At 50.9% G+C, this 57,671-nt stretch carries 56 protein-coding genes and 2 tRNA genes (1 of these 58 running past the window's edge); 32 read left to right on the top strand and 26 right to left on the bottom strand.

What is annotated here, in order from left to right; all coding sequences use genetic code 11:
* From OGY33_RS15970 to galE, 4 genes are all read left to right on the top strand, one after another.
* Positions 1-1,090, top strand: partial view of a MalY/PatB family protein gene (locus OGY33_RS15970; RefSeq protein ID WP_136392264.1) — the 3' portion only. The gene continues 83 nt to the left of window position 1, outside the view; the window shows 1,090 of its 1,173 coding nt (coding positions 84-1,173); the start codon falls outside the window, past its left edge; the stop codon is at positions 1,088-1,090.
* 154 nt (positions 1,091-1,244) lie between these two features.
* Positions 1,245-1,880: a carbonic anhydrase gene (locus OGY33_RS15965; RefSeq protein ID WP_003826059.1), complete on the top strand. Its 636-nt coding sequence runs from the start codon at positions 1,245-1,247 to the stop codon at positions 1,878-1,880.
* Between the two features lie 207 nt (positions 1,881-2,087).
* Positions 2,088-3,026: a glucosamine inositolphosphorylceramide transferase family protein gene (locus OGY33_RS15960; RefSeq protein ID WP_191238205.1), complete on the top strand. Its 939-nt coding sequence runs from the start codon at positions 2,088-2,090 to the stop codon at positions 3,024-3,026.
* Positions 3,027-3,093: 67 nt separating this feature from the next.
* Positions 3,094-4,110, top strand: a complete 1,017-nt coding sequence (gene galE, locus OGY33_RS15955) for a UDP-glucose 4-epimerase GalE (RefSeq protein ID WP_048215721.1) — start codon at positions 3,094-3,096, stop codon at positions 4,108-4,110.
* A gap of 46 nt (positions 4,111-4,156) precedes the next feature.
* Here galE and OGY33_RS15950 read toward each other — a convergent pair whose 3' ends face one another.
* The 13 genes from OGY33_RS15950 to tctD form a co-directional block, all read right to left on the bottom strand.
* Positions 4,157-5,548: a DUF4832 domain-containing protein gene (locus OGY33_RS15950; protein WP_191238204.1), complete on the bottom strand. Its 1,392-nt coding sequence runs from the start codon at positions 5,546-5,548 to the stop codon at positions 4,157-4,159.
* Between the two features lie 31 nt (positions 5,549-5,579).
* Positions 5,580-5,987: a hypothetical protein gene (locus OGY33_RS15945; protein ID WP_048225193.1), complete on the bottom strand. Its 408-nt coding sequence runs from the start codon at positions 5,985-5,987 to the stop codon at positions 5,580-5,582.
* A 2-nt stretch (positions 5,988-5,989) separates the two neighbouring features.
* On the bottom strand, positions 5,990-7,102 hold the full coding sequence (locus OGY33_RS15940) for a glycosyltransferase family 4 protein (RefSeq protein WP_191238203.1): 1,113 nt from the start codon (positions 7,100-7,102) through the stop codon (positions 5,990-5,992).
* A 1-nt stretch (position 7,103) separates the two neighbouring features.
* On the bottom strand, positions 7,104-8,315 hold the full coding sequence (locus tag OGY33_RS15935; RefSeq protein ID WP_191238202.1) for a glycosyltransferase family 4 protein: 1,212 nt from the start codon (positions 8,313-8,315) through the stop codon (positions 7,104-7,106).
* Between the two features lie 14 nt (positions 8,316-8,329).
* The gene (locus tag OGY33_RS15930) at positions 8,330-9,319 is read right to left on the bottom strand and encodes a glycosyltransferase family 2 protein (RefSeq protein WP_191238201.1); all 990 of its coding nucleotides are present in this window, start codon (positions 9,317-9,319) and stop codon (positions 8,330-8,332) included.
* 4 nt (positions 9,320-9,323) lie between these two features.
* Positions 9,324-10,694 (bottom strand): capsular biosynthesis protein, encoded by a 1,371-nt coding sequence (locus OGY33_RS15925; protein WP_191238200.1) that lies wholly within the window; start codon positions 10,692-10,694, stop codon positions 9,324-9,326.
* Positions 10,691-11,902 carry a lipopolysaccharide biosynthesis protein gene (locus OGY33_RS15920; RefSeq protein WP_149608164.1) on the bottom strand — a complete coding sequence of 404 codons (1,212 nt, stop codon included), beginning with the start codon at positions 11,900-11,902 and terminating at the stop codon, positions 10,691-10,693. The genes OGY33_RS15925 and OGY33_RS15920 overlap by 4 nt, the downstream gene beginning before the upstream one ends.
* Positions 11,899-14,028, bottom strand: a complete 2,130-nt coding sequence (locus OGY33_RS15915; protein ID WP_191238199.1) for a GumC family protein — start codon at positions 14,026-14,028, stop codon at positions 11,899-11,901. Before OGY33_RS15915 ends, OGY33_RS15920 begins: the two co-directional genes overlap by 4 nt.
* Positions 14,029-14,030: 2 nt before the next feature.
* Positions 14,031-14,588 carry a polysaccharide biosynthesis/export family protein gene (locus OGY33_RS15910; RefSeq protein ID WP_003826038.1) on the bottom strand — a complete coding sequence of 186 codons (558 nt, stop codon included), beginning with the start codon at positions 14,586-14,588 and terminating at the stop codon, positions 14,031-14,033.
* Position 14,589: 1 nt separating this feature from the next.
* A complete protein-coding gene (locus tag OGY33_RS15905; protein WP_191238198.1) occupies positions 14,590-15,876 on the bottom strand; it encodes an outer membrane beta-barrel protein in 1,287 nt (428 codons plus the stop codon).
* Complete coding sequence (locus tag OGY33_RS15900; RefSeq protein ID WP_008785590.1) at positions 15,866-17,281, bottom strand: undecaprenyl-phosphate glucose phosphotransferase; 1,416 nt, start codon at positions 17,279-17,281, stop codon at positions 15,866-15,868. The genes OGY33_RS15905 and OGY33_RS15900 overlap by 11 nt, the downstream gene beginning before the upstream one ends.
* Positions 17,282-17,735: 454 nt before the next feature.
* Positions 17,736-19,148 carry a sensor histidine kinase gene (locus OGY33_RS15895; RefSeq protein ID WP_167820592.1) on the bottom strand — a complete coding sequence of 471 codons (1,413 nt, stop codon included), beginning with the start codon at positions 19,146-19,148 and terminating at the stop codon, positions 17,736-17,738.
* Positions 19,135-19,809 carry a transcriptional regulator TctD gene (gene tctD / locus OGY33_RS15890; protein ID WP_003826032.1) on the bottom strand — a complete coding sequence of 225 codons (675 nt, stop codon included), beginning with the start codon at positions 19,807-19,809 and terminating at the stop codon, positions 19,135-19,137. Before tctD ends, OGY33_RS15895 begins: the two co-directional genes overlap by 14 nt.
* Before the next feature lie 153 nt (positions 19,810-19,962).
* Here tctD and OGY33_RS15885 point away from each other — a divergent pair, with 153 nt between their 5' ends.
* The 3 genes from OGY33_RS15885 to OGY33_RS15875 are packed head-to-tail and all read left to right on the top strand — an operon-like array spanning position 19,963 to position 22,914.
* Positions 19,963-20,940: a Bug family tripartite tricarboxylate transporter substrate binding protein gene (locus OGY33_RS15885; protein WP_048225211.1), complete on the top strand. Its 978-nt coding sequence runs from the start codon at positions 19,963-19,965 to the stop codon at positions 20,938-20,940.
* 14 nt (positions 20,941-20,954) lie between these two features.
* Positions 20,955-21,389, top strand: coding sequence for a tripartite tricarboxylate transporter TctB family protein (locus OGY33_RS15880; RefSeq protein ID WP_191238197.1), 435 nt, complete (start codon positions 20,955-20,957; stop codon positions 21,387-21,389).
* A 10-nt stretch (positions 21,390-21,399) separates the two neighbouring features.
* Positions 21,400-22,914, top strand: coding sequence for a tripartite tricarboxylate transporter permease (locus tag OGY33_RS15875; protein ID WP_003826025.1), 1,515 nt, complete (start codon positions 21,400-21,402; stop codon positions 22,912-22,914).
* A gap of 91 nt (positions 22,915-23,005) precedes the next feature.
* Here the strand turns inward: OGY33_RS15875 and OGY33_RS15870 are convergent, their stop codons facing one another.
* A complete protein-coding gene (locus tag OGY33_RS15870) occupies positions 23,006-23,902 on the bottom strand; it encodes a LysR substrate-binding domain-containing protein (RefSeq protein ID WP_032944682.1) in 897 nt (298 codons plus the stop codon).
* Positions 23,903-24,000: 98 nt separating this feature from the next.
* On the opposite strand from OGY33_RS15870, the gene OGY33_RS15865 reads away from it, so the two are divergent.
* From OGY33_RS15865 to csiR, 7 genes are all read left to right on the top strand, one after another.
* A complete protein-coding gene (locus tag OGY33_RS15865) occupies positions 24,001-24,603 on the top strand; it encodes a short chain dehydrogenase (RefSeq protein WP_191238196.1) in 603 nt (200 codons plus the stop codon).
* Between the two features lie 248 nt (positions 24,604-24,851).
* A complete protein-coding gene (gene glaH, locus OGY33_RS15860; RefSeq protein WP_103014804.1) occupies positions 24,852-25,829 on the top strand; it encodes a glutarate dioxygenase GlaH in 978 nt (325 codons plus the stop codon).
* Positions 25,830-25,846: 17 nt separating this feature from the next.
* Positions 25,847-27,115 (top strand): L-2-hydroxyglutarate dehydrogenase, encoded by a 1,269-nt coding sequence (lhgD, locus tag OGY33_RS15855; protein WP_191238195.1) that lies wholly within the window; start codon positions 25,847-25,849, stop codon positions 27,113-27,115.
* 23 nt (positions 27,116-27,138) lie between these two features.
* On the top strand, positions 27,139-28,587 hold the full coding sequence (gene gabD / locus OGY33_RS15850) for an NADP-dependent succinate-semialdehyde dehydrogenase (RefSeq protein ID WP_032944689.1): 1,449 nt from the start codon (positions 27,139-27,141) through the stop codon (positions 28,585-28,587).
* 25 nt (positions 28,588-28,612) lie between these two features.
* A complete protein-coding gene (gene gabT, locus OGY33_RS15845; protein ID WP_008785600.1) occupies positions 28,613-29,896 on the top strand; it encodes a 4-aminobutyrate--2-oxoglutarate transaminase in 1,284 nt (427 codons plus the stop codon).
* A gap of 147 nt (positions 29,897-30,043) precedes the next feature.
* On the top strand, positions 30,044-31,444 hold the full coding sequence (gene gabP / locus OGY33_RS15840; RefSeq protein WP_032944690.1) for a GABA permease: 1,401 nt from the start codon (positions 30,044-30,046) through the stop codon (positions 31,442-31,444).
* Positions 31,445-31,489: 45 nt separating this feature from the next.
* Positions 31,490-32,176, top strand: a complete 687-nt coding sequence (gene csiR / locus OGY33_RS15835) for a DNA-binding transcriptional regulator CsiR (RefSeq protein ID WP_048225222.1) — start codon at positions 31,490-31,492, stop codon at positions 32,174-32,176.
* 12 nt (positions 32,177-32,188) lie between these two features.
* On the opposite strand, the gene lysM is transcribed toward csiR, so the two are convergent.
* Both lysM and OGY33_RS15825 read right to left on the bottom strand, forming a co-directional pair.
* Positions 32,189-32,638 (bottom strand): peptidoglycan-binding protein LysM, encoded by a 450-nt coding sequence (gene lysM, locus OGY33_RS15830; RefSeq protein WP_048215704.1) that lies wholly within the window; start codon positions 32,636-32,638, stop codon positions 32,189-32,191.
* Positions 32,639-32,733: 95 nt separating this feature from the next.
* Positions 32,734-32,892: a YqaE/Pmp3 family membrane protein gene (locus OGY33_RS15825; RefSeq protein ID WP_003037242.1), complete on the bottom strand. Its 159-nt coding sequence runs from the start codon at positions 32,890-32,892 to the stop codon at positions 32,734-32,736.
* A 183-nt stretch (positions 32,893-33,075) separates the two neighbouring features.
* Between OGY33_RS15825 and OGY33_RS15820 the strand changes: the two genes are divergently transcribed.
* The 3 genes from OGY33_RS15820 to OGY33_RS15810 all read left to right on the top strand — a co-directional run bounded on the left by OGY33_RS15820 (position 33,076) and on the right by OGY33_RS15810 (position 34,182).
* Entirely contained in the window at positions 33,076-33,375 is a 300-nt protein-coding gene (locus OGY33_RS15820) for an ArsR/SmtB family transcription factor (RefSeq protein ID WP_003037247.1), read from the top strand.
* Positions 33,376-33,384: 9 nt separating this feature from the next.
* Positions 33,385-33,912, top strand: a complete 528-nt coding sequence (locus OGY33_RS15815; RefSeq protein ID WP_191238194.1) for a rhodanese family protein — start codon at positions 33,385-33,387, stop codon at positions 33,910-33,912.
* Between the two features lie 90 nt (positions 33,913-34,002).
* On the top strand, positions 34,003-34,182 hold the full coding sequence (locus OGY33_RS15810; RefSeq protein ID WP_003825999.1) for a GDFGVC terminal motif YodC-like protein: 180 nt from the start codon (positions 34,003-34,005) through the stop codon (positions 34,180-34,182).
* Positions 34,183-34,218: 36 nt separating this feature from the next.
* On the opposite strand, the gene stpA is transcribed toward OGY33_RS15810, so the two are convergent.
* Positions 34,219-34,620 (bottom strand): DNA-binding protein StpA, encoded by a 402-nt coding sequence (gene stpA, locus OGY33_RS15805; protein ID WP_191238193.1) that lies wholly within the window; start codon positions 34,618-34,620, stop codon positions 34,219-34,221.
* Between the two features lie 557 nt (positions 34,621-35,177).
* Here stpA and alaE point away from each other — a divergent pair.
* Positions 35,178-35,627, top strand: a complete 450-nt coding sequence (gene alaE / locus OGY33_RS15800; protein WP_003037259.1) for an L-alanine exporter AlaE — start codon at positions 35,178-35,180, stop codon at positions 35,625-35,627.
* 36 nt (positions 35,628-35,663) lie between these two features.
* Here alaE and OGY33_RS15795 read toward each other — a convergent pair whose 3' ends face one another.
* Both OGY33_RS15795 and pdxR read right to left on the bottom strand, forming a co-directional pair.
* On the bottom strand, positions 35,664-36,014 hold the full coding sequence (locus OGY33_RS15795) for a DUF2002 family protein (RefSeq protein ID WP_003037262.1): 351 nt from the start codon (positions 36,012-36,014) through the stop codon (positions 35,664-35,666).
* A 123-nt stretch (positions 36,015-36,137) separates the two neighbouring features.
* Positions 36,138-37,472, bottom strand: coding sequence for a MocR-like pyridoxine biosynthesis transcription factor PdxR (gene pdxR / locus OGY33_RS15790; protein WP_048215702.1), 1,335 nt, complete (start codon positions 37,470-37,472; stop codon positions 36,138-36,140).
* Between the two features lie 90 nt (positions 37,473-37,562).
* Between pdxR and OGY33_RS15785 the strand changes: the two genes are divergently transcribed.
* The 14 genes from OGY33_RS15785 to emrB all read left to right on the top strand — a co-directional run bounded on the left by OGY33_RS15785 (position 37,563) and on the right by emrB (position 51,852).
* Complete coding sequence (locus OGY33_RS15785) at positions 37,563-37,994, top strand: carboxymuconolactone decarboxylase family protein (protein WP_149608172.1); 432 nt, start codon at positions 37,563-37,565, stop codon at positions 37,992-37,994.
* 281 nt (positions 37,995-38,275) lie between these two features.
* On the top strand, positions 38,276-38,521 hold the full coding sequence (gene nrdH / locus OGY33_RS15780; RefSeq protein WP_191238192.1) for a glutaredoxin-like protein NrdH: 246 nt from the start codon (positions 38,276-38,278) through the stop codon (positions 38,519-38,521).
* Entirely contained in the window at positions 38,518-38,928 is a 411-nt protein-coding gene (nrdI, locus tag OGY33_RS15775) for a class Ib ribonucleoside-diphosphate reductase assembly flavoprotein NrdI (protein WP_191238191.1), read from the top strand. The genes nrdH and nrdI overlap by 4 nt, the downstream gene beginning before the upstream one ends.
* Positions 38,901-41,045: a class 1b ribonucleoside-diphosphate reductase subunit alpha gene (gene nrdE, locus OGY33_RS15770; protein ID WP_191238190.1), complete on the top strand. Its 2,145-nt coding sequence runs from the start codon at positions 38,901-38,903 to the stop codon at positions 41,043-41,045. Before nrdI ends, nrdE begins: the two co-directional genes overlap by 28 nt.
* A gap of 10 nt (positions 41,046-41,055) precedes the next feature.
* Positions 41,056-42,015, top strand: coding sequence for a class 1b ribonucleoside-diphosphate reductase subunit beta (gene nrdF, locus OGY33_RS15765; RefSeq protein ID WP_103014810.1), 960 nt, complete (start codon positions 41,056-41,058; stop codon positions 42,013-42,015).
* A gap of 354 nt (positions 42,016-42,369) precedes the next feature.
* Positions 42,370-43,572 (top strand): glycine betaine/L-proline ABC transporter ATP-binding protein ProV, encoded by a 1,203-nt coding sequence (proV, locus tag OGY33_RS15760; protein WP_003825980.1) that lies wholly within the window; start codon positions 42,370-42,372, stop codon positions 43,570-43,572.
* Positions 43,565-44,629 (top strand): glycine betaine/L-proline ABC transporter permease ProW, encoded by a 1,065-nt coding sequence (proW, locus tag OGY33_RS15755; protein WP_191238189.1) that lies wholly within the window; start codon positions 43,565-43,567, stop codon positions 44,627-44,629. Before proV ends, proW begins: the two co-directional genes overlap by 8 nt.
* A gap of 189 nt (positions 44,630-44,818) precedes the next feature.
* Positions 44,819-45,814 carry a glycine betaine/L-proline ABC transporter substrate-binding protein ProX gene (gene proX / locus OGY33_RS15750; protein WP_048215698.1) on the top strand — a complete coding sequence of 332 codons (996 nt, stop codon included), beginning with the start codon at positions 44,819-44,821 and terminating at the stop codon, positions 45,812-45,814.
* Between the two features lie 190 nt (positions 45,815-46,004).
* A complete protein-coding gene (locus OGY33_RS15745) occupies positions 46,005-47,189 on the top strand; it encodes an MFS transporter (protein ID WP_128612135.1) in 1,185 nt (394 codons plus the stop codon).
* 122 nt (positions 47,190-47,311) lie between these two features.
* Entirely contained in the window at positions 47,312-48,049 is a 738-nt protein-coding gene (locus OGY33_RS15740) for an AzlC family ABC transporter permease (RefSeq protein ID WP_191238188.1), read from the top strand.
* Positions 48,039-48,374, top strand: a complete 336-nt coding sequence (ygaH, locus tag OGY33_RS15735) for an L-valine transporter subunit YgaH (RefSeq protein WP_003825969.1) — start codon at positions 48,039-48,041, stop codon at positions 48,372-48,374. Before OGY33_RS15740 ends, ygaH begins: the two co-directional genes overlap by 11 nt.
* 90 nt (positions 48,375-48,464) lie before the next feature.
* Positions 48,465-48,995 (top strand): multidrug efflux transporter EmrAB transcriptional repressor EmrR, encoded by a 531-nt coding sequence (gene emrR / locus OGY33_RS15730; RefSeq protein ID WP_003037300.1) that lies wholly within the window; start codon positions 48,465-48,467, stop codon positions 48,993-48,995.
* Between the two features lie 129 nt (positions 48,996-49,124).
* On the top strand, positions 49,125-50,297 hold the full coding sequence (gene emrA, locus OGY33_RS15725; protein ID WP_003825968.1) for a multidrug efflux MFS transporter periplasmic adaptor subunit EmrA: 1,173 nt from the start codon (positions 49,125-49,127) through the stop codon (positions 50,295-50,297).
* A gap of 16 nt (positions 50,298-50,313) precedes the next feature.
* Positions 50,314-51,852 (top strand): multidrug efflux MFS transporter permease subunit EmrB, encoded by a 1,539-nt coding sequence (gene emrB / locus OGY33_RS15720; RefSeq protein ID WP_003825966.1) that lies wholly within the window; start codon positions 50,314-50,316, stop codon positions 51,850-51,852.
* 48 nt (positions 51,853-51,900) lie between these two features.
* On the opposite strand, the gene OGY33_RS15715 is transcribed toward emrB, so the two are convergent.
* From OGY33_RS15715 to OGY33_RS15685, 7 genes are all read right to left on the bottom strand, one after another.
* Positions 51,901-53,271: a carbohydrate porin gene (locus tag OGY33_RS15715; RefSeq protein WP_103286015.1), complete on the bottom strand. Its 1,371-nt coding sequence runs from the start codon at positions 53,269-53,271 to the stop codon at positions 51,901-51,903.
* 345 nt (positions 53,272-53,616) lie between these two features.
* Entirely contained in the window at positions 53,617-54,132 is a 516-nt protein-coding gene (gene luxS, locus OGY33_RS15710) for an S-ribosylhomocysteine lyase (protein WP_003037312.1), read from the bottom strand.
* Between the two features lie 149 nt (positions 54,133-54,281).
* Positions 54,282-55,838, bottom strand: coding sequence for a glutamate--cysteine ligase (gshA, locus tag OGY33_RS15705; protein WP_032944711.1), 1,557 nt, complete (start codon positions 55,836-55,838; stop codon positions 54,282-54,284).
* A gap of 77 nt (positions 55,839-55,915) precedes the next feature.
* Positions 55,916-56,344, bottom strand: coding sequence for a YqaA family protein (locus tag OGY33_RS15700; RefSeq protein ID WP_003825961.1), 429 nt, complete (start codon positions 56,342-56,344; stop codon positions 55,916-55,918).
* Positions 56,341-56,907: a fructose-1-phosphate/6-phosphogluconate phosphatase gene (yqaB, locus tag OGY33_RS15695; RefSeq protein ID WP_003825960.1), complete on the bottom strand. Its 567-nt coding sequence runs from the start codon at positions 56,905-56,907 to the stop codon at positions 56,341-56,343. Before yqaB ends, OGY33_RS15700 begins: the two co-directional genes overlap by 4 nt.
* A gap of 176 nt (positions 56,908-57,083) precedes the next feature.
* Positions 57,084-57,160, bottom strand: a tRNA-Arg gene (locus OGY33_RS15690).
* A 171-nt stretch (positions 57,161-57,331) separates the two neighbouring features.
* Positions 57,332-57,408, bottom strand: a tRNA-Arg gene (locus tag OGY33_RS15685).
* Between the last annotated feature and the right edge of the window lie 263 nt (positions 57,409-57,671).

The raw sequence follows: 57,671 nt of genomic DNA, 5'->3' as shown, positions 1-57,671 counted from the left end.
TGTATTACCGCTGTGGATTGCAGATATGGATTTTGCGACACCAGAGCCAATCATGAGCACGCTGCGTTCGGTGGTGTCACAGCCTGTGCAAGGCTATAACCTGGATTATCCACAATGGAAAGAATCTGTTATTCATTGGTATGCACAACAGTATGATGCCGATATCAAGGCACACTGGTTACATTTTATTCCCGGTGTTATAAAAACTATCGTACTCTCTTTAATGGCGCTTACCCGTCCAGGCGATAATATTTTAACCTGTACGCCAATCTATGATCCCTATCCTAATCTGGTAAACACCAGCGGTAGGAATTTGATTCAGACGCGCCTCATTGAGAAAAATGGGCACTATGAATTTGACTGGCATGATTTCAGCGAGAAACTCAAGCAGTGCAAAATGTTTTTGTTCCCTTCACCGCATAATCCAGGTGGAATGGTGTGGTCGCGGGAAACGTTGGAAAAAATAAGCCACTATTGCCAGCAGGCTGGCGTCATCATTCTGTCTGATGAAGTGCATAGTGATTTAACCCTACCAGGAAAGCGCCATTTGCCGTTTTTTACTGTTGATGAAGCGCCAGATAGTCGGTCAATCGTGCTTACTTCCATCAGCAAGACCTTCAATACGGCGGCGATCCAGGGCGGAATCGCCATTATTAAGAATGATGAATTACGCCATCAGTTCTACCACTTTCTGGATAACTGCTACCTTGCCGAGACGCATTCATTGCAGCAGGCGGCCATTTATAGCGCTTTTACCCATTGTGCCGACTGGCACCAGAAATTATTGGCCTATCTGGCCGACAATGTAGCGTTTGTGAAAAGTGAAATTGAAAAGCACTGTCCTTTGATCTCAATAGTGTATGGCGGCGCGTCGTATCTTCTGTTTCTGAATGCGGAAAAAATGGATCTCAGCGATGAGCAGCTAAGCGCTTTTTTTGTGCATGACGCCAGGCTTGGCCTGTCACCTGGGGCGCAATACGGTCCCGGTGGAGAGGGGCATATGAGACTCAACGTTGGCTGCCCGCGCCCGGTACTGGTAGACGCGATGAACAGGCTAAAAGCGGCATACCAGAAATGGCAGAACGCATAGCGTACATCACACGATTTGCCCTGCCACGGTGGGGCAAAATTATCCAAAGATGTTGCTGAACTGCTATAAAGTCTTTCCCTTCTGTCGGCTGGTGTTAAACTGGAAAGTGTGATCTTCATCATAACCTGCTTAAACAGAGACAAGAGACACTGCTATGCAACATATCATCGAGGGCTTCCTCAACTTCCAAAAAGAGATTTTCCCTCAACGCAAGGAACTCTTCCGCAGCCTGGCATCCAGCCAGAATCCTAAGGCACTTTTCATCTCCTGTTCCGATAGCCGCCTGGTACCAGAACTCGTTACTCAGCAAGATCCAGGACAGCTTTTCGTTATCCGCAACGCCGGTAATATTGTACCGTCATTTGGTCCGGAACCGGGTGGTGTATCCGCAACCATCGAATACGCGGTTGTCGCACTTGGCGTAACGGATATCGTCATCTGCGGTCACTCTAATTGTGGCGCGATGAAAGCCATTGCCGATAGCCAGCCCCTGGATCCGATGCCCGCTGTCGCTCACTGGCTGCACTATGCCGATGCCGCGAAAGCCGTGGTCGATAAAAAAACCTGGGATAACCCAATCGATAAAGTTAACGCCATGGTGGAAGAGAACGTTATCGCACAGCTTAACAACATTAAAACGCATCCTTGTGTCGCGGTTGGGCTGCGCAATAATGCGCTTCGTCTGCACGGTTGGGTGTATGACATCGAAAGCGGTGAAATCCGTACCCTGGATAAAAACAGCAAAACCTACGTTTCCCTTGCAGATAACCCGCAGGTGCATTTCGAGTAATTCCCCCACTGGAGCAAGGATGCTCTGGATAGCTTTTACCTACTTTTGTGCTATAGACAAAGCACAGACTTGCGACTAGCTTTAAAATAGCTACTGGTGTTCCTACATCGGATTTCGCACATTTATAAAATATTGCGACAGGTCTCATGCACAGAGTACAGACAGCTGTTCATACATGGTGCAGGCGATAAAAAGGAGCCGGTACGAATGCAAGCAAAAATAAACAAAATAATAAATATGATATTTTATCATGAGTCGTGGGATATCATGCTTATTAAGGATAATGGTACACACTTATTCCCTGACAACACTCTGGAGATATTAAGCAAATCCACTGCGCAGCAGTTAAAAAAGAAATATACATTTCAGGCCGATCCTTTTCTGATTGAAAAAGACGATAAACTGTATGTTTTCTATGAAGCTTTTAGCTTCCGTAACTCAAAAGGCACGCTACGATGTCGCGTTCTTGACCGTGATCTGGTTGAACTTGAAGATATTAGCCTTGAAGGCTTTGACGACTTAAAGTGTCATTTGTCATTCCCTTATCTGATACATATCAACGATCAACTCTTCATGATCCCCGAGTCTTCAGAAAGAAAAGAGGTAATACTGTTTCAGTCAATTGAGTTCCCTGCACGCTGGAAGCAAGTTAAAGTTTTAATCTCTGATACCGAATTAACTGACAACATATTTATCTCAGTTAATAAAACCTGTTATCTGTTGTCCACCACGATGGATAATGAAATAATTATTCATTCGGCAGATCATCTTTACGGACAGTGGCAGCGAATTAATCCGGCGTTGAAGGTGAGCAATCCTCATCATCGAGGCGCAGGAGCCTCCTATCAGGTCGAAAATAAAATGTACTTCCTTACTCAGGAGTGCACGCCGGAAACTTATGGAAAATCAATCTATATCAAAGAATTAGTGACACTGAACGACGCTAATTTTGCTGAGAGTCTGATCGAACAAATCAATTCGTCGATCAACCACAGTGACGGCGTCCACACGCTGAACTTCTCAAATAATTATATTGTTTATGATACAAAAGTTAATAAGTTCAGTCTGTTGGCAATCTTTAAAAAAATAGCATATAAATGTATGATAAAATACAGAAACACTTACCTTACCCGGCAAAATAACTGATTCACTGGATTCTCGGGTGGCATTGGTAGAAAATCGCTCGGGTTTATAGCATTTTTCTGGAGTCTGTATGGCAATTCTTGTCACTGGTGGTGCAGGTTATATTGGTTCACATACTGTGTTAACGCTACTGGAAAGAGGCGATGATGTCGTAGTCATCGATAATCTGGCGAACGCCAGCAGAATTTCGCTGGACAGGGTCGCGGAACTCACCGGAAGAGAGCCCATTGTCTATATCGCCGATGTTCTCGACAGGCAGGCATTAAAAAACATTTTCGCCGACCATAACATCACCGATGTCATTCATTTTGCGGGACTCAAATCGGTTTCAGAGTCGATAAAAGAGCCCCTCGCCTACTATGAAAACAACGTCACCGGTACGCTGGTTTTACTGGATGAGATGCTGGCCGCTGGCGTTAATCGTTTCATTTTTAGCTCATCTGCGACGGTATATGGTAATCCAGAAAGCGTACCGCTGAGCGAGCAATCACCTACGGGCGGCACCACCAATCCGTACGGTACGTCTAAGTTGATGGTCGAACAAATTCTGGCCGATTTCTCACGTGCACAACCCGATTTTCGCATTACCTGCCTGCGCTATTTCAACCCGGTTGGCGCCCATCCATCAGGTCGGATTGGTGAAGATCCTAACGGTATCCCTAATAACCTGGTTCCGTATATCTCCCAGGTCGCGATTGGTAAGCTGGAAACCGTGTCGGTGTACGGTAATGATTATCCAACCCCTGATGGTACCGGTGTGCGTGATTATATTCACGTCATGGATTTGGCGACCGGTCATTTAGCCGCACTGGATTGCCAGAACAAAGGCGCGGCTTACAAAGTGATTAATCTCGGTACTGGAGTCGGGTATTCCGTACTTGACCTCATTGAGGCATTTGAAAAAGCGGCACAGACAAAAATTAATTATCAGTTTGTCGCCAGAAGACCCGGAGATATTGCCGAATGTTGGTCTGACCCATCGCTGGCATACAAAGAGCTAGGTTGGAAGGCCATCTATAACCTTGATGAAATGATGCGTGACACCTGGAACTGGCAAAAAAATAACCCGAATGGGTATCAAATTTAATGTTCTCAGCAGCGAGCCTGACCGTCAGGCTCGCTGCTGTGTCTGACTAGCGTACCGTTATTGTTGATACCTGGTACCAGCCGCTGCTCTGTTTCCCTTCATTGGCAAAGTTGATTCTCGCGACACCGGATTTATCCAGCATCGCAACCTCAATCGCATATTGCCCTTTCGCCAGTCGCCCTGGCATAGATAACGCATAACTGACTTGATACTTACCGGGGAGCCAGCGGCGAATATCCTCCGCGGAATTCCCCTGTGCCACCACCTTATTGGCGCTGTCTACGACCCGGAATGCCAGCATGTAAGGCAGATAAATCGGTGCGGCACCCTCATTGTACCAGGTACTGTTTAATGTCAGCGTTTGTCCGCTGTCCCACACGGACTCATGGCTCAGGGACGCAAGGCGAAATCGATAGCCCAATTTGGTCAGCGCATCGTCGACAATCGGTCGATAGTCGCTGGGTATCGTTCTCGATTTCAGGTTAATGGTACTGGCGTGCTGCTTGACCGCCCAGTCAAAAATCCCCTGCACTTCAGCACGTGTATAGTGAAAGGTGTTCTTCCAGTCCTGCATATACGAGCAGATCTCCAGACTCACCGGCGCACGTTTCCAGACGTCGTTGAACCCTGAATAACTCTGCTGCGCAGCCAGCAATCGCTGCGGGTAATCATCAGCCATATGGTTCCAGGTGTCCGAAAATACGCGCAGGTCCCCCCAACAGTCCGCACGCCACCCAGCCCCACGCGCCACCGCATTCGCCAGACTTTGACCGCCGCTTATCAACATTATTTTTGGTGTCACCGGGAAAGCAGAAAAGTGCATCGCGACGTAGCGATCCAGTTGCGCCGTGGTGTATCGCTCCAGTAATGGCTTCAGGTTCGGGAAGTTGCTGTTATGCCATTCTCCCCACGACCCCACCATGCCAATATCAACAAACGCGAGATTCTCATTACCATCGTAGCGCTTACCAAATGCGTTCAACAGACGCTGGCTGTATTGAATAAACAGAGGATCGTCTAAATCCGGTATAAACGTCTTATTATCAGACGTCCAGGTTCCTTTTACACCTTTTTTAATCAGCCAGTCGGGAATTTTAGTGCCATCCGCCGGGTCGGCAAGCGCCATAAATCGTAGCCCGACATTCATCGCAGGACGATGTGCCGCCGCGTATTTGAAGGCATCATCCACCAATGCAAAATTGTACTGGCCTTCGACTGGCTCCAGGTCCCGCCAGTAAAAACGCTCGTATTCAAATCCGGTATTGGGATAGTCCGCCAGCCCCAGCGTTTCACCGTATCCCTGATGAAAACTTGCCACGCCAATCCCCGGATTGGTTAACGGGCCCGTCAATGCTTTGGGGGTAACGGTCGTCAATGCGGCCATAACCGTCAGCGGGAAAAACATGCACAACAACGCACAAACCCATTTACGCTTCATCGCAATGACGTCCTCCACCAATTTGTTAACGCTAGCGGTCTTTCAGGCTTAACCACCAGTCCCAGATACCTACGTGAAAATTTTGGAACACATCAATACCTAACGCGGATTTGATCATATACAGCGTCAGCAATATGCAGCAGGTGACGAATAGCACGGCAATCAGCAGCAAAAAAGTGAGCAACATTCTCGACAGGGTTGATTCCTGGCGATGCTGGCGGCGTAAATCTCTGCCAAACAAAAAAACCAGATAATAACGCTTACTGAAAAAAGGAAAGCTTCTGCGAATATCGATCTGATGCCGCGAAGTCAGGGTTGTAGCAAGGAGCGCTTTTTCCACCCCTTCTTTTTGTTCAGGGGTCAATTCCTGCGCTATCCGCTCATCAAGGTGAGCGTAAAACCGTTCGATGGCAGGAGGACGATTTTGAGGACTGGTCAAAATTAACCTATATCTTTATCAATGGAATGGTAGACGTTAACCGTCTTTTTGGCGATTTCATGCCAATTGTAGTTTTGCAAATATACACCATAGTCCACGCTATTTGCTGTTGCCCCTTGGCCTAATTTTTCAGCCAGACCGGTTACATCTCCCACCTTAAAATAGGCCTCGGCGGGCAGTTGAACTTCAAGGTTAGCCGGAATATCACTGACGACAGCCGGAAGAGAAAATGACATTGCCTCCAGCAGCGCAATGGGCAATCCTTCATGGTATGAGGGCATCACAAACAATTTAGCCTGCGAAAACACCGCCTGAAGTTCGTCACCACGTAAAAAACCAGTCATCACAACACCTGGCGTGTCGGCGGCAAGCTTTTTGAGGCGCACGCTGTATTCGGTCGGATGATCCGCATCGCCAATTAACACTAACGGTATGGTCAAACCACTGTGTTGATAAGCGGCGATGGCATCATGCATCCCTTTTTCTTCCACAAACCGCCCAACCACCACGAGGTAGTTTTTCGGCTGCAGCCCAAAGCGGGAGAGCGTATTGTCGATGGTGAGCTGTGATAATAACCTCGGCTCGTTCACGCCATTGTGAATTAAATGCGCATCATAGCGACCGTGTTTTTTCTGGATCAGTAGATTAATAACGTCAGAAATCACAATCACCTCGTTGGCATATCTCACCGCCCAACGCTCACCCAGCAACAATATTTTTTTGGCTACAAATCCCCATTTCTGGCGATCGTAATCGGGCCCGTGGTGGGTAAAAACCACCTTCTTACCCATCACGCGTAAGAGTGGGATCACAAGGCCAGGGCCGATAGCATGGACATGCACAATATCTGAATGGTCGATACGTGTCCTGAACGCCGCTATAACGGAATGGACAATAGCTTCCAGCGAGCGCTTTTTGGGTGCCCATAGCGCGTAGGTTTCGACTTTTTTATATACCGATCGTTTGTAATTTACATATGGCGAGCGAGCGATTACGCAAATATCCACGTCGAACTGCTGTTTAATGGCAGGATAAAGATTCTGACAGTGTGTCTCCACACCGCCCAATACATCGGGAATACCACGCGTTCCAAAAACCGTTATTTTTTTACTCATACTATGGCCTGCTCAGCAGTTCTTTATACAGCGCCTGTAGGGTATCCATATGTTTACTCAGCGCATATTTTTCACTCAACCGCGCACGACCATGTAAGCCCATATTCCTCGCCTTCTCAGGCGAGTCGGCCAGAGCGTCCATCGCATTGGCTAACTCATGCACATTACCCGGTTCGAATAAAATCCCTTCGACACCGTCACGAATTTGTTCCGGTATACCGCCGATGCGCGACCCGATAACCGGTTTGCCTAAGGACATCGCTTCTAATATCGCCATAGAACAGTTTTCATAGCATTCTGAAGGCAGGATCACCGCTCGCGCATGCTTAATAAGCTTATCGAGCGCCTCCCCTTGTTGCACATAACCTAAAAACTCAACATCCGGATATTTGGCGGCTAATTCATCATGCAACGGACCGTGCCCCACAACTTTCAGCGGCGCGCTGTTCCGCATTTTTCTATGCGCTGCCAACAACGTTGCCACGCCCTTTTCACGGCTCAGACGGCCGAAGTACAGCATATAGCCTTCATCGCTTACTTCGGCCAGGGGACGGCTGTCATCAACGCCATTGACGATGACATCAATGCGCGAATTTGGCAGCGTGCGCAGCAAAACACCGCGTAAAAAAACGCTTGGTGAAACAATCACATCCAGTGCCTGATAGTTTTGTGCAATGTACTGCCAGGTTGCCTCCAGGGAGAGCAGTAAACTTTTTGAGGCTGAACCTTCCTGACAACGATACCTGAAGGCATTGAAAACCGTTCCGGTAATACAGGAATCACACACCTTGCCGTCGCGCAGCATGGAATACGCGGGGCACACAATCTTATAGTCATGCGCAGTCAGCACCGTTTTGCAGCCAAAATTGCGCGCAACTTTAATCAACGCCGGTGTTAACTGATGGTAGATATTGTGAAAGTGGACGATATCCGGGCGCTCTTTTTCTAATAGCGCCAGCATTTTTTTGCAGGCCTGCGAATTATGAATAAAGTTAACCGCCGTTTTGATACCACCCAGCAGATTGCTCGCTTTGTGGTAGTCCACATTACTTACGAAATAATCCGTATAGTCCGAGGGGAAATTATTCTCATGAAGCATAGAGAAATCAATAACCTGCACTCCGGCCTGTTTCAGCATATCGCGTTCTTGAAAATAAACCGTTTCCGCGCCGCCTTTGATGAAAAAAAACTTATTCACGAGTAAAACTTTCATTACGCCAGCCTTAGTTATTCATGAATGATTTTGCTGTCAGGCGGAGTCAACGGATCGCGTACTGGTTTAGTCACCCCTTTAACCAGCCCGGCTGAAAGCACGGCCAGGTTCATTACGCTTTGCAGGCCGTTTAATAACGATCGATTCTGTACGGTTTTCAGGGCAATAAATGCAAGTAAAGGCAGAAATGCAATGTCGAAAAGTTCGAGATTGAAGGTCACCGCCGCAATGAACAAAGCAATCAGATAAACAGAAAAAATCGCTTCGTTCCTGACCATTTTTAACGCTTTGCCGAAATAAGGTTTTCCCCAGGCACAACGTAAAAGCTCGCCCGGAGCCTGATAGTATCCGCTTTTCCAGCGGTGCTTGAGCATCTGAAAGGTCGGCATAGTATGGGAAGTATGAATAAAATACGGAATATTCAGACGACGCAGTTTATAACCCGCATCGCGCAAACGCAGGCCCAGTTCGGCTTCTTCATAAGCATGCAAATTACGGTTGGTAAGATAACCAATTTTTTCAATTGCAGATCGGCGATATAACCCGCCACCGCCTAAATGGTCACTATCCCCGAGCGGATAAATTTTATTAATACGCTGCTTACGCGATTTAAATTCATAGTTAACAGCATCGTCCATTTCAACGGTTCCCGCGACGCCTGCATATTCCGGTTCGGCCTGCAAAAACGCGACGGCCTGATCCACAAAGCCCTCTTCCAGCTCCATGTCGCCGTCCATCAGTAGCAGATATTCCCCTTCACTATACAGATAACCTAACTGATGCCCGACGCCGCAGCAGCGATCGTCTGGGTTAGTTAAGGACACCACGGTCGCCCCTTTATCGATAGCAAGCTGTTGGGTGTTATCCGTTGACAGACTATCTGCCACTATAATTTTATGCGGATAATCAACAAGCTGCCGGCGAATACTGTCGATCGTTTTCTCAATACATTCAGATTCATTGAGTGTTTTAATACTCACTGAAATAAACGGTTTTTGGTCCATACAATTACCCTACACAGCGAAGGACGGTTCGACGAATCACTAAACTTGATCCTAGTGATAAATAGAACAGGAATTGTAACATCGGTGTAATCATCAGTATCTGGCTGTAAGGTAAGCTAATTAAGCAACTGATAGCAAAAGCGTTAAACGCCGGTGCAAAGCTCAATAACTGGAGATCCTGCTGGTCCAGTTGTTCAAGCGTCATTAATGGCTTTGGCTGACAAACTTTCAGGATATAAATGAATAAGCTAATAAAGAGTAACGTGCCGATCACCCCAACTTCCCACAGCAGCATACTCAGGGAAGTCGAGTCGAGAATTAAGTTGTAGATAATATTCAAAAAGCCCGGCGACACCGTACTACCACTGTTAGTTGCATTGAGTCCGTAGCCAAATAACGTTCCTGAAAGCCCCCACAGATCGTTATTTTTCAACCAGAACAGGAACGTCGTAAAGCGCCCTAATTCACCGGTAGACATAATATAGTTCGGATCAAAGATATAGCTTAAGGAGTCGATAAAAATACTTAACGAGCTTTTCGACGGATCGCCGCCGAACGCCGTAGAATAATAGTACGCGAGGATCACAATCGACAGGCTAATAAGCAACAGCATTCCCGCCACAATAACCAACAACGTCTTCAGATTGACCTTACTAACGTCTTTGACGTAGCTCGGTGAAAGCCACACCCACGCCAGGAATATAGGCGATAGCAGGATGACAAACTTCACTTCACCAATGATGCATAACCCGATACCGAGAACAATATGCAGCGCCATGGACTTGAACGTGGTGAGCCCATGCTTATATTCGGAGACTTTTAACAACATAATTAACAGGCAAAACAAACCCATTGCGGCAGTATTCCCGCCTCCCATAGGGTCACCGCCAAACGTGCCAACCACGGAGTCCCATTTCTCATCTTCGCCGCGCACCGCAACGCGCTGGGGAACAACCAGTAAAACCTGATATATCATTACCGGAATCTGTGCGTAAAACACCCAATACAGATAGCGCGTTGCGCGGTAAATCTGTGATTCCCGGCAAAAGCCCAGCAGCAAACAGATCATCACCAGCGACAGCGCAATTTCGTTTTTAAATGCCACAATCGCTACGGTGATCCCGCCCTGAATCAGCGTCGATGCTCCAGCCAGCACCAGAAACGAAAAGTACAACGCCAGGACAATCGTCTCCTGGGCATCCAAATGTAAGGAGCCATCACGCGTCTGCATCACCAATAATCCCACCATCAATAAGGTGAGGAAAAAAGGTATCCACAGCACTGACTGCATGCCGGTAAAGTATTGCACCAGGCCACACAGGATCAGCGTGACAAAGGTATAAACCTGTAAATAGTATCCGGTATTCAGCGTCATAGTATCACCGGCTTGTCTTTCAGGAGATTGGCTCGCTTATTCATTTTCAGATAAATGAAGGCGTAGCGAATAAATGTCAGTGAAGAAAACAAGATGACCGACGTTGCATAATCTTTATAAAAATAGGGCGTCACAACAAAAGCGAAGAGTACAATCGCCAGCTGTTCCAGTTGGATACGCAGAAAATAGCGATGGGAACCAAAAATAAGCTCTATCACCGTCAGAGGGCTTATCGCCAGCGCCGGGAATAAATAGGGCAACATGTAGCGTGACGTCTCAATGGAGTTTATCCAGTCTTCGCTAAAGCCGAGGCGCATCACAATCGGATAGAAAATAAAAACCCCAAGGGTACAGATAACCCCTAGTACCAGCAATAGCATACGTACCCTGGTATACTCCTGATAGTTGAAGGTATTATTTCTGAAGTCGATAGACCATTTAGAAAAAATAGTATTGCGCACCGCATTCCCGATGATCACCACCGGCGCCAGGCAAAAGCGGCTAACCACAGAAAAATAACCCGCCGTCAGCGCCGAGAACCAAAAGTTAATCAGCATAATAGGCAAATTGCTGCTGGCCATCGCCAGCACTTCCGCGCTGCCCACTTTGGTAATGTGATGAATATTCTGTTTGAAAAAATGCCAATTACTGGCGGGTCGCAGATGTCTGGCCGCCACCGAACGAATATCAAACGAATGCAAAATACAGCTTATGGTCAGCACCATCGTCGCGCAGGCCCACGACCAATAAAACAGCTGTACATGGTGCGTAAGAAGGACGGAAAGTACAACGACCACAGAAACAGAAATGCGCTGGAAGATCAGAAAACGAAAGTTAGCCGTGCGTAGCGACAGGTTTTCCGAGATTAAAACCCACGCCGTTGCCAGCGTCAGTAAATAGAGGAACAGAATGTTCTGGTGAAACAGCCACGCGGTCAGCACAGCGTACGGTAAGGCAATGATCGTGCTTTGGATCAGGCAAAACACAACATTCTGCACCAGTTCATCATCCTGCTGTTTAGGAATTAACAGCTGTGATGCAAAGGTACACACCTGAGCGCCCACCACGGCGATGCTGTAGTTGAGCGCATAAAGCCCCACTTCAGCCATATCGTACTTGTGTGAAATCAACCAAATAGACAGTGCACCAATCAACTGCGAGATGACTGATGAACCGGCTATCGTGGAAGCGCTCTTCAGTAGACTCATACGCGGCCTGGCGTTGCCATCAGTTGATCGGTACTGAAGTTCAGTGAACGCAGACCCTCTTGCGTCTCAAGATCCTTTTCTTCAACTGCATTGAGCACCGCACCAATCACCACGCCGTTATTTTCCTCGATCTTATCCAGCGCGTTGGCGATTTGTCCCGCCGACCCCGCCCCGGCTTTCACAATGAAAACAACGCCATCGACGGCACGTTTGATCAGTTGAACATCCTGGCTCTGATTCACAGCAGCAACATCAATAATGATGCGCTGATAATGCGATTTCAACTCGCACATTAAGAGTTCAACATGCTCCGACGACAGCATCAGTAAAGATGAGATGGTGTTCTTGCCGTGTGGAATAAAGTCGAGATTATCACTGAGTTTGATCCTCGCCTGTTCAAGCTCTGTCTCCCCGCGCAGCAGTTCCGCTAAGCCTGCGGATGTAGCTGACGCCAGCTCGGATGTGAGCCCACCAGTGTTAAAGAAATCTGCATCAATAAGCAGTGTTTTCTGGTCGAAACTAAAAGAGTTCGCTAACAGATTCGCCAACAAAGAACGCCCATCGCCGTGCTCCGTCGACGCCACGGCGAGCGTCTGTAAAGGTCGATTATCCAGCATAATCCGGGTACGGATACCGTGCACAATATCGGCATTAAGCGGGTTCTTCATGATCATGTCCCGCACCTGTGCGCGCCCTGAGGTTCCGCTAAAACGACGAATTTCACCCAGCGGAGCAACATTAAGCCGTTTTTTCATGCGACTGAGGGTGCCGATTGAGTTATCCATTGCCGCTTTGACAATGAAATACATGATGCTGAACACCACCACCAGCATGACCACCATCAGCAACAATAGAGATTTATTCGGTTTCGCCGGTTTTAACGCGGGTACCGCAGGGTCGTATAACACCGCATCGGCATTCACGCCGGACAGCGACAGCTCCTGAGTACGTTGATAAAGCGATTTATACAGGTCTTCCATTTTATCTAACGACAGCTTTTGACTGTTCCAGGCATCCCGTTTTGACGCCATTTTCTGGAAGATCTCTTTCTGCTCAATCACTTGCTGTTGATAGTTTTTTTCGTCCGCCAGCGCCGCCAGATATTGCTGACGTAAACCGACTTTCAGCTCGCCCAATACCCGCCCGGTCTGGCTTTGGATCGACTGAACATCGGCTTCTGCTTTTAAAATGGCGGGATTTTTTGGCCCATAGACTTTACGCTGTTCGGACAACGTTCGTTGCGCCTGAATCAACGCGATGCGCAAATCCTGGATCTGAGCGTGGTTAGAGACCGAAGGCAGCGAGATAACGCTCTCAAGGGACTTACCTCCCCCGTTCACCTCGTTATAGACGGATTCAGCGGCAACCCGACGCTGGGTCGCATCGGCAAGGCGATTAGTTACGATACTTAACTGCTCGGTTTCAAAACCATCGATACCGCGGAAGGTCAGCAGCCCGGCATTTTTCAGATAGCTGTCCATCTCGTCTTTTTGCTTAGCTATCGACTTCTGAATCTCTTCCATTTTTTCAAAATTCAGTTCGCGAGCTTTCTCCACCTTCAGACGTTTCTGCTCCACCGTGTAGTTGATGAAAGCCTGCGCGACGCCATTCGCAATGTCAGCCGCTACCTGTGGGGACGTTGATTCATAGGTAATAGACGCCAGGTTCGTCGTACGAATACCAATGACATTCAGATTTTTCGCCAGCGTTTTCAGCGCTTGCTCCATTCTCAGTTGCCGACTTTCATTGCTATCAGCCCCCTGAGCACCGGCTTTTTCCCCGGTAAACTCCGGGTTTTCATCCAGCTTCATATCACGTACGGCTTGCTCCAGCACAATACGTGAATGCATCAACGCATATTGTGTTTCGTAGTAACCACTGCGTGTTGAATCGAAACCATCAACCTGTGGAAACGGAGAAACGTTATCAGCCTGCGCCTTAATCAGCACCGTCGCCGTTGAAACATACTTTGAGGACATCATGCTGATTAACGGATACGCGACGACCCCGGCAACGATACCGGCCAGCGCGATTTTCCAGGCGTTCTTTTTCAGCTCTTTGGCAAAACGGGAGAATTCGACACTGCTTTCTCGTTTTTTGCCGTTTTCCACTATTGATAGTTTCATCGTCAGAAGAACCCCATGCCAATAATCACGACATCCCCAGGATGAACAGAGTGCGTTAAATCGACATTCTCAAGCAGCTGATTGCTCCCTGACAGGCGAATGTTGATATCTTTTCGGTCAGCACGATCTGTAAATCCACCCGCCTGCGCAATAGATTTCTCGACGGTAAGCCCTGGCTCATAAGCGAAGCCATTTGGACTTTTTACCTCACCTGAAACATAGTATTTGCGGAACTCGGCAATACTCACCGTCACCATTGGAGATGTAAAATAATCTCCGGTCAGGCGTTGAGTTAATTCTTTAGTCACTTGATCAACGGTTTTATCTTGTAATTTAAGAGCACCAACAAACGGGAAATTAATTTCCCCGCTCTTATCCAAAATAAACCGCATCGTCATATCGGGTTGACCATGAACAGCGATATTGACCGTATCCCCCGCCCCAAGCCGGTAATCCTGCTGAACAGTAGCAGGATCGTCCATTAATCGCGGGCTGGACGCTGTGCATCCGACCAACAGGATACTGAATAGCAAAACCGCGCACAGTTCTATTATTTTCATTTTAGATCTGAACCTTAGCTTTAAGCATAATCATAGAATTATCATAACCCAACGTTCTAATGACTTCCTGATCGTCGTTGGGACCGATATAAAACGAGTCAGTATCCTTATTCGAATTTAATGTATCTATCTGATATTTAATCTCAAAATTAACCGACGGCGTGTAGTCATAGCTCATGGTGACGCTAAACACGCCATCTTTATCATGCCGATCCTTGTTCTGTTTTTTATAGTCTTCCGAAGTGAATGAGTAGTCCAATAAAGTAGAAAAACGAGTACCTAACCAGAAATGCTGGTAAGAAAGGCCATACTGGGTCACTAAAATATATCCCCCAACTTCCGATGGGTCTTTAATGCTTTGCGCAGAGTGGGCCGTGAAAACAGACTGCTGTAACGGCTTCCACTCCGCTTTTATGTCCCAGTTTAGACCATTAAAATCATGCGAGTTTGCGTTGTTTTCAAATGTTTTATACAGCCATGAAATATTCATGTCGACATTGGTTTTCCCCGTCAACTGCGACTTCAGGCCATACAGCAAATAATACTCATTAGTGTCTTTTTCTGAGTTGTTATCATAACGACGCTGGTTAGTAATAAAGCTATAGCGAAAGCGCGTTCTGGATGAGTATTGGTCAAAAACTTCCGCTATCAGGCTATTTTCATGCCATTCCTGTTCCTGAATATAATTGTAGAAGTCCTCACTGCTGTCCCGAACATCAGAGGTGTTACCGAAAGTCAGTTTTTTGTATAACAACGCCAGTTCCGCTTTGCCGCGACCATCAGGCGCACCGTAGCTGTAGCGTAATTCACTATTGATAAAATTCGTCGTCAGCGGAGATTTAATCCCATACTGCTCGAACTGACTCGGTAAAAAACCCTCGGTGATGTCACGACCGCGGGATTCATGCCCAAGCGAATCCTCCAGATTGAGGGTTAAGCCATGCTTGAGCCCATACCGCCAGGCACCGTTAAAACGGAAAAAATGATCGTTGTAGTTATCAGCAGAATCGCTTGAGTAGTTACGATAATCCCCAGAGTACATCAGCAAATACTTATCCTGACCACGCTCTCCAATCATACTCAGAACGGGCGCCGCACTCTGAAACGAGGAACCGATAGCATCGCTGCTATGTGGCTGATAAGACACGTTATCATTATAACCATAGTCCACAGCGACCTTGCCCTGGAAGTCTATCCCCGCAAAGCCAATGTGTGATTTCGGTGTTAAATCAGCCCATGCGGACTGAGATATCACGATTCCGGTAATAACGAGTAATTTAGTATGCATTCTTACCGACAAATCCTTTGAAAATAGTTTTAATAATAATTTTTATATCCAGCCATAACGACCAGTTTTGAATGTACTCAATATCGTACTGAACCCTTTTTTCCATCTTATAAAGCGCATCGATCTCCCCGCGGAACCCGTTGATCTGCGCAAGCCCAGTGATCCCTGGCTTAACTTTATGGCGAATCATGTAATTTTCGACCTGTTTTCGGTACTGCTCATTATGCGTAACCGCATGAGGCCTGGGACCGACAATCGACATACTTCCCTGCAAAACATTAATAAATTGCGGAAGTTCATCCAGCGAAGTGCGGCGCAAAAAGCTCCCGAATTTGGTTACCCGCGGATCGTTTTTAGTGGCCTGAATAACCGTATCGGAATTCTCCATGACGCGCATAGAACGAAACTTCCAGACCTTAATTTTTTGCCCACTCAAGCCATAGCGGTCCTGTTTGAAAAAAACCGGCCCACGGGACGTGAGTTTGATACCAATGGCAATCGCCAGCATCAGGGAGGAAATCATCACCATAATGATGCTGCCAAGAACCAAATCTTCCGCCCGCTTAATAAACGAGCCCGCCCCTTCGAACGGTGAACTGAAAATACCGATAGTTTGCAGATTGTGGATGGAGCGTAACTTGGACATGTTGTTACTGTAGGTATAAAAGTCAGGGACAATATAGGTATCTACGGTGGTGTCTGACATCATGGCCAAAAAGTGACGAATGCGATGTAAAGCAACCATCGGTAAAGCAATATAGATTTCGTCTATGTTTCCCTTCTTGGCTTCCTCGACCAGATTGATCACCGGACCACGAAAGGGGCTTTTAACCTTATCAACGACATCGCCACAGCGAGATAAGGCGCGCTCATCATAAAAGGCCAGATCTAATGTGATATTGGCGTATTCATTCATTAGCGCGGTTTCTGCGGCCAGACCATTGTCGGTCAGACCAATAATCGCCACGCGTATACTCTTTTTCGTTGAATACTTAAAAATAAAAAAACGAATGTAGTAAAGAAAAGGTAATGGAATGAAGTACCAGTAAATAATAGCTGAATAAAAAGGGGAAGGCAGTCTGTCTAAGTAGCCCAGTGACTCAGGTTCAGCCACCGTCATACTGACCAGTTCGTTAAAAAAAATCGCCAGCAGCGTACAAAAAACCAAGCGTTTTTGATTACGTAAACCGATCGTCTTAATCTTTTGCTGGTACATTTTAATGTATTCAGCAAACAGCAAGAAAAAGATTGAGAAGAGAAGACTCAAAATGGCAATGGTGTTAAAGGGCACCAAACCCAGCAGATGGGCGCTAAAAATTAACGTCACATTGATAACAATGAAATCGACCAGTTTTAAAAAGACTGGATATCCTTGGCTGCTAATCTTTAGCGATTTTTTAAGCATATCTCAGCCCATTATTTATTGATCTTTAATTGTTTTTTTCTCATTTCATGTTGCTAATTATATCACAAGTCTAAAAAACGCAATGGTACATTGTCAGTAAATGTAAAAAATAATACTCATTACTGTGACAATACTCCCCAGTGAAATCGTATCTATATGATTTTAATGCAGATGATATCAATAGAAGTTTTATCTACCTCAGCAAAAAAGATAACCTTTAACAACATTTTCGCTATTGACAGATAACATCCCATGGTCTATGAAAAAGTGTTTTATGTATGATAAATTGCACAAAAGTATTGTTTCAGTGACGTTGAATCACCTTAGAGTTGCTGTTTAATACCGTAATTAAAATAAAAACAGCTGCCTTACGACAAAATTTCAAATGATATTAATAATACAATTAATTACTTTTTATTATAATTAAACAACAAATATCATCATCATGAATACCTCATACGGTAACGCTTAAAAAGCGTACCCGAACCCTCAGCCCACCTAATGTCTCACTACGCGTTAGCTGAGGATGCGTGCGATGCAGACGAGCAATATCATTGACCAGCGCCAGACCAATCCCGGCGCCTGGGAGATTGCCTACGTTATCAAGACGATGAAACGGTAGCAGGGCCTGATGAACCATCTGCTCATCTATGCCCGGCCCGCTATCTTCGACTACCAGCACCACGGCCTCTCCTTCTCGTTGCAGCCGGGCGGTCACCATCCCCTGCGACGGCGTGTATTTCAGTGCGTTATCCAGCAGATTTCCACACAGCTCGCCGAGCAGCACTTCATCTCCCTCGACCCACACCGCGTCCTGTTCCCCCTCATAGCCCAGATCGATCCCTTTACTACGCGACTGCGCCAGTCGGGTAAAACAGCTGGTTTGCACCACCTCATACAGATTAACCGGCGAGAAATGCCTTTCCCCCTGCTCCTTGCGCTTCACCGCAGACAGCTGCAACAGCCTCTCCGTCAGTTGAATGGTATTATCGAGCGTGCTACTCATGGCTTGTAAACTCTCATACCATTGCCGCGGTTCGACGCTGGCGAGAGCCACCGATGCCTGAGTTTTCAGTACCGCCAACGGCGTTTTGAGCTGATGGGAAGCATCCGCGCTGAAGCGCTCCTGACGAGAGATGAGACCGCGAAGTCGGTCCAGATAACGGTTGAATGCCACAATCAGCAGACGGGTTTCCGACCACGGCAGCAGCTCCGGCAGCGGCGTCAGCAGGCCTGGCTCACGACGCACCATCAGCGATGACAGCTGGCGCATCGGGCGTAACACCCGGCGCAGCAGCCAGCCAACCAGCACCAGAGTCAGTAGTACCAGCAGCCCTTGCGAAACCCACGAGGAAAACAGCAGTTGTCGCGCCAGATAACGCCGCGATTGCAGCGTTTCGGCAACATAAATCTCCGCCATGCCGACAATGCCGCCTTCGTTGACGGGCTGCAGCAGACGCGCCACGCGGATTGCCTCACCGCGATATTCGGTGTGATAAAACCATGCCAGCGCCGGGTAAAGACGCGTGCGCGAGGTAGCAGGCGGCATCGCCGGTAAATCGTCATAACCAGAGATAACCTTCCCCGCCGGATCAACCACTTTGTAATACAGTCGGTCGTTCATATTCAGTTCAAAGCTGTCCAGCACCACCCATGGCACGTTCACTTCCAGCTGTTTATTGCGCACCACCAGCCGCTCGGAGACGGTCCTGGCAGATGAGAGTAGTGTCCGGTCATACGCCTGGGTCGCCGCCTGTAGCGCACTGACATAGCTGTTAAATGCCGACAGGCCCCACAGCAACATTAGCGGCAGGCCCAGAAACATCAGCAGTTGCAGGTACAACGATTGGGGTTTAACCCACTTCATCGCTACGCTCCAGCACATAGCCCAGACCACGCAGCGTAGCAATACGCACATCGCTTCCCTGTAGCTTTTTACGTAAGCGATGGATATACAGCTCAATGCTTTCGGGACTAACCTCATCACTCAGGCTGAAGACCTGCTCAAACAACTGCTGACGTGAAACCGGCCGCAACCGACGGTACATCAGCACCGTCAACAGCGCCTGTTCACGTGGCGTAAGCGCCAACGGCTGCCCCTGCAACAGAAAATAGCCTTCATCGTGAAACGCCAGCTCCCCCAGTTGCTGTATGCCTTGCACCTGTCCCGCACTGCGACGCAGCAAGGCCCGCAGCCGGGCATCCAGTTCCTCGATTTCAAACGGCTTTGCCAGATAATCATCGGCTCCGACGTTCAACCCTTTCACCCTATCGGCCACCGCGCTACGCGCCGTCAGCAGCAGGACAGGAAGCGTCTGCCCGCGCTTGCGCAGCCGCTGAACGACTTCCAGGCCATCCAGCCCCGGCATATTGATGTCCAGCACCGCCAGCGCATACGTTTCGCTATGTAAAAGATGGTCGGCTGCCAGGCCATCAAACACGCAGTCAACGGCAAAACCGTTTTGCACTAGCGCTTTCTCCAGCCAGTGAGCTAACTCACGGTTATCTTCCGCTAATAAGAGACGCATATCACATCCTGTAAAGTTTCTGCCGCATTGAAAGGGAATTGAAAGGTTAATGTTTTAACAATCACGCAACCGAACTGCTACACATCGGCTCACATAATCACAAAAATCTTCTTCCGTACCTGAAAATCCGGTTTTCCGGTGTGAGGATAAACAATGAAAAAACAGTTATTTCGTACCCTTACTGCAAGCATTTTATTGATGAGTACCTCTGTACTGGCGGAACAAGCGCCGTCGCGCACTGAATGTATCGCTCCTGCTAAACCCGGCGGCGGTTTCGATCTCACCTGTAAGCTGATTCAGGTGAGTTTGATGGAAACCGGCGCTATCGAAAAACCGATGCGCGTAACCTACATGCCCGGCGGCGTTGGCGCTGTGGCCTATAACGCGATAGTTGCCCAACGCCCGGCAGAAGCGGGCACCGTGGTGGCCTTCTCCGGCGGCTCCTTGCTGAATCTGTCACAAGGTAAATTTGGTCGCTACGGCGTGGATGATGTCCGCTGGCTGGCCAGTGTGGGTACCGACTACGGCATGATTGCCGTACGTCAGGACGCGCCATGGAAGACGCTGAAAGATCTGCTGACAGCAATGGAAAAAGATCCCAACAGCGTGGTCATTGGCGCAGGTGCCTCTATCGGTAGCCAGGACTGGATGAAGTCGGCGCTGCTGGCGCAAAAAGCCAATGTCGATCCGCACAAGATGCGCTACGTGGCCTTTGAAGGCGGTGGCGAACCGGTTACCGCATTGATGGGAAATCACGTACAGGTGGTTTCCGGCGATCTCAGTGAGATGGTGCCTTACCTCAGCGGCGACAAAATACGCGTGCTCGCGGTGTTCTCTGAAGAACGCCTGCCGGGCCAGTTAGCCAATGTGCCAACCGCCAAAGAGCAGGGTTACGACCTGGTGTGGCCGATCATTCGTGGCTTCTACGTTGGACCAAAAGTCAGCGATGCCGAATACCAGTGGTGGGTTGATGCCTTTAACAAACTCCAGCAGACCGATGAGTTTAAAAAGCAGCGCGATCTACGCGGTCTGTTTGAGTTCAACATGAGCGGCAAACAGCTCGACGACTACGTGAAAAAGCAGGTCACGGATTATCGTGAGCAGGCTAAAGCCTTCGGTCTGGCGAAGTAAACGCAGAGGCAAAGATGATGAGCGATCGTATTTTCGCAGGTATCTGGCTGTTGCTCTGCATAGCCGGGCTGTTCGTAGCCTGGCAAATCAGCAGCGAATACAGCTATGAGCCGGTTGGCCCGCGTCCCTTCCCGCTTGGCATTATCAGTCTGATGCTGGTCTGCGCCGTGGCGCTGCTGTTGCGCCATCCGGACACCATCAGTTGGCCCCGTCGCCACGTGCTGCAAAAGCTGCTGACGATGGTGATTGTTCTGTTGATGTACGCCTGGGGTTTTGAGTGGCTCGGTTTTCCCATCGCCACCGCCATTCTCACCGTGGTGATTGGCATGCTGTTCGGCGCAACCATCCCGGCTGCAGGAATTTCCGGCGCGGTGCTAGGCATTCTGCTGTGGTATGCCTTTGACAGACTGCTTGACGTCACCTTACCACTCGGCACCTGGCTGGGTTAACGGAGAAACGATGGATACCTGGATTTATCTTTCTCAGGGTTTCGCGGTGGCAATGACGCCGGAAAACCTGGTCATCGCCTTGATAGGCTGTTTTGTCGGCACCATTGTGGGTTTGTTGCCTGGCCTTGGGCCGATCAACGGCGTGGCGATTCTGCTGCCGTTGGCCTTTGCGCTGCATCTGCCCGCAGAATCCGCGCTGATCCTGCTGGCTACAGTCTACATTGGCTGTGAATATGGCGGGCGCATCTCCTCCATCCTGCTGAACGTGCCCGGCGATGCGGCAGCAATTATGACCGCGCTGGATGGCTACCCGATGGCGCAGCAAGGGCGCGGCGGCGTCGCGCTCTCAATCTCGGCGGTCAGCTCTTTCTTTGGTTCGCTTATCGCCATCGGGGGCATCATTCTGTTTGCCCCGGCGTTAGCCCAATGGTCGCTGGCCTTCGGTCCGGCGGAATACTTTGCCTTAATGGTTTTCGCCATTGCCTGTCTCGGCAGCATGATGGCGCAAAATCCGCTGAAATCATTTCTGGCAGCGCTTATCGGTCTCGGACTTGCGACCGTCGGCGTAGACGCCAACACCGGGGTTTATCGCTTTACTTTTGACAGTGTCCATCTCTCCGACGGTGTGCAGTTTATCGTGGTGGTGATTGGGCTGTTCTCTGTCTCTGAAATATTGTTAATGCTGGAACATACCAGCAGTGGCCAGACGCTGGTGCGTAAAACGGGCCGCATGTTGTTCAACGCCAAAGAAGGTGCACAGTGCGTAGGGGCCACCCTGCGTTCATCAGTGATTGGCTTTTTCGTCGGCGTTCTGCCTGGCGCTGGCGCCACCATTGCCAGTGCCATCACCTACATGACCGAGAAAAAGCTCAGCGGCAACAGCGACAGCTTTGGCAAGGGGGATATTCGTGGCGTAGCGGCGCCAGAAGCCGCCAATAACGCCTCGGCCTGCGGCTCTTTTATTCCGATGCTGACGCTCGGCGTGCCGGGCTCCGGTACCACGGCGGTGATGATGGGCGCGCTGACGCTGTACAACATCACCCCGGGGCCAGCCATGTTTACCGAGCAGCCGGATATCGTTTGGGGGCTGATTGCGGCGCTGCTAATTGCTAACGTAATGCTGCTGGTGATGAACATTCCGCTGATCGGTCTGTTTACCCGCATGCTGACCATCCCGCTGTGGTTTTTGGTACCGGCTATCGCGGCAGTTTCCGCGGTTGGCGTGTACGCCGTTCACAGCACCACCTTCGATTTGGTATTGATGGTCGCCCTCGGCGTGCTGGGCTACATCCTGCGTAAAATGCACTTCCCAATGTCGCCATTGATTCTGGGCTTCGTTCTCGGGGAAATGCTGGAGCAGAACCTGCGCCGGGCGTTGTCTATCAGTAACGGCAGTATGGATATTCTGTGGGCCAGCGGCGTGGCGAAAGTACTGCTGGTGATGGCGGTACTGGTTATCGTGGTCCCGCCGGTGCTGCGCATGATCCGTAAACGCAACAGCAAACCGCAGGTGGATATCGGTTAATAATATGCCGGATGGCGGCGCTATTGCGCCCTATCCGGCCTACAATTTGGCTCGGTTGTAGGCCGGATAAGTGCAACGCCATCCGGCATTTTTATTTTCCGCGCAGCCCCTGCGTTCCTTCCAGCACATGTTCAACAAACCGTGTCAGCTTAGGCAACGGACGCAAATCCTGTCGCCACAGCAAATGAATTGGCCGCGGCTGCGGCGTAAACCCTTCCAGGATCCGAATCAATTTCCCCGTAGCCAGTTCTTGCGCCAGCAGCACCTCAGGTTGCAATAACAGCCCAGCCCCCGCTACTGCCGCCATACGCAGGCCATGACCATCGTTACAGCGCAGGATCGCATCGCGCTTCCATCTGACCTCCCCCGTCACGCCAGGCAGTATCCACTCGTTTCGAGCCGTCCACACGGTATGAGACAGGCACAGATGATCCACCAGATCCGCGGGCGTCCGGGGGGTGCCATGACGAGCAAGATAATCTGGAGAAGCACAAATTGCCATACGGTAGGGACACAGGTATTTCGCCACCACGTCAGTCTGATGGATATCGCCAATGCGGATCGCCAGATCGACACCTTCATTCACCAGATCAACCATCCGGTTGGTGAGATCCAGTTCAATGCGCACCTCTGGCCAGGTCTGTAAAAACGCAGCGGCCAGCGGCGAGATCACGCAAGCGCCAAAAGAAGTGGGCGCGCTAATGCGCAGCGTCCCCGCAGGTGCCAGCCGCAGACGCTCTACCGAACGTTCGGCTATCGATACCTGCTCCAGCACGCGACGGGCTTCTTCAAAATAGACGCGTCCGGCATCGGTCAGACTCTGGCGGCGCGTATTGCGCTCCAGCAAACGCGTGCCGAGCTGCGCTTCCAGTTGGGTGATATATTTTCCCACCATCACCGCAGACATTTCGAGCCTCGTCGCCGCAGAAGTAAAGCTCCCACTCTCTACCACGGCGACAAACGTTTCCATGCCGCGCAGTTTATCCATATTACAAACCCCTGGTTAGTAATCATCTAACTTTTAGCCAGTTTATCTGATTTCATTTTCATTAAAGAATAGCGGCTCACACTATTGCGGAGGTGGTTATGAAAATCGTCATTATTGGTGCCAGTGGTACAGTGGGTCGCGCAGTTACAGAAACATTGAGCCGTAAACATGAGGTGGTCCGCGTGGGTCGCACTCAGGGTGATTACCAGGTCGATATCACCTCGCAGGAGAGTGTCGAAGCCTTGTTTGAAAAAGTCGGTCGGGTAGATGCGATCGTTTCCGCCACCGGTAATCTGTTCTTTGGGCCGCTGTCGACAATGACCGACCAGGACTTTAATCAGGGGCTTCAGGATAAGCTATTAGGCCAGATACGCCTGGCATTAACCGGGCAGCATTTCCTGAATGATGGCGGATCGATAACGTTAATTAGCGGCATTATCGCCCACGAGCCCATCGCCCAGGGGACAAACGCCGCAACGATCAATGCCGGGCTGGAAGGATTTGTTCGCGCCGCGGCCTGTGAACTGGGCCATGGTCAACGCATTAACCTGATAAGTCCGACCGTGCTGAGTGAGTCCGCCGAAGCATACGACAGTTTCTTCCCGGGCTTTGAAAGCGTGCCCGCCACCACCGTCGCCAACGCCTACCGCCGCTGTGTGGAAGGCATCCAAACCGGGCGTATTTATAAAGTTGGTTACTGACTTTGCCGCTGCCGCTGACACATCACCAACGGCAGCGTGATTAACCCACTGTTTTAAAATACTTTATCTTTTTCCTCGTATTAACCCACACCTTTCATAATGTTAAATAATTGTTGCTTTTGATCACAAATAACAAACAAACAAGCTCATTCTGTGCGCGTTTTTCAAAAATGTAGATATTTTTAATTTATGGCTACGAAACGAGCTGCGCCATATCTCCCTGACAATCTACTGAGAGGAACGATTTGATGAACGCACTGACTGCCGTAAAACCGAACGCTGAAGATCCAGCCCAGCACTACAGCGGTTTCACGCTGAAACCGTCAGCCCAATCCCCACGCCTGCTGGAGCTGACTTTTTCTGCTGAGACCACTGAGCAATTTCTGCAGGCCGTCGCACAGTGGCCGGTTCAGGCTCTGGAATACAAATCCTTCTTGCGCTTCAAAGTGGGCAAGATCCTCGACGACCTGTGCGGCAATCAGTTACAGCCCCTGCTGCTGAAAACCCTGCTCGATCGTGCCGAAGGCGCACTGCTAATCAATGCCGTTGGCGTAGACGACGTGGCGCAGGCGGAAGAGATGGTCAAGCTGGCAACGGCGGTAGCGCACCTCATCGGACGCTCTAATTTTGATGCGATGAGCGGTCAATATTACGCACGTTTTGTGGTGAAAAACGTCGATAACTCAGACAGCTATCTGCGCCAGCCTCATCGAGTGATGGAATTGCACAACGACGGAACCTACCTCGAAGAAATCACCGATTACGTGCTGATGATGAAGATCGACGAGCAGAACATGACCGGCGGTAACTCGCTGCTGCTGCACCTCGACGACTGGGAGCATCTGGAGCAGTACTTTACCCATCCTCTGGCACGTCGCGCCATGCGCTTTGCCGCACCGCCAAGCAAAAACGTCAGTCAGGAAGTGTTCCATCCGGTATTTGACGTTGACCAGCAGGGCCGCCCGGTAATGCGCTACATCGACCAGTTCGTCCAGCCAAAAGACTATGAAGAAGGCGTCTGGCTGAGCGAACTGTCCGATGCGCTGGAAACCAGCAAGAACATTATTTCCGTTCCGGTTTCAGTAGGTAAATTCCTGCTGATCAACAACCTGTTCTGGCTGCACGGGCGCGATCGTTTCACTTCGCATCCGGACTTGCGCCGCGAACTGATGCGCCAGCGTGGTTATTTTGCGTACGCGACCAACCACTACCAGACCCATCAGTAAGCGCGAAGGAAAAGCGGATGTATGATTTTGTGATTATTGGCGGCGGCATTATCGGCATGTCGACCGCCATGCAGCTGATTGATATCTATCCGGACGCCAAAATCGCGCTACTGGAAAAAGAGTCCGGCCCGGCCTGCCACCAGACGGGCCACAACAGCGGCGTCATTCATGCCGGGGTCTATTACACCCCCGGCAGCCTGAAGGCACAATTTTGCCTGGCCGGAAATCGCGCCACAAAAGCCTTTTGCGACCAAAACGGCATCCGCTACGACGTCTGCGGAAAAATGCTGGTTGCCACCTCCGCTCTGGAAATGGAGCGCATGCGCGCGCTTTGGGATCGCACCGCCGCTAACGGTCTGGAGCGCGAATGGCTGAATGCGCAGGAACTTCGCGAGCGTGAACCTAATATCACCGGACTGGGCGGCATTTTTGTCCCGTCGAGCGGGATTGTCAGCTACCGCGAAGTCACCGCCGCGATGGCGAAGATTTTCCAGGCTAAAGGCGGTGAGATTATTTACAACGCCGAGGTCAGCGCGCTGAAAGAGCATGCCGCGGGCGTAATTGTCCGTACCCGTCAGGGCCAGGAATATGAAGGCGCGACGCTGATTAGCTGTTCTGGCCTGATGGCGGACCGACTGGTAAAAATGCTCGGCGTTGAACCTGGCTTTATCATCTGTCCGTTCCGGGGCGAATATTTCCGCCTGGCGCCAGAACATAATCAGATAGTTAACCATTTGATCTACCCCATCCCCGACCCGGCGATGCCGTTTCTCGGCGTTCATCTGACCCGGATGATTGACGGCAGCGTCACCGTCGGCCCCAACGCGGTACTGGCATTTAAACGTGAAGGCTATCGTAAACGTGACTTCTCGCTCAGCGATACGCTGGAGATCCTCGGCTCTTCTGGTATTCGCCGCGTGCTGCAAAACAACCTGCGCTCAGGGCTTGGCGAAATGAAGAATTCGCTGTGCAAAAGCGGTTATCTGCGGCTGGTACAAAAGTACTGCCCGAGCCTGACGCTTAAGGATCTGCAACCGTGGCCTGCGGGCGTACGGGCACAGGCGGTATCACCTGATGGCAAGCTTATCGACGATTTTCTGTTTGTCACCACTCCACGCTCAATTCACACCTGTAACGCCCCTTCTCCGGCAGCAACGTCGGCAATCCCTATCGGCGCACATATTGTCAGCAAAGTTCATGCGCTGCTGGAGAACCAGAGTAACCCCGGACGCACGCTGCGTGCGGCACGTAGCGTGGAGACATTACACGCCGCATTTACCCGTTAAACCGATTAAGACAGGAAGCAATCATGCAACTTAACGATCCAACCTTATTTCGCCAGCAGGCACTGATCGACGGCAACTGGCGTGACGCCAACAGCGGCGAGACCATCGCGGTGACCAATCCCGCCAACGGTCAGCAATTGGGTAGCGTACCTAAAATGGGGGCAGATGAAACCCGCGAAGCGATTAACGCCGCTAACCGCGCCCTGCCGGCCTGGCGTGCGCTGACCGCCAAAGAGCGAGCCAATATCCTGCGCCGCTGGTTCAACCTGATGATTGAGCATCAGGACGATCTCGCCCGCTTGATGACCCTGGAACAGGGTAAACCGCTGGCGGAGGCCAAAGGCGAAATCACCTATGCAGCCTCATTTATTGAGTGGTTTGCCGAAGAGGGCAAACGCATCTATGGCGATACGATCCCTGGCCATCAGGCTGATAAACGCCTGATCGTCATTAAGCAGCCGATCGGCGTTACCGCCGCGATTACGCCGTGGAACTTCCCCTCAGCGATGATCACCCGTAAAGCCGGTCCGGCGCTGGCAGCAGGCTGTACGATGGTGCTTAAACCCGCCAGCCAGACCCCCTACTCCGCACTGGCGCTGGCAGAACTGGCTAATCGCGCCGGGATCCCGGCTGGCGTTTTCAGCGTGGTGACTGGTTCTGCGAGCGCGGTCGGCAACGAGCTAACAGGCAACCCGCTGGTACGCAAGCTGTCATTTACCGGCTCGACCGAAATCGGCCGTCAGTTAATGCAGCAATGCGCCAAAGACATCAAAAAAGTATCGCTGGAGCTGGGCGGCAATGCGCCGTTTATCGTCTTTGACGATGCCGATCTTGATAAAGCCGTGGAAGGCGCGCTGGCATCGAAGTTCCGTAACGCTGGTCAAACCTGCGTCTGCGCCAACCGCCTGTACGTGCAGGACGGCGTGTATGAGCGCTTTGCTGAAAAACTCCAGCAGGCGGTGAGCAAGCTGCATCTCGGCGATGGTCTGCAACCTGACGTCACCACCGGACCGCTGATCGACGAGAAAGCGGTTGCCAAAGTGCAGGAACACATCGCCGACGCTCTGGATAAAGGCGCACGCATTATCGCGGGCGGTAAACCTCATGCGCTCGGCGGTAACTTCTTCCAGCCCACCATTCTGGTAGATGTGCCTGATAACGCGAAGGTCGCCAAAGAGGAAACCTTCGGCCCGCTGGCTCCGCTGTTTCGTTTTAAAGACGAAGCTGACGTCATCGCTCAGGCCAACGACACCGAGTTTGGTCTGGCCGCCTATTTCTATGCCCGTGATTTAAGTCGCGTCTTCCGCGTTGGCGAAGCGCTGGAGTACGGCATCGTCGGGATTAACACCGGCATTATCTCCAACGAAGTCGCCCCGTTTGGGGGGATAAAAGCCTCCGGTCTTGGCCGTGAAGGATCGAAATACGGCATCGAAGACTACTTAGAAATCAAATATATGTGCATCGGCCTTTAATAAAACAAATACTGGAGAACACCTGATGAGCACCAACAAAGAACTTATGCAACGTCGCAGCAACGCCGTTCCCCGTGGCGTAGGACAGATCCACCCTATTTTTGCCGAGCGGGCAGAAAACTGTCGGGTCTGGGACGTTGAAGGCCGGGAATTCCTCGACTTTGCTGGCGGTATTGCGGTGCTGAACACCGGTCACCTGCATCCGCAGATCGTCTCTGCGGTAGAAGCGCAGTTGAAAAAGCTGTCCCATACCTGTTTCCAGGTGCTGGCCTATGAGCCGTACCTGGAGCTGTGTGAAATCATGAATAAGAAAGTGCCGGGTGATTTCGCCAAGAAAACCCTGCTGGTGACCACCGGTTCTGAAGCGGTAGAAAACGCGGTGAAAATCGCCCGCGCCGCCACCAAGCGTACGGGGACTATCGCCTTTAGCGGCGCTTACCACGGTCGTACCCACTACACCCTGTCACTGACCGGGAAAGTCAATCCGTACTCCGCCGGAATGGGGCTGATGCCGGGCCACGTGTATCGCGCGCTTTATCCTTGCCCTCTGCACGGCATCAGTGAAGATGATGCTATCGCCAGCATTCACCGCATTTTCAAAAACGATGCCGCGCCAGAAGACGTCGCCGCCATCGTGATTGAACCCGTTCAGGGCGAAGGTGGCTTTTACGCAGCCTCTCCTTCCTTTATGCAACGGCTGCGCGCCATTTGTGACGAACACGGGATCATGCTGATTGCCGATGAAGTACAGAGCGGTGCGGGCCGTACCGGTACGCTGTTTGCCATGGAGCAGATGGGCGTTGCGCCCGATCTCACCACCTTCGCCAAATCCATCGCCGGAGGCTTCCCGCTGGCGGGCGTGACCGGACGCGCCGAAGTCATGGACGCAATCCCACCGGGCGGTCTGGGCGGTACCTATGCCGGTAACCCAATTGCCTGCGCCGCCGCGCTGGCGGTACTGAACATTTTTGAACAGGAAAATCTGCTGCAAAAAGCCAACGAGCTGGGACAAACCCTGCGCGAAGGCCTGCTGGCTATCGCGGAAACCCATCGCGAGATTGGCGACGTACGCGGGCTGGGCGCGATGATTGCTATCGAACTGTTCGAAAACGGCGACCACACGAAACCAGACGCCAAACTGACTGCGGAAGTGGTGGCGCGTGCACGCGAGAAAGGACTGATCCTGCTCTCCTGCGGACCTTACTACAACGTGCTGCGCATTCTTGTCCCGCTAACCATTGAAGATGCGCAAATCCGCCAGGGGCTGGACATTATCGCCCAGTGTTTTGCCGAGGCAAAGCAGGGTTAACCCCCCGAATAAAAACGGGAAATTGTAGGCCGGATAAAGCGCAAGCGCTGCCATCCGGCAATGTTGTGATGCCCGGTGGCGCTACGCTTACCGGGCCTACGGGTAAGGTGCAGGAAGCGACGTCAATAACAATAACGAGGTTTAAAGATGGGGCAAGTGTCACAATCACATGATTTAGGGGGCGGGCTGAAATCACGCCACGTCACCATGCTGTCTATTGCCGGGGTAATCGGCGCAAGTCTGTTCGTCGGTTCAAGTGTGGCGATTGCAGAAGCCGGTCCCGCTGTATTATTAGCCTATCTGTTCGCCGGATTGCTGGTGGTGATGATTATGCGCATGCTGGCCGAAATGGCCGTTGCCACCCCGGATACCGGTTCTTTTTCCACTTACGCCGATAAGGCCATTGGCCCGTGGGCAGGTTATACCATCGGCTGGTTGTACTGGTGGTTCTGGGTGTTAGTTATCCCTCTGGAAGCGAATATCGCCGCCATCATTCTGCACTCCTGGGTACCGGGTATTCCTATCTGGCTGTTTTCTCTGGTTATCACGCTGGCGTTAACCGGCAGTAATTTGCTGAGCGTCAAAAATTACGGTGAGTTCGAGTTCTGGCTGGCGCTGTGCAAAGTGGTTGCCATTCTGGCGTTTATTACCCTCGGTGCGGCGGCGATTAGCGGTTTCTACCCTTATGCCGAGGTTAGCGGAGTTTCACGCCTGTGGGATCAGGGCGGCTTTATGCCCAACGGTTTTGGCGCCGTGATCAGCGCGATGTTAATCACCATGTTCTCCTTTATGGGCGCAGAGATAGTTACCATCGCCGCCGCCGAATCCGATACCCCGGATAAACATATCGTTCGCGCCACCAACTCGGTTATCTGGCGTATCTCTATCTTCTATCTGTGCTCTATTTTTGTGGTGGTGGCGCTGATCCCGTGGAACATGCCGGGCCTGAAAGAAGTCGGTTCTTATCGCTCGGTGCTGGAGCTACTGCATATCCCGCACGCGAAATTGATCATGGACTGCGTCATTTTACTGTCGGTGACCAGCTGTCTTAACTCCGCGCTGTATACGTCATCGCGTATGCTCTACTCCCTGAGCCGCCGTGGCGATGCGCCCGCCTTTATGGGTAAAACGAACCGCAGCAAAACGCCTTATGTGGCGGTGTTACTGTCGACAGGTGCTGCGTTCCTCACCGTCATCGTCAACTATTACGCCCCGGCCAAGGTATTTAAATTCCTGATCGACAGCTCCGGTGCCATCGCGCTGCTGGTGTATCTGGTCATTGCCGTTTCTCAACTGCGGATGCGCAAAATCCTGCTGGCGCGAGGCGGTGAAATTAAACTGAAAATGTGGCTCTATCCGTGGCTTACCTGGCTGGTCATCGCGTTTATTATCTTTGTGTTGGTGGTCATGCTGTTTCGCCCGGCCCAACAGCTGGAAGTTATCTCTACCGGGTTGTTAGCCATAGGAATTATTTGCACCGTGCCCATTATGTCACGCTGGAAAAAACTGCTATCGTGGCAAAAAGCACCATTGCAAAATACGCATTAAACCTGTTCCCGGCGCAGGCCGGGAAATCCTTTCAGGAGTATGACCATGACCGCCATTCCCCAACCGACGGCCATTGATGGATACCGCTGGCTGAAGAACGACATCATCCGCGGTGTGTATCAGCCTGATGAAAAACTGCGTATGAGTCTGCTAACCTCACGCTATGAGCTAGGCGTGGGACCGCTGCGCGAAGCGCTTTCGCAGTTAGTTGCCGAGCGGTTAGTGACGGTGGTTAATCAGAAAGGGTATCGTGTCGCCCCGATGTCAGAGCAGGAGTTGCTCGATATTTTCGATGCCCGCGCCAATATGGAAGCCATGCTGGTCGCGCTGGCCATTGAACGCGGCGACGACGCCTGGGAAGCTGAAATTCTGGCGCGCGCGCATATGCTCAGTAAGCTTGAAGCCATTGATGCCAGCGAACAGATGCTCGACGAGTGGGATCAGCGCCATCAGGCGTTTCACTCGGCGATTGTCGCCGGCTGTGGTTCACAATATCTGCTGCAAATGCGTGAACGGCTGTTCTCTCTGGCGGCGCGCTACCGGTTTATCTGGTTGCGTAAAACGGTACTGTCGGTTGAAATGCTGGAAGACAAACACGATCAGCACAAGACGCTGACCGAAGTGATTCTGGCACGTGATGCCGCGCGCGCCAGCGAATTAATGCGCCAGCACTTGCTGACGCCGATTCCGATTATTCAACAGGCTATGAGCGGTAAATTGCTGACGCAATAAGCCTGAATAATATTACTGTTCCGGAATACGTAAAACCTGCCCAGGATAGATTTTATCCGGGCTTTTCAGCATTGGTTTATTCGCTTCAAATATCTGGTTATACAGGTTGGCATTACCGTAAACCTGTTTGGCAATAGCGCTCAGGGTATCCCCTGATTTCACGGTATAAAACTGGCTTTCGCTCGCGGGTGCAGAAGTTTTAACCTGATCATCTACGCTGGCGATACCAGAGATATTACCAATCGCGATCAGAATTTTTTCTTTCGCTTCCTGACTTAATCCATCACCAGAAACAGTGGCTTTGCCTTCATTAATTTGCACGTCCACTTTATCCGCATCAGGGATGCCGGTTTTGTTCAGGTGTTCCTGCACTCTTTTTGCCAGATCGGCTGTGTCATGGTTTCCAGTGACCGCATCCCACAGTTTTTCACCTGCATCTTTTACGAAATTGAAGAGTCCCATATCCACCTCGGTAATTAACAATCAACACCCAAAAGTGTAGCAGAGGAGAAAGGGACACAAAGAAAACGGCGCCGAAGCGCCGTAGTAGAAAGGAATTAATTACGCGTCTGTATCCAGAAGGCATGGATCAAACCAGGAATGTAGCCCAGCAGCGTCAGAACGATATTGAGGATAAATGCCCAGCCGAATCCCTTCCCCAGCAGCACGCCAAGCGGGGGCAGAATAATAGTAAAAACGATTCTCCAGAAACCCATACACACTCCCTACAAGCAAAAATTAATCATTGTTTAAAAAGAGATTTTATCTCTAAGATTAATCAGTGTAGCTAACTCCTCCCGTCTCGCCCTGCTGTTTTACCCTCCTTTACGCTCTTTACGCTGGCGTACGTTGGCCGTTTATTTTAGAATATACTTAATTTAGACAATACTTAAATACATATGACTGAACTTGAACAACTCCAGGCCAGCGCTGAACAGGCTGCCGCCCTGCTAAAAGCGATGAGTAACCCGAAACGGTTGCTGATTTTGTGCATGCTCTGTGGTTCACCCGGTACCAGCGCGGGTGAGTTAGCCCGTGTTACCGGCCTTAGTCCTTCCGCCACTTCCCAGCATCTGGCGCGTATGCGTGAAGAAGGTCTGATAGAAAGCCAGCGCGATGCCCAGCGCATCCTCTACTCCATTAAAAATGCGGCCGTGAATTCGCTGATCGCCACATTAAAAACACTGTATTGCCCATAAGGAGCCATCATGACTATTGGGACGATTTCCCCACACGAGGCGCAGATACTGGTCGCGCAGGGTGCAAAACTGATTGATATCCGCGATGCTGACGAGTATCTGCACGAGCATATTCCTGAGGCACATCTGGCGCCATTACCCGCGCTTGAGCAGGGATCGCTGCCTGCGAATTTACGCGCCGAGCAGGTGATTTTTCACTGCCAGTCAGGCAAACGTACACAAAATGCAGCAACAAAACTAAGCGCCATCGCCGCACCCGCGCAGGTCTGGTTGCTGGAAGGTGGAATTGACGGCTGGAAAGCCGCAGGGTTGCCGGTGGCGAAAGACAGTTCACAACCGTTACCGCTGATGCGTCAGGTGCAGATAGCCGCAGGCAGCCTTGCCCTACTCGGCGTTATTCTGGGCTATAGCGTTAGTAGCGCCTTCTTCCTGCTGAGCGGTTTTGTGGGCGCCGGGCTGATACTCGCTGGTGTAACTGGCTTTTGCGGTATGGCGCGATTACTGGACATCATGCCCTGGAACCGACGTACTCATTAAGCGGTAATCATTGAAACAGCACTGTACCCGCCGGTTGACGTGATCTATGGTGAGTTCTGCGATAAATGATAAATAAAGGAGCGCAACAATATGTTTAAACCTGGCGATCTGGTTCAACCGCGTATGGGCGGTCCAAAACTGAAGGTTGTTGAAGTCAATGACGATCAAATTGTGGCGGTACAAGCCAGTAATGAAAGCGGTGATAAATTCACGCTGAAAGCAGCTGATGTCACGCGATATACCGAAGAGGGTGATTTCGGCGTTTGCTGAAAATAAGCGGTGAGGATCTCCTCACCGCCTTCGCAATTAGATCAAAAAGTCATCAAGAGATTTACCGGCAGCCAGCGCCAGGGCAATTGGCTTCGGTGTGCGACCTTGTCCGGTCCATGTTTTCGTTTCACCATTGAGATCGATAAAACGATATTTCGCCGGGCGCGGTTGGCGTTTTTTAACTGAACGTGTCGTCGCAGGTGTTATGCTCAGCAGCTCCTCGGGGCTGATCCCGTCTGCCTGCATCTGCGCCAGCAAGGCATTAATTTTTGCCTGCTGTTCTGCACGTTGGCGCTGTAGCTGTTCTTCTTCATCGCGCCGTTCTTTGGTCACTACCCTGAATTTTTCAAGCATATCTTCCAGTACATCAACGGAAAATTCACGAGCCATTGCACGCAGCGAGCGGATATTATTTAAGTTTTTTAACATTGAACTCATATTAACAAAACCTCTTTAACGTAAAACATAAAAACGGTATTACGCTAAATATTGTATGCAACCAATTATTATATTTCCAGTCTAATTTATTCGTTTATCATTAAACAAATAGCCAACTCTGATATTTATAGCATCCATTCTGCTATCGCCCAGACAATATATTCTATTACCCTGATTGCAGCTTTGAATATACCTGCAAGGTATCTCAGCGCGTCACTTAAGAAACAAGCCACGGCATCTCATGGAACCAACGAGTATACATATTGCACATCAGTCAACATTCAGAAAAGGAGCGCAAAAAATTCAGAAAAACAAGCAACAATAACTCTTTGATCTAAAAAGACTTTAATTAACACAGCAACGAAAACACCAAAACGAACAAAAAACAAACCATTACAGAGCATTTTATCGACAAAAAGACAATAAATAAAAATTTTCAGCTAGTTGCCAGTTATTATCCAGGCAGATATCCTATTAAAACGCGAAAGCAGCAAGACAAATCACTAGCAGTTAAGGTATTCAAAACCTTTTTTCCCCTTTTTACAAGGAGCATTAACATGTTCTCTCCGCAGTCACGCTTGCGTCATGCAGTAGCAGACACGTTCGCGATGGTTGTTTATTGTTCTGTCGTGAACATGTTGATCGAAATATTCCTTTCTGGAATGAGCTTCGAACAGTCGCTGTATTCCAGATTAGTCGCTATCCCTGTCAACATACTGATCGCGTGGCCATACGGCATGTATCGTGATTTGTTCATGCGCGCGGCCCGTAAAGCCACGCAGGCAGGATGGGCAAAAAATCTGGCGGATGTGCTGGCTTATGTCACCTTCCAGTCGCCGGTGTATGTGATTATTCTACTGACGGTTGGCGCAGACTGGCATCAGATTACGGCTGCAGTAAGTTCGAACATCGTGGTGTCAATGCTGATGGGCGCTGTCTATGGCTACTTTCTTGATTATTGCCGCCGCTTGTTTAAGGTCAGCAGCTATCATCAGGCTAAAGCCTGACACGCTTCTTCGCGACTGGCACTGCCAGTCGCGTTATTAGTTAGAATTAACGTCGCCAAACAGCCCGCTCAGATAACGTTCAAGCGCAATACGCGAGCTAAAGCCGTGCGGAATACCATAATGCTCATGAGTCTCTCCTGCTAAATACAGCGGGAATTGCTGGTAATGATCGCAAGTTTTAATATCCGTTGCCGGTTCCGCCAGCGAAGAGCTACGCTCTTTCAACGTGGGATGGATAATTAATGCGGTACGCCCCATGCGAGCTTCACGATTAACATACACATAATTTTCGCCACGCCGATAGCCGTACGTTTTCTGCGTCACTACATCAACGGTAAAGCCCACTTTTTCAAGTACGCGCGCCACCTCATCAGGTCGTAAATACATATTATTTTCCTCGTTATCTTTTACTGCGGGCTTACCTTACCTGATTCAGCATTAGCAACGCTTTCAGAAAAGTCCATAAACGAGTGAACACGATGAGACGAATATCTTAAGTAACGTACAGATTTATGTCAGCGCCAACCTCAGTTGGTAGGCCGCCTGTTGCGCCATTTCCGCCGAGCTGATATTAGTAAATGACAGCAATATTCCCCCCTTTCCTTCTGACGTTATTCGCCAGCGGCTTAGCGCCTGAACCGCTAACCCGGCCTGATTCGCTTTGCGCACCAGCGCAGTATCATCTCCGTCTACACTCATCACCAGTTGAATCCCACCTTCCTGAGGAATGACGCTAAATCCTTGTTCGGTCAGGGCGTTTTCCATCCATTGTCGTCGTTCGGCATAATGCTGTCGCATACGTTTTAAGTGTCGCCAGAAGTGGCCGTCTCGCATGAAATCCGCCAGCGTTTGCTGCCATAGAACCGGGACGCTACAGGCCGTTAGCGCCGCTTGTTGGCGAAAGCGTTCAACCTGGGTCAGAGGCACCACCAGCCATGCCGTACGCAAAGCCGGAAACATCGATTTGCTGAACGTTCCGGCATAAATCACCCGCTGAGGCGCATCCAGACTTTTTAGCGGCGGCAACGGCTTACCGTGGTAACGAAATTCACTGTCATAGTCATCTTCGATTACCCACGCCTGCGCACGAGTCGCCCACTCCAGCAACTGGTGGCGACGGTCCAAAGACAGTGCTACCCCCAGAGGGCTTTGATGAGCGGGAGTGAGCAGTACAAAACGCGCCTGCGGGTAGTCGCGGATCCCGGCGCTGACATCCAGACCATCGGCATCCACCACTACCGGCATCAACTCAATGCGTTCCTGAGCCACCACGGGCCGGATCAGCGGAAAACCGGGATCTTCGACCCACATTCCCTCACCGGGATGCGCCAGAGCGCGCAGGATTAACGTCATTGATGCCGCATAGCCTGAAGTGATAAAAATCTGCTCTGGCTGGCATTCAATGCTGCGTGAAACGCGCAGATAATCAACAATTGCCTGGCGTAACACCCGTTCGCCACATACATCGCCCACCGCCAGATCAAAACGCGTTTGGGTGCGTAAACGCCGTCCCATCACCCGTGCCCAGACTTCACGCGGAAAAAGATCGAGTGCGGGTAATCCCATCTGAAAAGGTTGCGGTCTGGGATTTTCTCCGGCGAAGATGGCAGGCGATGCAGGCGCCCTTTCTGGTCGCAGTTGCTCACTGACAAACGTCCCTGCCTGTCCACGCCGCGCGAGCCAGCCCTGCGCCACCAGCTCGGCATAGGCATTTTCCACCGTCGAGCGTGATACTCCCAGCTCCTGGGCCCAGGTCCGGCTGGAGGGCAATCTGGTACCAGGCTTGAGTTCGCCTTTCTCAATTGCGTTTTTTAACTGACGGGCGATTTGCTGATAACGTGGCATTTATGGTCTGCTTTTTTGGCAACAATATGGCTCTCTGTTGCAGTCCATTATAGTGCTACATTGCGGGTCATCCAAACGAGGAGAAATACCATGACAATGTTACGCCAGCCCTATTACGAACTCAGTCCTGAAATCTATAACGCTCTGGTTCAGGCAAGCCAAGCGCTGGAAAACTGCGCGCTGGAACCTACGTTGACGGAGCTGATTTACCTGCGGGTCTCGCAAATCAACGGCTGCGCCTTTTGTCTGGAAATGCACAGTAAAGCACTGCGCAAATCCGGTGTTGCGCAGGCCAAACTGGACGCACTGGCAGGCTGGCGGGTGAGTCACCACTTCAGCGAACGGGAACGTGCGGCGCTGGCGTGGGCCGAATCGGTCACCCAGATTGCCACTACTCACGCCGAAGATGACGTTTATCTGCCGCTGCTAGACCATTTCAGCGCGAAAGAAATTAGCGACCTGACATTTGCCATTAGCCTGATGAACTGCTTTAACCGTCTGGCGGTGGGGATGCGCATGTGATTTTGCGCTGCCGGATGGCGGCATAAATGCCTTATCCGGCCTACGTTGTGCTCTCCTGTTGCCCGTAGGCCCGATAAGCTTAGCGCCATCGGGCAATTTATAACCACCCGTTAGCCTTCCCCCGCCACGCTCATCACCCCGCTCATCATCAATCTAAAATTCCCATATCTTGTATGGTTGAATCTTTTTAAAACTACATCTAGTATCTTTCCTATCAGGACACACACAACCCGACGCCCTCTATAGCGCCGATCCTTTATTTTTAAATGGAAATACGAATCATGAGTATTATTATTTACACTCGCAATAACTGTGTTCAGTGCCACGCCACCAAACGGGCAATGGAAAGCCGTGGTTTTGACTTTGAGATGGTAAACGTCGATTTACAACCCGATTTGGCTGATAGCCTGCGCAATCAAGGGTTTCGCCAGCTACCGGTCGTGGTCGCGGGTGAAACCAGTTGGTCAGGGTTTCGCCCGGACATGATCAACCGTCTGCATCCGGAACACCGTGTGGCCAGCGCATGAGTCAGCTCGTCTACTTCTCCAGCAGCTCCGAAAATACGCACCGCTTTATGCAGCGTCTGAGGCTGCCAGCCATCCGCATTCCGCTTAACGAACGCGAGCGGATCCGGGTAGACGAACCTTACATATTAATCGTGCCATCCTACGGCGGTGGCGGCACTGCTGGCGCGGTCCCAAGACAGGTGATCCGCTTTTTAAACGATACGCACAACCGGGCGTTAATCCGTGGGGTGATCGCCTCCGGCAATCGTAATTTCGGTGACGCCTACGGTCGCGCGGGTGATGTCATCTCACAAAAATGCGGCGTGCCGTGGCTCTATCGCTTTGAGCTGATGGGCACCCAAGGCGATATCGACAACGTTCGAAAAGGAGTGAGCGAATTTTGGCAACGACAACCGCAGAACGTGTAATGCAGCCAACGCTGGATTATCACGCCCTGAACGCCATGCTAAATCTGTACGATAAAGCCGGGCGCATTCAGTTCGACAAAGACCATCAGGCGGTGGAGGCTTTCTTTGCCGCCCACGTCCGCCCAAACTCGGTGGCGTTTGCCAGCCAGCAGGAGCGCCTGGAAACGTTGGTGGATGAAGGCTATTACGATGCCAGCGTGTTAGCCCGCTACAATCGCGCGTTCGTGCTGAAGCTATTCACCCACGCCCACGCCAGCGGATTCCGTTTCCAGACGTTCCTCGGCGCATGGAAGTTCTACACCAGCTATACGCTGAAAACGTTCGACGGTAAGCGCTATCTCGAAGACTTTGAGGATCGGGTCACGATGGTGGCGCTCACGCTGGCGCAGGGAGATGAAACGCTCGCGATGCAGCTGACCGATGAAATGCTCTCCGGGCGCTTTCAGCCCGCCACACCAACCTTTTTAAACTGCGGCAAACAGCAACGCGGTGAGCTGGTCTCCTGCTTCCTGTTACGCATTGAAGACAACATGGAGTCTATTGGTCGGGCCGTCAACTCTGCGCTGCAACTTTCCAAGCGCGGTGGCGGCGTGGCGTTTTTGCTCTCTAACCTGCGCGAAGCAGGTGCGCCGATTAAACGCATTGAGAATCAGTCCTCCGGCGTAATCCCGGTCATGAAAATGCTGGAAGATGCGTTTTCTTATGCCAATCAACTCGGCGCGCGTCAGGGTGCGGGCGCAGTGTACCTGCACGCACACCATCCGGATATTTTACGTTTTCTGGATACCAAACGTGAAAACGCCGACGAGAAAATCCGTATCAAAACCCTGTCGCTTGGCGTGGTGATCCCGGATATCACCTTTAAGCTGGCCAAAGAGAATGCCGACATGGCGCTGTTCTCACCCTATGACGTGGAACGCATTTACGGCAAAGCGTTCGGCGATATCGCCGTCAGTGAACGCTATGACGAACTGCTTGCCGACGAACGTGTGCGTAAAAAATACATTAACGCCCGCGATTTCTTCCAGCGGCTGGCCGAGATCCAGTTTGAATCTGGCTATCCTTACATCATGTTTGAAGATACGGTGAATCGCGCCAATCCAATTGCCGGTCGGATCAATATGAGCAACCTGTGCTCGGAGATTTTGCAGGTTAACAGTGCCTCCACCTACGATGAAAATCTCAATTACGCGCAGACCGGGCACGATATTTCCTGCAATCTCGGCTCGTTGAACATTGCCCATACTATGGATTCACCCGACTTTGGTCGTACCGTGGAAACGGCGGTTCGTGGCTTAACCGCCGTTTCGGACATGAGCCATATCCGCAGCGTGCCCTCGATTGAGGCCGGGAACAACGCATCGCACGCAATTGGTCTTGGGCAGATGAATCTGCACGGGTATCTGGCGCGGGAAGGGATCGCCTACGGTTCGCCGGAAGGGCTGGATTTCACCAATATCTACTTTTACACCATCACCTGGCATGCGCTGAATACGTCAATGAAGATCGCCCGCGAGCGCGGCCAAACCTTTGCCGGATTCAAACAGTCGCGCTACGCCAGCGGTGAGTATTTTAAGCAGTATCTGCAGGGCGACTGGCAGCCAAAAACCGACAAGGTTCGCGTCCTGTTTGCCGCCAGCGGCATTACGCTGCCGACGCGCGAGATGTGGTCACAGCTGCGTGAAGATGTGATGCACTACGGCATTTATAACCAGAATTTACAGGCGGTTCCCCCCACCGGTTCTATCTCCTACATCAATCATGCCACGTCAAGCATTCACCCGATCGTGTCGAAAGTGGAGATTCGCAAAGAGGGCAAAACCGGGCGCGTTTACTACCCTGCCCCATTTATGACCAATGAGAATCTGGCCTTGTATCAGGATGCCTACGAGATTGGTCCACAAAAAATCATTGATACCTACGCAGAAGCAACGCGCCATGTCGATCAGGGGCTTTCACTGACGCTCTTTTTCCCCGATACCGCCACCACGCGCGATATCAATAAAGCGCAGATTTACGCCTGGCGTAAGGGCATCAAATCCCTGTACTACATCCGACTACGCCAGCTGGCGCTGGAAGGCACCGAAATCGAAGGCTGCGTGTCATGCGCGCTGTAAGGAGGAGAAAATGACATTATCCCGCGTGAGCGCCATCAACTGGAACAAGATTGAAGATGATAAAGATCTTGAGGTATGGAACCGTCTGACCAGTAACTTCTGGCTCCCGGAAAAGGTCCCGCTCTCCAATGACATTCCGGCCTGGCAAACGTTGAACACTGCCGAACAGCAGTTAACCATCCGAGTTTTTACCGGGCTGACGCTGCTCGACACCATTCAGAATGTTGCCGGAGCACCAGCGTTAATGGCTGATTCGTTAACGCCGCATGAAGAGGCGGTGCTGTCGAATATCAGCTTTATGGAGGCGGTGCACGCCCGTTCATACAGCTCAATATTCTCCACCCTTTGCCAGACCAAAGACGTGGATGCAGCCTACGCCTGGAGTGAAGAAAATACCCCACTCCAGCGCAAAGCGCAGATCGTTTTGACACATTACGCCAGCGACGAACCGTTGAAGAAAAAAATAGCCAGCGTGTTTCTGGAATCCTTCCTCTTCTATTCTGGCTTCTGGTTACCGATGTATTTCTCCAGCCGCGGTAAACTGACCAATACCGCCGATCTCATTCGTCTGATCATTCGTGATGAAGCGGTTCATGGGTATTACATTGGTTATAAATATCAAAAAGGTCTGGAGCATATTTCCGAATCCGCACGCGAGGAGTTAAAGAATTTTGCCTTTGACCTGCTGATGGAATTGTATGATAACGAAGCGCGTTATACGGAAGAGTTGTATGCAGAAACCGGCTGGGTGGATGACGTCAAAGCCTTCCTTTGTTACAACGCCAATAAGGCATTAATGAATTTGGGATATGAGGCGCTATTTCCGCCTGAAATGGCGGAAGTTAACCCGGCAATCCTTGCCGCACTGTCGCCCAACGCTGATGAAAACCACGATTTCTTCTCGGGCTCCGGCTCATCTTATGTGATGGGAAAAGCGGTCGAAACCGAAGATGACGACTGGAATTTCTAGCGCTCATTTTCGCGGGAAATACCGTACATTTTTCGCGGAAATATTTTAACAGGATCACACTTTTGTCGTGCAAATATAATTGTGTGATCTACACTCAATATCAGCCGCATTATTCGCCTGCATTCCAGCAATTCAGGCGATTTTTCATTGCCATTTACAAAAAATATTACCCCGTTCACATTCGCGCTCAGCCCTTATATCACGGGAAGTCCCGCCACTTGGCCTTTGGCAATATTCATGCCACAACCAAATTCAGGGTTGTCTCAGATTCTCAGTATGTTAGGGTAGAAAAAGGTCACTATTTCCATCAGGTAATATATCGATATAAACAAATAACAGGAATCATTCTATTGCATGGCAATTAAATTAGAAGTTAAAAATCTCTATAAGATATTTGGAGAGCATCCCCAGAGAGCCTTCAAATATATTGAAAAAGGACTTTCAAAAGAGCAGATTCTGGATAAAACGGGGCTATCGCTTGGCGTTAAGAACGCCAGTCTGGCCATTGAAGAAGGCGAGATATTTGTCATCATGGGATTATCCGGTTCGGGTAAATCCACAATGGTACGCCTTCTCAATCGCCTGATTGAACCCACCCGCGGACAGGTATTGATTGACGGCGTAGACATCGCCCGGATATCCGATGCTGAGCTTCGCGAGGTGCGCAGAAAAAAGATTGCGATGGTGTTCCAGTCCTTTGCCCTGATGCCGCACATGACGGTTCTCGACAATACGGCATTCGGCATGGAATTAGCCGGTGTTGGTGCGGATGAACGTCGTGAAAAAGCGTTAGATGCACTGCGTCAGGTTGGTCTGGAGAATTATGCTCACGGCTACCCGGATGAACTTTCCGGGGGGATGCGCCAGCGTGTAGGCCTCGCCCGCGCATTAGCCATTAACCCTGACATCTTATTAATGGATGAGGCCTTCTCAGCCCTCGATCCATTAATTCGTACTGAGATGCAGGATGAACTGGTAAAACTACAGGCGAAGCATCAACGCACCGTGGTCTTTATATCGCATGACCTCGACGAAGCCATGCGTATTGGCGACAGAATTGCCATTATGCAAAACGGTGAAGTGGTCCAGGTCGGCACGCCAGATGAAATCCTGAATAATCCGGCCAATGATTATGTACGCACCTTCTTCCGTGGCGTCGATATTAGCCAGGTCTTTAGCGCGAAAGATATTTCACGCCGTAGTCCCGAAGGTTTGATTCGTAAAAACCCCGGGGTGGGTCCACGTTCTGCGCTGCAATTATTGCAGGACAAAGATCGCGAATATGGTTACGTGATCGAACGCGGCAATAAATTCGTTGGCGTTGTCTCTATCGACTCATTAAAAACAGCGTTAAGTCAGGCGCAAGGTATTGAAGCGGCATTGATCGATGAGCCGTTAGCCGTAGATGCACAAACCCCTCTCAGCGAGTTGCTTTCTCATGTCGGTCAGGCCCCGTGCGCGGTGCCGGTTGTAGATGAGGAACAGCAGTATGTGGGCGTCATTTCAAAACGCATGCTGTTACAGGCTTTAGATCGTGAGGGGGTAAACAATGGCTGATCAAACTAATCCGTGGGACACCACACCAGCGGCCGACAGTGCCGCACAAAATGCTGATGCCTGGAGTACGCCATCAGGCGCACCCACTGACGGTGGTGGCGCGGACTGGCTGACCAGCGCACCCGCGCCGGCACCAGAGCATTTCAATATTATGGATCCGTTCCATAAAACGCTGATCCCGCTGGACAGTTGGGTCACAGAGGGGATCGACTGGGTCGTTACCCATTTCCGTCCGGTCTTCCAGGGCATTCGTGTCCCGGTGGATTACATTCTCAACGGCTTTCAACAGCTGCTGTTAGGTATGCCAGCCCCGGTAGCGATTATCCTGTTCGCGCTGATTGCCTGGCAGATTTCCGGCGTGGGGATGGGCGTTGCTACGCTGATTTCCTTAATTGCCATCGGTGCCATCGGCGCGTGGTCGCAGGCCATGATAACCCTGGCGCTGGTGTTGACCGCGCTGCTGTTCTGCGTGGTTATCGGTCTGCCGATGGGGATCTGGTTGGCGCGCAGTCCACGGGCAGCAAAAATTGTTCGCCCGCTGCTGGACGCCATGCAAACCACACCCGCGTTTGTCTATCTGGTGCCAATTGTCATGCTGTTCGGTATTGGTAACGTCCCGGGCGTAGTGGTGACGATTATCTTCGCCCTGCCGCCAATCGTGCGTCTGACTATTCTGGGGATTAACCAGGTGCCAGCCGATCTGATTGAAGCCTCGCGCTCGTTTGGCGCCAGCCCGCGTCAGATGCTGTTTAAAGTGCAGCTCCCGCTGGCAATGCCCACCATTATGGCTGGGGTTAACCAGACGCTGATGCTGGCGCTCTCAATGGTCGTCATCGCATCGATGATTGCCGTCGGCGGACTGGGCCAGATGGTTCTGCGCGGAATCGGTCGTCTGGATATGGGGCTTGCCACCGTCGGCGGGGTTGGGATTGTGATCCTCGCTATCATTCTCGACCGCCTGACGCAGGCCGTCGGTCGCGACTCGCGTAGTCGTGGCAACCGTCGCTGGTACACCACCGGTCCCATTGGGCTTTTCACTCGCCCTTTCACGAAGTAATTCACCCGTTGCCCGGTGGCGCTGTGCTTACCGGGCCTACAATTCATTAACTTACACAAAATCATTCAAGTTGCATCGCGGCGGCAAACGAATGTATCCCCAGGAGCGTACAAGTAGTACGTGACTGGGGTGCATGAGTGCAGCCAACAAAGAGGCAGCTTGAAGGATGAAGTGTAATAAGGAACAACGATGCGACAGAAAGTAATTATTGCCACAGCGTTTGCCACCCTTGTCTCCACCAGCGCTTTCGCTGCCGACCTGCCGGGCAAAGGCATCACCGTACAGCCAATCCAGAGCACTATCTCTGAAGAATCCTTCCAGACGCAGTTAGTCGCCCGTGCGCTGGAGAAACTGGGTTACACCGTTAACAAAACCAGCGAAGTTGACTACAACGTCGGCTATACCTCCATTGCCTCTGGCGATGCAACTTTTACCGCCGTGAACTGGCAGCCGCTGCATGATGATATGTACGCCGCTGCGGGCGGAGACAAAAAGTTTTATCGCGAGGGGGTATTCGTTACGGGTGCCGCACAGGGTTATCTGATCGACAAGAAAACCGCTGAGCAGTATAAAATCACCAATATCGCCCAGTTAAAAGATCCGAAGATCGCCAAAATCTTTGACACCAACGGTGACGGAAAAGCCGATATGATGGGCTGTTCACCAGGCTGGGGCTGTGAAGCAGTAATCAACCACCAGAACAAAGCTTTCGATCTGGAAAAAACCGTCGAGGTCAGCCACGGTAACTATGCGGCGATGATGGCCGACACCATTACCCGCTTCAAAGAAGGTAAACCCATTCTTTACTACACCTGGACACCGTACTGGGTGAGCGACGTAATGAAACCAGGTAAAGATGTGGTCTGGCTGCAGGTGCCGTTCTCTTCCCTGCCAGGCGAGCAGAAAGATATTGATACCAAACTGCCAAACGGTGCCAACTACGGCTTCCCGGTGAACACTATGCATATTGTCGCCAATAAAGCCTGGGCGGAGAAAAACCCGGCTGCGGCGAAACTGTTTGCCATCATGAAGCTGCCGCTGGCGGATATCAACGCGCAGAACGCAATGATGCACGACGGGAAAGCGTCTGAAGCCGACGTACAGGGTCACGTTGACGGCTGGATTAAAGCCCACCAGCAGCAGTTTGACGGCTGGGTGAACGAAGCGCTGGCCGCGCAGAAATAATCCACTCACAGGCCTGATGAGTGTAGCGCCATCAGGCCTGTAACCGCATAAATGCCGGATGGTAGCGCGATGCACCTAATCCGGCCTATCCTCCCTCCCCCAATCGCACAATCCATCACTCAACAAATCAGCAACAGTTAATCACTTCCGTTATGATTGTTTTCTGCAACCCATTATTCAGTTGAAAACCATGACGAAAACCACTCAGGGACTTAGCCCTTCGCTGATCCTGTTAATGTCTATCGCCACCGGCCTTGCCGTCGCCAGTAACTATTACGCGCAACCGCTGCTCGACACCATCGCGCGCAACTTTTCGCTATCTGCCAGTACCGCAGGGTTTATCGTCACTGCGGCCCAACTCGGCTACGCTGCCGGCCTGCTGTTCTTAGTGCCGCTTGGCGATATGTTTGAACGTCGGATGCTGATTGTCTCCATGACATTGCTCGCGGCTGGCGGCATGCTGATCACCGCCAGCAGCCAGTCGCTGGGTATGCTGATTCTCGGTACTGCCCTGACCGGACTGTTCTCGGTAGTGGCACAGATTTTGGTTCCGCTGGCGGCAACGCTTGCCACACCGGACAAGCGCGGGAAGGTTGTCGGCACGATTATGAGCGGCCTGCTGCTGGGTATTCTGCTGGCGCGCACCGTGGCGGGATTACTGGCGAATCTTGGCGGCTGGCGCACCGTATTTTGGGTCGCATCAGTATTAATGGCGCTGATGGCGGTTGCTCTGTGGCGCGGCCTGCCGAAGATGAAATCCGATACTCATCTTAACTATCCTCAGCTATTAGGCTCGGTATTCAGCCTGTTTATTCACGATAAATTGCTGCGTACCCGCGCGATGCTGGGCTGCCTGACTTTTGCCAATTTCAGTATTCTGTGGACCTCGATGGCGTTTTTGCTCGCCGCGCCGCCGTTTAACTATTCGGAAGGAATGATTGGTCTGTTCGGTCTGGCGGGTGCCGCAGGGGCATTAGGCGCACGTCCGGCGGGCGGTTTTGCCGATAAAGGTAAATCCCACCTGACCACAACCATGGGGCTGCTATTACTGCTGCTCTCCTGGCTTGCTATTTGGTTTGGGCACGCTTCAGTCCCCATGCTGATTATCGGTATTCTGGTGTTGGACCTCACCGTTCAGGGAGTACACATCACCAACCAGACGGTTATCTATCGCATTCATCCGGATGCGCGTAATCGCCTGACCGCCGGATACATGACCAGCTATTTTATTGGCGGAGCGGCAGGTTCGCTAATTTCAGCCTCTGCCTGGCAGCATGCCGGGTGGGCTGGCGTTTGTCTGGCGGGTACGACCGTTGCCGTACTCAACCTGGTGGTCTGGTGGCGAGGTTTTCACCGTCAGGAAGCCGTAAATTAAGCGTATAGCGCATGTTTACCGCTGATTGGGCTCCACAGGGTGTTAAGGAGCCCATCAGTCTGCTAAGGTTATAACTCATTGAACCAAGTTATATTAATTTCGGTAATGAAACCTATAACCCTATGGAAAGCCCTGTACCCCAGTCTGAATCCTGTTCGGCAACGTTAACGGAAGGATTCAAAGACAGCCTGCCAATAGTCATCAGCTATATTCCGGTCGCTTTTGCATTTGGTCTCAATGCCACTCGCCTTGGCTTTACGCCGGTTGAAAGCGTCTTTTTCTCCTGCATTATCTATGCGGGAGCCAGCCAGTTTGTCATTACCACCATGCTCGCTGCGGGCAGTTCGCTGTGGGTCGCCGCCCTTACCGTCATGGCCATGGATGTCCGCCATGTTTTGTACGGCCCTTCCCTGCGCAGCCGAATAGCCCAGCAACTGAGTAAACCCAAAAGTGCACTCTGGGCTTTTGGCCTTACCGATGAAGTCTTTGCCGCTGCAACGGCAAAACTGGTCCGGGATAATCGGCGCTGGAGTGAAAACTGGATGATCGGCATCGCACTGTGCTCTTGGGCCTCCTGGGTGTTTGGTACGGTGATCGGCGCGTTTTCCGGCAGTGGTTTACTCAAGGATTACCCGGCGGTTGAAGCGGCACTGGGATTCATGCTCCCGGCGCTGTTTATGAGCTTCCTGCTCGCGTCATTCCAACGTAAACAAGCGCTCTGCGTGACTGCCTCCCTGGCCGGGGCGCTGGCTGGCGTCATGCTGTTTTCCATACCTGCCGCTATCCTTGCAGGTATTGTCTGCGGATGCCTGACGGCGCTCATCCAGTCATTTTGGCAGGGAGGTCCTGATGAGCTATGAGGTTCTGCTACTTGGCCTGTTGGTCGGCTGCGTTAATTACTGTTTTCGTTATTTGCCGCTCCGTCTTGGGGTAGGCAATGTTCGCCCGACGAAGCGCGGCGCGACGGGCATACTACTCGACACTATTGGCATTGCATCTATTTGCGCCCTGCTGGTGGTGTCTACCGCACCAGAAGTTATGCACGACGCTCGTCGGTTCGTGCCTACGCTGGTGGGGTTTGTCATACTGGGCGCAAGCTTCTATAAGACCCGCAGCATCATCATTCCAACGTTACTGAGTGCTCTGGGCTATGGATTAGCCTGGAAAATGCTTGTTGGCTTATAGATAAAAACAATCATTTTAAAGAAATAATACATTTACTTTATTTGTCACTGTCGTTACTATATCGGCTGAAATTAATGAGGTTATACCCAAATGGATAGTTCGTTTACGCCCATTGAACAAATGCTAAAATTTCGCGCCAGCCGCTACGAAGAGTTCCCTTATCAGGAAGTGCTTCTGACTCGCCTCTGTATGCACATGCAGGGTAAGTTGCTGGAAAACCGCAATAAGATGCTGAAAGCTCAAGGGATTAACGAGACATTGTTTATGGCGTTGATTACGCTGGAGTCTCAGGAAAACCACAGTATTCAGCCTTCTGAACTGAGTTGCGCGCTTGGCTCGTCACGCACTAACGCTACCCGCATTGCGGATGAGTTAGAAAAACGTGGCTGGATCGAACGTCGTGAAAGCGATAACGATCGCCGCTGTCTGCATCTGCAATTGACCGAGAAAGGCCATGCTTTTTTGCAAGAGGTGTTACCGCCTCAGCATAACTGCCTGCATCAGCTCTGGTCGTCTCTTAGCACCACCGAAAAAGATCAGCTTGAGCAAATTACCCGTAAACTTCTGACCCGTCTTGATCAGATGGAGCAGGATGGCGCGGTGTTAGAAGCGCTGCGCTAACGCGCTGACTCGCTCAGAAATCCAGATTTATAAATGAAAAAACCGACAGGCCAGCACGCATACTGCTGGCCTGTCTGATAAACAGGTCGGCTCAGCCGATGTGAAAAAAATAAGATCGTGGAGAACAACATGAGCGCAAATGCGGAGACTCAAACCCCGCAGCAACCGGTCAAGAAGAATGGCAAACGTAAAAGTATGCTACTCCTTCTGACCTTGCTCTTTATTATCATTGCCGTGGCATATGGGATTTATTGGTTTTTAGTACTTCGTCATGTCGAAGAGACAGACGATGCGTACGTGGCAGGGAACCAGGTTCAAATCATGGCTCAGGTATCAGGCAGCGTGACGAAAGTCTGGGCTGATAACACTGACTTTGTAAAACAAGGCGATGTGCTGGTCACCCTCGACCAGACAGACGCAAAGCAGGCATTTGAAAAAGCCAAAACTGCGCTGGCTTCCAGCGTGCGTCAGACGCACCAGTTGATGATCAACAGCAAGCAGTTACAGGCAAGTATTGAAGTGCAGAAAACCGCACTGGCGCAGGCACAAAGCGACTTTAATCGCCGAGTTCCGCTGGGCAATGCCAACCTGATTGGCCGCGAAGAGCTGCAACACGCTCGTGATGCCGTCGCCAGCGCTCAGGCCCAGCTTGATGTCGCGATCCAACAATATAATGCTAACCAGGCGATGATTCTGGGTAGCAAGCTGGAAGATCAGCCCGCTGTGCAACAGGCTGCCACCGAAGTGCGCAATGCCTGGCTGGCGCTGGAACGTACCAGAATTGTCAGCCCAATGACCGGTTATGTATCCCGTCGCGCCGTACAGCCTGGTGCGCAAATTAGCCCAACCACGCCGCTGATGGCGGTTGTTCCGGCCACTAACCTGTGGGTAGATGCCAACTTCAAAGAAACACAGCTCGCGCACATGCGTATCGGCCAACCGGCGACCGTTATCAGCGATATTTACGGCGATGACGTAAAATATACCGGTAAAGTTGTCGGTCTCGATATGGGTACGGGCAGCGCCTTCTCCCTGCTGCCAGCGCAAAACGCAACCGGCAACTGGATCAAAGTCGTCCAGCGTCTGCCGGTACGTATCGAACTGGATGCGCAGCAACTGGCACAGCATCCATTACGTATTGGTTTGTCTACGCTGGTTACGGTAGACACCTCAAATCGTGACGGACAAATTCTGGCAAGCCAGGTTCGCACCACGCCGGTATCAGAAAGTAATGCACGTGAAATCAACCTTGCTCCGGTCAATAAGATGATCGAAGAGATCGTGCGGGCCAACGCGGGTTAATTCAAAGGTGCGTGTGATGCAACAGCAAAAACCGCTGGAAGGCGCGCAGCTCGTCATTATGACGATCGCGCTGTCCCTGGCGACATTCATGCAGGTGCTGGACTCCACCATTGCTAACGTGGCGATCCCCACTATCGCCGGGAACCTCGGCTCTTCACTGAGCCAGGGGACCTGGGTGATCACCTCATTCGGGGTGGCGAACGCTATCTCTATTCCGATCACCGGCTGGCTGGCAAAACGCTTTGGCGAAGTAAGACTCTTTATGTGGTCAACTATCGCCTTCGTCATTGCGTCATGGGCATGCGGGATGTCCACCAGCCTGAACATGCTGATTTTCTTCCGCGTAATCCAGGGTATTGTCGCCGGTCCATTAATTCCGCTGTCACAGAGCCTGTTGCTGAATAACTATCCACCCGCCAAGCGTTCCATCGCCCTCGCGCTATGGTCAATGACGGTGATTGTTGCCCCGATATGTGGTCCTATTCTTGGGGGCTATATCAGCGACAACTATCACTGGGGCTGGATATTTTTTATCAACGTGCCAATCGGGGCTGTGGTGGTATTGATGACACTGCAAACCCTGCGCGGTCGGGAAACCAAAACCGAGCAGCGGCGCATTGACGCCATTGGTCTGGCACTTCTGGTCATCGGTATCGGCAGTTTGCAGATTATGCTCGACCGCGGCAAAGAGCTGGACTGGTTCGCCTCACAGGAGATTATCATCCTGACGGTGGTCGCCGTGGTTGCTATCAGCTTCCTGATCGTCTGGGAGCTTACCGACGAGCACCCCATTGTCGATCTCTCGCTGTTTAAGTCGCGCAACTTTACCATCGGCTGCCTGTGTATCAGCCTGGCCTATATGCTTTACTTCGGCGCAATCGTCCTGCTGCCGCAGCTGTTGCAGGAGGTATACGGCTATACAGCAACCTGGGCTGGTCTGGCGTCAGCGCCGGTTGGGGTGATTCCGGTGATCCTGTCTCCGATTATCGGCCGCTTCGCGCACAAGCTGGATATGCGTCGGCTGGTAACGTTCAGTTTTATTATGTACGCCGTCTGTTTCTACTGGCGTGCGTGGACGTTCGAGCCGGGTATGGACTTTGGCGCATCGGCCTGGCCGCAGTTTATTCAGGGGTTCGCGGTAGCCTGCTTCTTTATGCCGCTAACCACCATTACGCTGTCCGGCTTACCACCAGAGCGTCTGGCGGCGGCGTCCAGCTTGTCGAACTTTACGCGAACGCTGGCAGGTTCCATTGGCACATCGATTACGACGACAATGTGGACAAACCGCGAGTCGCTGCACCATGCTCAGCTAACGGAATCTGTTAACCCCTACAACCCAAATGCACAGGCTATGTACGATAAGCTGCAGGATTTAGGGATGACGCACCAGCAGGCTTCAGGTTGGATAGCTCAGCAGATCACTAATCAGGGGCTGATTATTTCCGCTAACGAAATCTTCTGGATGTCGGCGGGGATCTTCCTGGTCCTGCTTGGCCTGGTGTGGTTCGCCAAACCGCCCTTCGGTGCGGGCGGCGGCGGTGGTGGCGCACACTAACTATCTGATAAAAGGGATCTGCGGATCCCTTTTTTATTAGACCTACAATCAGAAGTAATATTTGAATCTCAGACGCCCGCCGTAACGCGCATCTTCGCTGTTATCACCATTATTCGGATTGGCCTCTACCCATGAAGCATAGGCACCGAGGTAGATGTTAAAGTTTTTCATATCCATCACATTGGGGAATAAATATGAGGCATGAATAGTGTGAATGTCATAATTGCCGGGATCGGTGATCCAGCAATCGTCCTCGCAAACGGCATCGATATTGGTAGCATTGAAAGCTTCGATTTTGTTATGCGCATAGATATAACCCAGTTCAAATCGATGCCACAACGCATTCACCCCAGCGGTAAAATCTGTCTCATCGGTCGCATCCATATAGGCGGTATTCAGGTTAATCACTGCGCCATCTTCCGGGTCCGTTTTTTGACCATTCCAGGTCATGGTAAAACCATAGCCCGTACGATCTGACTGATCGATCCACGTCCCATTTTGGTAATAACCGTAGGCGTTGTTAACGACGTTACTTTCCATCGCTATCGCCGTTGAAAAACGCCCATTTTGCCAGGCGATAACCGGACGGACGTAAGCCACGTTTTTATCGTTGGTTAAATCCATTCCGTGGTACTGCTTCTCGGTATATAACGTACTGCCATTTTCCAGCAATGTGTTAACTTCGAAATACCAGTTGTCGATGGTTTTGCTCAGCAGGAAGTTACCCCCGCTGTCGCTACGTCCCCGTCCTTCTTTCATCATATAGATATAGCCGTAACCGTCACTGTAGAGATCGTTCGCTGTATTCCCCGAATATTCAACAAACGTATCCTGATTCAGCGGGAACATATCGTAGGCTTCAAAACGACCAACCTTAATTTTCCAGTCATTCTCACGACCAAAGAAGAAAACGGCATCATCGAGGTTCATTTTTCCGGTCAGGTCCGCCAGAGGCTGTACCGAGAACCCTGCAAAATTACCGTTGTCCCGCCGCTGGTAGCCATCAAAGCCCAGCAACAGGCGTCCGTTAATATCCCAGCGTTCATTGGTTCCTGGTGCCCAATCTTTATTCGCTGATGTTCTCATCGATGTCAGGCTACCGGAACGGCTTGCCGCATCCATATTAAATTCGACATCGCCATAGAACTTAATATCGCTGAAGCCGGATAATGTCAGCTTAGGCGGAGTTTCACCTGCTGCAATCGGCTCGGCAGACTGGACATTCACCGTCGGCGTAGCGGCGACCTGCTGCTGCTTCAGCGAGCGAATTTGTGCCTCGGCATCGGATGCCCGTTTTTCGGCATTAACAACACGTTGCTCCAGTTCAGCCAGACGCTGCTCAATAGTGATATTATTTGCTGCCCAAAGGTTATGAGAAAAGCAAGCACCGATCATCAGCGCCAAATATTTAGCCTTCATTTTCATCCCTAAAGTTTAATGTATACCAGATAAGATTTGATAAAAACCCTATCTACCGGCTATTAAAAGAGTCTTGTTATTACCCGGATATCTGGCGCATTCCATTATGTTTTTCTATTAATTATTTATGTTTTTTAGTTTATGTGATCAATACACTCTGGCATCGTTAATTATCCACCTCTTTCTGTTTGCCAGATCACATTTTATTATTTAACAGGTCAAGCATCATTTAAATTAAAATATATTCTCGCCGCAAATATAATAAACACATATTATATTAAGAAATAAAAAACCCCGGACATAAGCCGGGGTTAATTTAAATACTGGAACAGCTAATCAATAAGACTAAATATGCAGTTCCTGCAGTTTCTCTTTCGGTAGCGCCAGCTCTTCATTGCTGTTCACGCGTACATCACGCTCCAGAATATGACGCGCGATATCCTGTGCTTCGCTAAGAGAGTGCATCTGATACGTACCGCACTGGTAAACGTTCAGCTCCGGGATCTGGTTCTGATCCTGTACTTTCAGCACGTCCGCCATTGCCGCTTTCCACGCGTCGGCTACACGCTGTTCGTCCGGCGTACCAATCAGGCTCATGTAGAAGCCGGTACGGCATCCCATCGGAGAGATATCGATAATCTCAACGCCGTTACCGTTAAGGTGGTTACGCATAAAACCTGCAAACAGGTGTTCCAGCGTATGGATACCTTTCTCAGGCATCACTTCTTTGTTCGGAATGCAGAAACGCAGATCAAACACGGTGATTGCGTCGCCATGCGGGGTGTTCATCGTTTTTGCAACCCGGACCGCGGGAGCTTCCATCCGGGTGTGATCGACAGTAAAACTATCTAACAACGGCATTTAGCCACCTCCGATAAATTTTTTAAAAATAATCTGAACTCTTTGTTCCGGGGCGAGTCTGAGTATATGAAAGACGCGCATTTGTTATCATCATCCCTGTTTTCAGAGATGAAATTTTGGCCACTCCCGAGTGGCCTTTTTCTTTTGTATCAAGCGTGCTTTTCCAGCCACACGCTAAACGGCTCAGTATCAGCCGCTTCGATCTCCTGCTGACGACGCTTTGAAGCCTCGGTTTCAGCAATAAATTCAGCTTCCTGCACTATTTCTAACGGCTCTTCACGCAGCAGATTTCGGTAAGCCTCACCCAACGCTTTGCCCGTGCCGCCAATGCCTTCATCAATCATAGACCGTAGGATCCGGGCAGAAAAAGTCAGTTCAGGATTGTCAAAACAGGCAACAAGTTCATCACAGACCTTCTGATACTCCTCTCCCCCATCGATGCTGTCCAGCGTTTGTGCCACGCGTTTCAGATCGCGGAACAAATCTTTCCCAACCTTCGGCAGCGGGAACTGGGCTGTTTCACAGCCAATACCTAACGTCAGCCCAGGCTTACGCCCTTCGAGAATCACGCGATTCCAGTTTTTACGCGTACACAGCAATTCATCGCTGCTCATTTCCGGGGCATCAGCCAGTGCACACCAGACCATAAACAGATCGAGGAAACGCACCTGCTGCTCGTCCACGCCGATAGGCGAGAACGGGTTGATATCCAGCGAGCGTACTTCGATGTACTCGATACCGCCACGCAGAAGCGCATCTGATGGCGTTTCTCCACGACGAGTGACGCGTTTCGGGCGAATAGGCGCATACAGCTCATTTTCAATCTGCAGAACGTTGCTGTTGATTTGCAGACGCTTACCGTCTTTCTCCAGACCGATCGCCGCGTACTCCTCGGAAGGCGTCTTAATCGCGCGCTTTAATCCTGCCACATACTCATGCAAATCGTTAAACGTAATTCCGAGATTGCTTTGCGACTTATTGGTATAGCCCAAATCACTCAGACGCAGCGACGTTGCGTACGGCAGGTAATACATCCCACAGTCGGTTTTTTCAAACGGCAGAGTTGTCGGTTTTCCTTGCAGGAATGAGGAACAAATGGCCGGAGAGGCACCAAACAAATACGGGATCACCCAACCAAAACGGTAGTAGTTGCGGATCAGACGGAAGTAGCCCGCGGAGATCTTCTCTTTTGCATCCTCACCTTCGGTTACACCGCATTTCGCCTGCCAGAAAGCCATAGGCAGCGAGAAATTGTAGTGTACGCCCGAGATTGTCTGCATCAACGCGCCGTAACGGTTTTTGAGGCCTTCACGGTACAGCGTCTTCAGGCGACCGGTATTCGACGTACCATACTGCGCCAGTTCGATATCCTGACCTTCGGCAATATAGCAAGGCATGCTCAACGGCCACATACGCTCGTCGCCAAGGTTTCTGGCGGTATAACGATGTAAGTCGCGCATGAACGTGAGCATTTTCTCAATGTCGTCACCGGGAGGAGTAATGAACTCCAGCAATGCTTCGGCAAAGTCAGTGGTTATCCACTTATGCGTTAGCGCTGAGCCTAACACCTCAGGATGGCCTGTCGTTGCTAATGACCCATCTGCATTAACACGCAGCGTTTCGCGCTCCAGACCACGTTGAATCCCCTTTAACGCCTGAGGATGGTTTTCCAGCCAGGCCAGCGCCTGTGATACGTCCGGGATCAAATTGACCTCCCGCCTGTCAAAATCGTTTTAATTAGCATAATGGTATTGGTTACCCTGAAGGCTATCCCACAACACAATTAGTGCCACCACATAATGCCTTGTGTCGTAACCGCTGCGACAACAACATAGCGCAGCGCCTTGCCAAGGCATAAGAAAAAGAGAACTGGGCCCCACGAGATGCGCATCCACCCGGCTAACAGGCACAGCAAATCCCCCACAACCGGCATCCAGCTTAATAATAGTGTGACAGCGCCATAGCGCCGCAGCCAGCCTGTGGCTTTTTCTTGCCAGCGCGATGTTTTACGCAATGGAAAGAAACGCCCAAGGATAACGTTAGTTAACCCTCCAAGGCTATTACCCATTGTTGCTGTTAAGACTAAGACCCAGGGATGACTGACCCCGGAAACCAACAAAGCAACCAGAACAACTTCAGAATTGCCGGGTAATAGCGTGGCACTGAGAAAACTGCTGGCAAACAGTGACAGGAGCGACAGTCCATCACTCACAATAACCGGACATCCACGGCATCCATTCCCGCGGCATGCGCCGCCTGTATTCCAAAATCGGCATCTTCAAACACGACGCAACGAGCCGGAACAACCCCCATACGTTCGGCACAAAGCAAAAACGTATCAGGAGCCGGTTTATGGTGTTGTACGTGATCGGCTGCGACTACAGCATCAAAATAGCGACGCAGACCAAGGTGAGCGAGCAGCGCTTCTGCAATTGCGCTTTCACTACCCGTACCTACCGACATAGGACGACGACCATGCCAGGCTTTCACAACATCAACCAACGGCAAAGGCTGGACGCTATCCAGCAGCATGCTTCTCACCTTGTCAGTTTTTTCACGTGCCAGTGCATGAGGATCAAGATCGGCATGGTTCAATTCAATTACCGACTGCGCAATACGCCACGTTGGGGAACCATTGAGAGCGACCATGGCATGTTCATCAAACCGTAGTCCATAATGCCCCAATACCTCATGCCACGCCTTACGATGCGTAGGCTCGGTATCCAGGATGGTACCATCCATATCAAAAATCAAACCCGCATAACGTTCGTACATCGTCTTCTCACAAGCCGAGTGACCAGACGTTATTTTATCGTAATTGATTGATTTTGTCGCTGACAGCGAATTGAGGGGTGTTCAGAGAGTATGTGGAAATGATTTGAGGGGGAGATGGTGCTGCCGATTATCTCGCAGACCGTGAAACAACAGTTTCGCTATTATTCAGGAGAAGATGGTGCATCCGGGAGGATTCGAACCTCCGACCGCTCGGTTCGTAGCCGAGTACTCTATCCAGCTGAGCTACGGATGCATTGGGAATTGCTGATTACTACTGATACTGCGAAGAAGATGGTGCATCCGGGAAGATTACTCGGCTGCGCCTCGCCCTGCGGGCCGTTGCTGAAGCAACGTTATCCTCCCTGGTGCTTGCGATTATCTCGCAGACCATAAAACAACAGTTTTGCTGTTGTCTCGGAGAATATGGTGCATCCGGGAGGATTCGAACCTCCGACCGCTCGGTTCGTAGCCGAGTACTCTATCCAGCTGAGCTACGGATGCATCGGAAAACTTGCTTTACTGCCGATATTGATATCGTGATAAGCGATATCAAGTAAGAGATGGTGCATCCGGGAGGATTACTCGGCTGCGCCTCGCCCTGCGGGCCGTTACTAAAGCAACGTTATCCTCCCTGGTGCTCGCGATTATCTCGCAGACCATGAAACAACAGTTTGCTGTTGCCTCGGAGAAGATGGTGCATCCGGGAGGATTCGAACCTCCGACCGCTCGGTTCGTAGCCGAGTACTCTATCCAGCTGAGCTACG

This window comes from Citrobacter sp. Cpo032 (assembly GCF_030332975.1).
Taxonomy (GTDB): Bacteria; Pseudomonadota; Gammaproteobacteria; order Enterobacterales; family Enterobacteriaceae; genus Citrobacter; species Citrobacter portucalensis.
This window is presented reverse-complemented; position numbering and strand designations above follow the sequence as displayed.

Excerpts from the sequence above, each read along its gene's own strand:
- OGY33_RS15965 (WP_003826059.1), top strand. The coding sequence starts at position 1,245 with ATGCAACATATCATCGAGGGCTTCCTCAACTTCCAAAAAGAGATTTTC.
- OGY33_RS15960 (WP_191238205.1), top strand. The coding sequence starts at position 2,088 with ATGCAAGCAAAAATAAACAAAATAATAAATATGATATTTTATCATGAG.
- galE (WP_048215721.1), top strand. The coding sequence starts at position 3,094 with ATGGCAATTCTTGTCACTGGTGGTGCAGGTTATATTGGTTCACATACT.
- OGY33_RS15950 (WP_191238204.1), bottom strand. The coding sequence starts at position 5,548 with ATGAAGCGTAAATGGGTTTGTGCGTTGTTGTGCATGTTTTTCCCGCTG.
- OGY33_RS15940 (WP_191238203.1), bottom strand. The coding sequence starts at position 7,102 with ATGAGTAAAAAAATAACGGTTTTTGGAACGCGTGGTATTCCCGATGTA.
- OGY33_RS15935 (WP_191238202.1), bottom strand. The coding sequence starts at position 8,315 with ATGAAAGTTTTACTCGTGAATAAGTTTTTTTTCATCAAAGGCGGCGCG.
- OGY33_RS15930 (WP_191238201.1), bottom strand. The coding sequence starts at position 9,319 with ATGGACCAAAAACCGTTTATTTCAGTGAGTATTAAAACACTCAATGAA.
- OGY33_RS15925 (WP_191238200.1), bottom strand. The coding sequence starts at position 10,694 with ATGACGCTGAATACCGGATACTATTTACAGGTTTATACCTTTGTCACG.
- OGY33_RS15920 (WP_149608164.1), bottom strand. The coding sequence starts at position 11,902 with ATGAGTCTACTGAAGAGCGCTTCCACGATAGCCGGTTCATCAGTCATC.
- OGY33_RS15915 (WP_191238199.1), bottom strand. The coding sequence starts at position 14,028 with ATGAAACTATCAATAGTGGAAAACGGCAAAAAACGAGAAAGCAGTGTC.
- OGY33_RS15910 (WP_003826038.1), bottom strand. The coding sequence starts at position 14,588 with ATGAAAATAATAGAACTGTGCGCGGTTTTGCTATTCAGTATCCTGTTG.
- OGY33_RS15905 (WP_191238198.1), bottom strand. The coding sequence starts at position 15,876 with ATGCATACTAAATTACTCGTTATTACCGGAATCGTGATATCTCAGTCC.
- OGY33_RS15900 (WP_008785590.1), bottom strand. The coding sequence starts at position 17,281 with ATGCTTAAAAAATCGCTAAAGATTAGCAGCCAAGGATATCCAGTCTTT.
- OGY33_RS15895 (WP_167820592.1), bottom strand. The coding sequence starts at position 19,148 with ATGAAGTGGGTTAAACCCCAATCGTTGTACCTGCAACTGCTGATGTTT.
- tctD (WP_003826032.1), bottom strand. The coding sequence starts at position 19,809 with ATGCGTCTCTTATTAGCGGAAGATAACCGTGAGTTAGCTCACTGGCTG.
- OGY33_RS15885 (WP_048225211.1), top strand. The coding sequence starts at position 19,963 with ATGAAAAAACAGTTATTTCGTACCCTTACTGCAAGCATTTTATTGATG.
- OGY33_RS15880 (WP_191238197.1), top strand. The coding sequence starts at position 20,955 with ATGATGAGCGATCGTATTTTCGCAGGTATCTGGCTGTTGCTCTGCATA.
- OGY33_RS15875 (WP_003826025.1), top strand. The coding sequence starts at position 21,400 with ATGGATACCTGGATTTATCTTTCTCAGGGTTTCGCGGTGGCAATGACG.
- OGY33_RS15870 (WP_032944682.1), bottom strand. The coding sequence starts at position 23,902 with ATGGATAAACTGCGCGGCATGGAAACGTTTGTCGCCGTGGTAGAGAGT.
- OGY33_RS15865 (WP_191238196.1), top strand. The coding sequence starts at position 24,001 with ATGAAAATCGTCATTATTGGTGCCAGTGGTACAGTGGGTCGCGCAGTT.
- glaH (WP_103014804.1), top strand. The coding sequence starts at position 24,852 with ATGAACGCACTGACTGCCGTAAAACCGAACGCTGAAGATCCAGCCCAG.
- lhgD (WP_191238195.1), top strand. The coding sequence starts at position 25,847 with ATGTATGATTTTGTGATTATTGGCGGCGGCATTATCGGCATGTCGACC.
- gabD (WP_032944689.1), top strand. The coding sequence starts at position 27,139 with ATGCAACTTAACGATCCAACCTTATTTCGCCAGCAGGCACTGATCGAC.
- gabT (WP_008785600.1), top strand. The coding sequence starts at position 28,613 with ATGAGCACCAACAAAGAACTTATGCAACGTCGCAGCAACGCCGTTCCC.
- gabP (WP_032944690.1), top strand. The coding sequence starts at position 30,044 with ATGGGGCAAGTGTCACAATCACATGATTTAGGGGGCGGGCTGAAATCA.
- csiR (WP_048225222.1), top strand. The coding sequence starts at position 31,490 with ATGACCGCCATTCCCCAACCGACGGCCATTGATGGATACCGCTGGCTG.
- lysM (WP_048215704.1), bottom strand. The coding sequence starts at position 32,638 with ATGGGACTCTTCAATTTCGTAAAAGATGCAGGTGAAAAACTGTGGGAT.
- OGY33_RS15825 (WP_003037242.1), bottom strand. The coding sequence starts at position 32,892 with ATGGGTTTCTGGAGAATCGTTTTTACTATTATTCTGCCCCCGCTTGGC.
- OGY33_RS15820 (WP_003037247.1), top strand. The coding sequence starts at position 33,076 with ATGACTGAACTTGAACAACTCCAGGCCAGCGCTGAACAGGCTGCCGCC.
- OGY33_RS15815 (WP_191238194.1), top strand. The coding sequence starts at position 33,385 with ATGACTATTGGGACGATTTCCCCACACGAGGCGCAGATACTGGTCGCG.
- OGY33_RS15810 (WP_003825999.1), top strand. The coding sequence starts at position 34,003 with ATGTTTAAACCTGGCGATCTGGTTCAACCGCGTATGGGCGGTCCAAAA.
- stpA (WP_191238193.1), bottom strand. The coding sequence starts at position 34,620 with ATGAGTTCAATGTTAAAAAACTTAAATAATATCCGCTCGCTGCGTGCA.
- alaE (WP_003037259.1), top strand. The coding sequence starts at position 35,178 with ATGTTCTCTCCGCAGTCACGCTTGCGTCATGCAGTAGCAGACACGTTC.
- OGY33_RS15795 (WP_003037262.1), bottom strand. The coding sequence starts at position 36,014 with ATGTATTTACGACCTGATGAGGTGGCGCGCGTACTTGAAAAAGTGGGC.
- pdxR (WP_048215702.1), bottom strand. The coding sequence starts at position 37,472 with ATGCCACGTTATCAGCAAATCGCCCGTCAGTTAAAAAACGCAATTGAG.
- OGY33_RS15785 (WP_149608172.1), top strand. The coding sequence starts at position 37,563 with ATGACAATGTTACGCCAGCCCTATTACGAACTCAGTCCTGAAATCTAT.
- nrdH (WP_191238192.1), top strand. The coding sequence starts at position 38,276 with ATGAGTATTATTATTTACACTCGCAATAACTGTGTTCAGTGCCACGCC.
- nrdI (WP_191238191.1), top strand. The coding sequence starts at position 38,518 with ATGAGTCAGCTCGTCTACTTCTCCAGCAGCTCCGAAAATACGCACCGC.
- nrdF (WP_103014810.1), top strand. The coding sequence starts at position 41,056 with ATGACATTATCCCGCGTGAGCGCCATCAACTGGAACAAGATTGAAGAT.
- proV (WP_003825980.1), top strand. The coding sequence starts at position 42,370 with ATGGCAATTAAATTAGAAGTTAAAAATCTCTATAAGATATTTGGAGAG.
- proW (WP_191238189.1), top strand. The coding sequence starts at position 43,565 with ATGGCTGATCAAACTAATCCGTGGGACACCACACCAGCGGCCGACAGT.
- proX (WP_048215698.1), top strand. The coding sequence starts at position 44,819 with ATGCGACAGAAAGTAATTATTGCCACAGCGTTTGCCACCCTTGTCTCC.
- OGY33_RS15745 (WP_128612135.1), top strand. The coding sequence starts at position 46,005 with ATGACGAAAACCACTCAGGGACTTAGCCCTTCGCTGATCCTGTTAATG.
- OGY33_RS15740 (WP_191238188.1), top strand. The coding sequence starts at position 47,312 with ATGGAAAGCCCTGTACCCCAGTCTGAATCCTGTTCGGCAACGTTAACG.
- ygaH (WP_003825969.1), top strand. The coding sequence starts at position 48,039 with ATGAGCTATGAGGTTCTGCTACTTGGCCTGTTGGTCGGCTGCGTTAAT.
- emrR (WP_003037300.1), top strand. The coding sequence starts at position 48,465 with ATGGATAGTTCGTTTACGCCCATTGAACAAATGCTAAAATTTCGCGCC.
- emrA (WP_003825968.1), top strand. The coding sequence starts at position 49,125 with ATGAGCGCAAATGCGGAGACTCAAACCCCGCAGCAACCGGTCAAGAAG.
- emrB (WP_003825966.1), top strand. The coding sequence starts at position 50,314 with ATGCAACAGCAAAAACCGCTGGAAGGCGCGCAGCTCGTCATTATGACG.
- OGY33_RS15715 (WP_103286015.1), bottom strand. The coding sequence starts at position 53,271 with ATGAAGGCTAAATATTTGGCGCTGATGATCGGTGCTTGCTTTTCTCAT.
- luxS (WP_003037312.1), bottom strand. The coding sequence starts at position 54,132 with ATGCCGTTGTTAGATAGTTTTACTGTCGATCACACCCGGATGGAAGCT.
- yqaB (WP_003825960.1), bottom strand. The coding sequence starts at position 56,907 with ATGTACGAACGTTATGCGGGTTTGATTTTTGATATGGATGGTACCATC.